The sequence below is a fragment of the Ottowia beijingensis genome, from assembly GCF_042680925.1.
Classification (GTDB): Bacteria; Pseudomonadota; Gammaproteobacteria; order Burkholderiales; family Burkholderiaceae_C; genus Ottowia; species Ottowia beijingensis.
Genome location: NZ_JBHUEP010000001.1, coordinates 386333 through 426897 on the forward strand (window position 1 = coordinate 386333; position 40565 = coordinate 426897).

At 63.7% G+C, this 40565-nt stretch carries 29 protein-coding genes and 1 other annotated feature (1 of these 30 cut by a window edge); of the genes, 12 read left to right on the plus strand and 17 right to left on the minus strand.

Annotation, left to right across the window (positions count from 1 at the left end):
• From ACFSCU_RS01860 to ACFSCU_RS01870, 3 genes are all read left to right on the plus strand, one after another.
• Positions 1-408, plus strand: partial view of a type I restriction endonuclease subunit R gene (locus tag ACFSCU_RS01860; protein WP_377559718.1) — the end only. Its footprint begins 2748 nt before the window's first position; only the last 408 of its 3156 coding nucleotides appear in the window; its start codon lies off the left edge, out of view; the stop codon is at positions 406-408.
• A 339-nt stretch (positions 409-747) separates the two neighbouring features.
• Positions 748-2037 carry a dsDNA nuclease domain-containing protein gene (locus tag ACFSCU_RS01865; protein ID WP_180550288.1) on the plus strand — a complete coding sequence of 430 codons (1290 nt, stop codon included), beginning with the start codon at positions 748-750 and terminating at the stop codon, positions 2035-2037.
• A complete protein-coding gene (locus tag ACFSCU_RS01870; protein WP_377559720.1) occupies positions 2034-3869 on the plus strand; it encodes a hypothetical protein in 1836 nt (611 codons plus the stop codon). The genes ACFSCU_RS01865 and ACFSCU_RS01870 overlap by 4 nt, the downstream gene beginning before the upstream one ends.
• 230 nt (positions 3870-4099) lie before the next feature.
• Here ACFSCU_RS01870 and ACFSCU_RS01875 read toward each other — a convergent pair whose 3' ends face one another.
• Genes ACFSCU_RS01875 through ACFSCU_RS01895 form a run of 5 tightly spaced genes read right to left on the minus strand, consistent with a single transcriptional unit; the run spans position 4100 to position 8955 of the window.
• Complete coding sequence (locus ACFSCU_RS01875) at positions 4100-4927, minus strand: SDR family NAD(P)-dependent oxidoreductase (RefSeq protein WP_180550284.1); 828 nt, start codon at positions 4925-4927, stop codon at positions 4100-4102.
• The gene (locus ACFSCU_RS01880; protein WP_180550283.1) at positions 4924-5643 is read right to left on the minus strand and encodes an SDR family oxidoreductase; all 720 of its coding nucleotides are present in this window, start codon (positions 5641-5643) and stop codon (positions 4924-4926) included. The genes ACFSCU_RS01875 and ACFSCU_RS01880 overlap by 4 nt, the downstream gene beginning before the upstream one ends.
• Before the next feature lies 1 nt (position 5644).
• Positions 5645-6430: a citryl-CoA lyase gene (locus tag ACFSCU_RS01885; RefSeq protein ID WP_377559723.1), complete on the minus strand. Its 786-nt coding sequence runs from the start codon at positions 6428-6430 to the stop codon at positions 5645-5647.
• Positions 6431-6443: 13 nt separating this feature from the next.
• Positions 6444-7952, minus strand: coding sequence for a class I adenylate-forming enzyme family protein (locus ACFSCU_RS01890; protein WP_377559725.1), 1509 nt, complete (start codon positions 7950-7952; stop codon positions 6444-6446).
• Between the two features lie 13 nt (positions 7953-7965).
• Positions 7966-8955, minus strand: a complete 990-nt coding sequence (locus ACFSCU_RS01895) for a Bug family tripartite tricarboxylate transporter substrate binding protein (protein ID WP_377559726.1) — start codon at positions 8953-8955, stop codon at positions 7966-7968.
• A 103-nt stretch (positions 8956-9058) separates the two neighbouring features.
• Here ACFSCU_RS01895 and ACFSCU_RS01900 point away from each other — a divergent pair, with 103 nt between their 5' ends.
• From ACFSCU_RS01900 to ACFSCU_RS01915, 4 genes are all read left to right on the plus strand, one after another.
• Positions 9059-9862, plus strand: a complete 804-nt coding sequence (locus ACFSCU_RS01900; RefSeq protein ID WP_377559727.1) for an IclR family transcriptional regulator — start codon at positions 9059-9061, stop codon at positions 9860-9862.
• Between the two features lie 528 nt (positions 9863-10390).
• Entirely contained in the window at positions 10391-13897 is a 3507-nt protein-coding gene (locus tag ACFSCU_RS01905; RefSeq protein WP_377559728.1) for an STY4851/ECs_5259 family protein, read from the plus strand.
• 31 nt (positions 13898-13928) lie between these two features.
• A protein-coding gene (locus tag ACFSCU_RS01910; protein WP_377559729.1) for an IS3 family transposase occupies positions 13929-15154 on the plus strand; the annotation gives its coding sequence in 2 pieces (ribosomal slippage) (positions 13929-14208 and positions 14208-15154; 1227 coding nt in all).
• Positions 14207-14323 (plus strand) — a sequence feature (AL1L pseudoknot). It overlaps the preceding gene by 117 nt.
• Positions 15155-15271: 117 nt before the next feature.
• Entirely contained in the window at positions 15272-21568 is a 6297-nt protein-coding gene (locus ACFSCU_RS01915) for a DEAD/DEAH box helicase (protein ID WP_377559730.1), read from the plus strand.
• Between the two features lie 324 nt (positions 21569-21892).
• Here the strand turns inward: ACFSCU_RS01915 and ACFSCU_RS01920 are convergent, their stop codons facing one another.
• Positions 21893-22879: a tyrosine-type recombinase/integrase gene (locus tag ACFSCU_RS01920; RefSeq protein ID WP_377559732.1), complete on the minus strand. Its 987-nt coding sequence runs from the start codon at positions 22877-22879 to the stop codon at positions 21893-21895.
• Positions 22880-22982: 103 nt separating this feature from the next.
• Complete coding sequence (moaC, locus tag ACFSCU_RS01925; RefSeq protein WP_377559733.1) at positions 22983-23489, minus strand: cyclic pyranopterin monophosphate synthase MoaC; 507 nt, start codon at positions 23487-23489, stop codon at positions 22983-22985.
• A gap of 71 nt (positions 23490-23560) precedes the next feature.
• Here moaC and ACFSCU_RS01930 point away from each other — a divergent pair, with 71 nt between their 5' ends.
• Entirely contained in the window at positions 23561-25150 is a 1590-nt protein-coding gene (locus tag ACFSCU_RS01930; RefSeq protein WP_180550275.1) for a M48 family metalloprotease, read from the plus strand.
• A 301-nt stretch (positions 25151-25451) separates the two neighbouring features.
• On the opposite strand, the gene ACFSCU_RS01935 is transcribed toward ACFSCU_RS01930, so the two are convergent.
• The 3 genes from ACFSCU_RS01935 to ACFSCU_RS01945 all read right to left on the minus strand — a co-directional run bounded on the left by ACFSCU_RS01935 (position 25452) and on the right by ACFSCU_RS01945 (position 27449).
• Positions 25452-25790 (minus strand): phage holin family protein, encoded by a 339-nt coding sequence (locus ACFSCU_RS01935; protein ID WP_180550274.1) that lies wholly within the window; start codon positions 25788-25790, stop codon positions 25452-25454.
• Between the two features lie 61 nt (positions 25791-25851).
• Complete coding sequence (locus ACFSCU_RS01940; RefSeq protein ID WP_180550273.1) at positions 25852-26562, minus strand: TerC family protein; 711 nt, start codon at positions 26560-26562, stop codon at positions 25852-25854.
• A gap of 431 nt (positions 26563-26993) precedes the next feature.
• Entirely contained in the window at positions 26994-27449 is a 456-nt protein-coding gene (locus ACFSCU_RS01945) for a DUF3717 domain-containing protein (RefSeq protein ID WP_180550272.1), read from the minus strand.
• 246 nt (positions 27450-27695) lie between these two features.
• On the opposite strand from ACFSCU_RS01945, the gene ACFSCU_RS01950 reads away from it, so the two are divergent.
• Positions 27696-28427 (plus strand): hypothetical protein, encoded by a 732-nt coding sequence (locus tag ACFSCU_RS01950; protein WP_377559734.1) that lies wholly within the window; start codon positions 27696-27698, stop codon positions 28425-28427.
• Positions 28428-28921: 494 nt separating this feature from the next.
• On the opposite strand, the gene ACFSCU_RS01955 is transcribed toward ACFSCU_RS01950, so the two are convergent.
• From ACFSCU_RS01955 to gap, 5 genes are all read right to left on the minus strand, one after another.
• Positions 28922-29938 (minus strand): Bug family tripartite tricarboxylate transporter substrate binding protein, encoded by a 1017-nt coding sequence (locus ACFSCU_RS01955; RefSeq protein WP_377559735.1) that lies wholly within the window; start codon positions 29936-29938, stop codon positions 28922-28924.
• 598 nt (positions 29939-30536) lie between these two features.
• Positions 30537-31367 (minus strand): M23 family metallopeptidase, encoded by an 831-nt coding sequence (locus ACFSCU_RS01960; RefSeq protein WP_257645706.1) that lies wholly within the window; start codon positions 31365-31367, stop codon positions 30537-30539.
• A 31-nt stretch (positions 31368-31398) separates the two neighbouring features.
• On the minus strand, positions 31399-32409 hold the full coding sequence (locus tag ACFSCU_RS01965; protein ID WP_180550270.1) for a L,D-transpeptidase family protein: 1011 nt from the start codon (positions 32407-32409) through the stop codon (positions 31399-31401).
• Positions 32410-32762: 353 nt separating this feature from the next.
• On the minus strand, positions 32763-34616 hold the full coding sequence (locus ACFSCU_RS01970) for a S8 family peptidase (protein WP_180550269.1): 1854 nt from the start codon (positions 34614-34616) through the stop codon (positions 32763-32765).
• A 62-nt stretch (positions 34617-34678) separates the two neighbouring features.
• Entirely contained in the window at positions 34679-35680 is a 1002-nt protein-coding gene (gene gap, locus ACFSCU_RS01975) for a type I glyceraldehyde-3-phosphate dehydrogenase (RefSeq protein ID WP_180550268.1), read from the minus strand.
• A 24-nt stretch (positions 35681-35704) separates the two neighbouring features.
• Here gap and ACFSCU_RS01980 point away from each other — a divergent pair, with 24 nt between their 5' ends.
• Positions 35705-36169 carry a putative toxin-antitoxin system toxin component, PIN family gene (locus ACFSCU_RS01980; protein WP_377559738.1) on the plus strand — a complete coding sequence of 155 codons (465 nt, stop codon included), beginning with the start codon at positions 35705-35707 and terminating at the stop codon, positions 36167-36169.
• A gap of 28 nt (positions 36170-36197) precedes the next feature.
• Positions 36198-36425: a pilus assembly protein HicB gene (locus ACFSCU_RS01985; protein ID WP_257645705.1), complete on the plus strand. Its 228-nt coding sequence runs from the start codon at positions 36198-36200 to the stop codon at positions 36423-36425.
• Positions 36426-36449: 24 nt separating this feature from the next.
• On the opposite strand, the gene ACFSCU_RS01990 is transcribed toward ACFSCU_RS01985, so the two are convergent.
• Positions 36450-38597 (minus strand): transketolase family protein, encoded by a 2148-nt coding sequence (locus ACFSCU_RS01990; protein WP_180550267.1) that lies wholly within the window; start codon positions 38595-38597, stop codon positions 36450-36452.
• 179 nt (positions 38598-38776) lie between these two features.
• On the opposite strand from ACFSCU_RS01990, the gene ACFSCU_RS01995 reads away from it, so the two are divergent.
• Positions 38777-39583, plus strand: coding sequence for a nucleotidyltransferase family protein (locus tag ACFSCU_RS01995; RefSeq protein WP_180550266.1), 807 nt, complete (start codon positions 38777-38779; stop codon positions 39581-39583).
• 6 nt (positions 39584-39589) lie between these two features.
• On the opposite strand, the gene ACFSCU_RS02000 is transcribed toward ACFSCU_RS01995, so the two are convergent.
• Positions 39590-40459, minus strand: a complete 870-nt coding sequence (locus tag ACFSCU_RS02000) for a phosphate/phosphite/phosphonate ABC transporter substrate-binding protein (RefSeq protein WP_333706441.1) — start codon at positions 40457-40459, stop codon at positions 39590-39592.
• Between the last annotated feature and the right edge of the window lie 106 nt (positions 40460-40565).

Here is a 40565-nt window from a genome sequence, read left to right on the forward strand (position 1 = left end):
CCCATGACCGAGACCGGCGGTGGGCAGTTGCAGGACAAGGAAAAGCGCCTGCTCTCGGAAATCCTGGAGCGGGTGAACGACCTCTTCGAGGGCGAGCTCAGCGACGAGGACAAGCTGGTCTACGTCAACAACGTGATCCGCGGCAAGCTGATGGAATCCGAAGTGCTGGCCGAGCAAGCCAGGAACAACACCAAGGCGCAGTTTGCGGCGTCACCGAACTTCGATGCCGAGCTGATGAACGCCATCATCGAGGCCTTCGAGGCGCATCAGATCATGAGCCGGCAGGCGCTGGAGTCGGAGCGGGTGCGGGCCGGGATGAAAGGTATTCTGCTGGGGCCGGCGGGGCTGTATGAGGGGTTGCGGGGGGCGGCGGATCAGGCGGTGGGTGCGTGGGGGGAGGGACGGTAGGATTTCTCGACGCTCCAAGTGGAGAGAGGCCACTGGGTGGTTCTTGCTACGGCAGCCTACATGTCAGCATCAGGCTGATTGCGGCCGTTCAACCATGGGCCAACCAGTGGTAGCTATCGCACTCAGCGGTTGCTCGCCAATGTGCGATGACACAGTCCGCAGTGGCCAGCCTGCCCCGTAGCCCATGGGCAAAAAAATTGGCGCAATAATCGTCACTATTGAGGCCAAACGCCGAGCTTTTTTGGATGTGTTGGTCCTTCATGGCTCCATGACCGTATGCAGTACGGACTTCTCGAGACAAATGCCTTTCCGTTGCTTTGGGCACGCACCAGACACTCGATGACTGCAAATACGTTGCCGGAACCACCGCTGCAGAAGGTTCTAACGGATCTTTTCCATGACTTCGAGGGTGACGAGACCGGCGGCCGGCATGCCATCAAGGGCTTCAGCTTTCAGGTATGGCTCGCGGTCCTGGAGGCAATGCGCGCGCACCGGAAGCCGGGCGACTACGCCGTCGTCCTTGAGTGGCAGCAGGACATTGCTCTTCTGAACTCCTCTACCGATCCGACGACGGTGCGGTTCGTCCAGCTTAAGAAGAACGAATCGTCCTTCAGGTGGACGCTACGGAGCTTGCTGGCGGTAGAGAAGCCAGAAGACGAGGCTGCGAACGACCCTAGCGCTGGCGGCCAAACTGACGCAGCCGCCGCGCTCGCCGCAGGCAAGGGCAAAGCGGGCAAGAAATCCAAGCCAAAACAGGCGAAACCGTCGATTCTTGCGAAGCTGTACGTCCATCGCCGCCGGTTCTCGGACTTGACAAAGGTGGAACTCGTCTTTGCGTCTGACGCATCCTTCGAAATCCCTAGGGCCGCAGGCGGAACGGTGATGGTCAGCAGCGTGGCCCTGAGCGCGCTGCCGGACGCTGCCAAGAAAGATATCGAAGCAAAGCTCCGCGCGCAGCTAGATGTTCCGGCCGAAGAGGCAATCGACCTCGACGACTTCGAACTCCTTGTTACTGACTGCCCTGTAGTTGACCCGCACAAATTCGTGGCAGGCGAATGCGCTGAAATGCAGCTGGCGACGGGGCTTGAGCTCAGCGGGAAGGCCACGCTCCTGGCGGTGTTGATCGTCGCATCATATGTCAACCTGCGCGCCGCGAGCACGCGTCACGCGAAAAACTTCCCCGAGCTGCTCGCGAGAGCCGTCACACGGGCTGACGTCACGGAGTACCTCGCCGCGGCGAACGACAAGGCAATCCCCACGTCCGACCATGTGCAGTCGGTTATCAACCGGTTCAATGCTGAGCTGGCACCTCCAGCGGTCGTTCGCCAGATGCGCCGGGAGATGGCACGAGCCTGCGTTCAGATATCGGATCGCACGACCTCAACGCCCATGCTTGCCTCCCGGCTGAAGGATGTCTACACGGCCAAGGGCGAGTACGCAGACGTCGTCCGTCTCACGGATATGTTCGAAACCTGGTACCGCGACCTGGAGAAACTGTCGCCCCCTGACTTTGGATTATTCAAGCGCGAATACCTCTACTGCCTCATGGCGATGATTTACGAAGATGCAAACCCAACCAAACATCTACCACCTGTTCCGGCTGATTCGCAACCTGAGAACGCGAAATGAGAGCGATCGTCACCTTTCACGCGCTCTGGCTCGTGTCCGAAAGGGACGCGAGCGCTCGAAGGGAGACCTTCAGCCCGACCAAGAACCTGCTAGCGGGGATTAACGAGACTGGGAAGTCGCGCGTCCTCAAGCATATGGTCTGGACGCTTGGATGTGAGCCCGCCGCGCGCAACGCCGGCTCATGGGACTCGAACATTACAGCAGCTACTGAGCTGTCTATCGGGAGCAAGAAGTACATCTTCCTGCGCTCGGGGCGGCACCAACGCGCGGCATTCGACGCCGACGGCAAGCTCGTCATTGGAACCGAGAGCGCCAAGGTCTGGACGAAGTTTTTTGTCGAACTTTTCGACTTCCCTCTGAAGCTACAGCGCCAGCAAGAAGGCCTGTTCGGACTTGCAGGGCCCGAGTACGCCATACTGCCCTTTTACATCGACCAAGAGGGTGGCTGGAGCCGGAGGTGGGCCGCGTTCTCTGGCCTTGGGAAGTTTCTCCGCTGGGAGCCCATTGTCTTCGAAGCGTTTACCGGGCTGCGCCCGCAACGCTACTTCCTCGCCCAGCTGCGTCGAGACGAAATCGACTACAAGCTTCGCGAAGCCAAGATACAGGCGCGCCTGCAATCCAAGGCTTTCGAGCAGGTCAGCGCAATGCTGCCCGAGTCCAGGGCGACGCTCGACGAACATGTTTTCGCCAACGAGCTGAGGGAGCTCGCAGACCGCGCTGCCGCCCTGTCTAAGGAAGAAGACGAAATCCGTTCTGCACTGGTCGAAGCGGTCGAGGACCGACAAATCAAGGTCGCCGAGCTGCAGATGGTGATGCGCGCCGAGGAAGACTTGGTGGGAGACCTGGCGTACCTGTCGAAGATCCCCGACGAAGGTCAGCTTACCTGCCCCACCTGCGGGCAGGTGCACGACAGTTCTTTTCGAGCCAAAGTGGAGCTCGCGACCGACGCGGAAGATGCTCACCAGTTGGTCATCTCTGTGCGCAGTCAGCTTGCATCTGTTCAAAACCGAGAGCAGGATCTGCGCGCCAAGCTCCAGGCTGTCTCCTCGAGCCTGAATGAGCTGCGCGTGTTGATGGCGCGTGAGAGGGAAGGTACGACAGTTGGTGACATCATTGCTGCGAAGAGCCGAACCACGCTCGAGCAAGCCTACGACCGCACTAAGCGGGATCTGTCCGCACAGATTGACGAGTTCAAGGTAGAGCGAGACGCGCTCCAAGCAGAGCTTGCGGGGCTCACAGAGAAGGGGCGCGAGAAGCAAGTCCGCAATGAGTTCAAAGACGAGTTGAACGCCTACGCCGACCGACTTGGCATCTCCAAAGCTGAGATTGGCCCCGTGAAGATTGGCGCGCGCCCGGGGGCGAAGGCTTCGGGCAGCTCCAGCCCTCGCATCTACTTGGCTATGCACATGGCGCTGCTAGCCTTGAACCGGCGCTACGGCAATGGGCCCGCCTTCCCGTTCATGGTCGACACTCCTCGACAGCAGGGTTTGGACGACGCGAACACCGCCAAGCTGCTCGACACTATCTACACGCACGCACCGTCGCATCAAGTGTTCGTGGCCAATGAATCGGTCCCGCAGGGTTGGACTCCGCCCGAGGGATGTAAGGTCATCCCCTTCGTGCGCAAGCGGCAGCTACTAAGGACTGAGGAGTACAAGGACGGCGTTGCAGCGTTAGAGCCGCTGGTGACTCAGATGCTTGCAGCGATTGAAGCGGAGCGCGAGGCGAAGGCTCAGGCTGAGCAAGCCGAAGGCGAAGAGGAGCACCTCATCGTACTGCCGTCCGACTCTGAAGAGGTGGACGACGCTGATGATGCCGGCGAGTTGGCCTAACGGGCGGCTACTGGCTTCGTCTAGCGAAATTTAGGTCAGCGACCGCTTGATGCTGATCAGCGTGAGTTCACACCAAGGAAGCAACGGACTGCAGCAGTTGCAAAGCCAATCTATGCCAATAATTCCTGTGGCGCCAGAAAAAAGGGCGTCAGAACCAAGATAGCCCAATATAGTCCACCTTCCAGGTTAACCTCCTGATTCTTGGCGCATGGGCATTCTCGTCGGTTGGATCAAACGAACTTGCCTACCAAGCCGCCGTCAACCAGCAGCTCCGTACCTGTGATGTAACTGGCCGAGTCCGAGGCCAGAAACGCGCAAGCGTTGGCTACCTCCCAGGCAGTGCCCATGCGTTGCATCGGAACCTGCCGAGCACGTTCAGCCTTAGCCTCGTCCAGATTATCTGCAAACATGTGCGCCACGTTGGCCGTCACCCGTGGGGTGTCGATCAGCCCTGGTATCACCGTATTGGCGCGAATGCCGTAAGGGGCGTACTGCTGCGCAATCATGCGCGTCATCTGGATGACGGCCGCCTTGGTTGTGCAATACGCGAGATGAGGATAACCAAGGTAACGAAGCCCCGCGACTGATGCAATCGAGATAATGACTCCAGTGCGGCGCTCCACCATGCTGGGAAGCACGGCTTGGCAGCTCAACATCAAGCTTTTGACGTTGACGGAGTGGATGCGATCCAAGTCTTCAGCACTGGTTTCCATGGGTCCGCCGGTCTTGCCGATGCCGACGTTGTGATGAAGCACGTCGAGTGGTGCATGGCGCATAGCCAAGGAACGAAAAGTGTCCACGATGTCTTGCTCTCGCGCCATGTCGGCCTCATAGGCATACGCTTCGCCGCCCTCCTCGGTGATGAATCGAGCTGTTTCCTGCGCGGAGGACAGGTCGCGATCGAGCACAAGCACGGTGGCACCCAAGCGAGCATAGGTCACGCAGGCGGCACGCCCAATGCTCCAACCGGGAGCGACCGATCCCCCACCGGCCACCGCCACCGTCTTTCCGGCGAGATCCCACGGCCCACGTGGTGTAGACCTCACTAGGTCACTCATGATGCCAATCCCACGGTCATGCCTCCGCAAACATAGATCACCTGGCCCGTGACGAAGCCTGCACGTGTATCTAACAAGGAGGCCACCATGTGAGCGACTTCTGAAGGCAAGCCCATCCGACGCAGCGGGATCGCCTGCATAATCCGCTCTGTCGCAGGCGACCTTGGCGGGTTGACTTTGGTGAAAAGCTCGGTGGCGATTGGGCCCGGACCTACAGCATTCACAGTGATGCCATGGGCGCCCACTTCAAGCGCCAATGCCTTGGTAAAGCCATGCAGGGCCGCCTTGCTCGACGCGTAGGCGATGCGTTCTGTCTTGCCCAGCGCAGCGCGGCTGGAAATATTGACGATTCGTCCATCGCCTGCCGCCATCATCCCCGGGAGAAGTGCCTGCGCGCACACCACCGATGCGGCAAGGTTCACGTCCATCACGGCGCGCAGATCGTCGGTGCTGACTCTGTTGAGAGACTGAGGCCGCACAATGCCGGCGTTGTTGACCAGACGGGTGATTGGTCCGCTCTTCAGTGCGTCGTCGAGCGCGTGGCGTAGTGCAGCCTCGTCGCTGACATCGACGCACAGGTACTGTTCGTCACAGGCCATTTGCTCAGGCGGCTGCAGGTCGAAATTGACAACCTGATGACCATCCTCGCTCAGACGATCTACCACTGCGCGACCGATTCCGCGACTGCCTCCAGTCACCAGAATGCGGGTAACCATTTCAGGGCTTGTCGGCTTCGCTGGGGCTAACGAAGGGGATCGCTTTTTCCACCGTGTCCCAGATGAATCGTCCAGATGGATCGTGCTGTTCTTCGACAATGTGCGCCACCAGCCCTGCTGCACGCGAGACGACCGCAAAGCCGCGCATGATTGCTGTGGGCACTTCGATTTCGCCTAGCAGCGCGGCGACAGCACCGGTGGCGTTGATGGTGATTGGGCGCCCGGCCACCTCGTCTACGGCTTTCGAGAGCGCCTCCAAAGCACGAATGCGGTCGCCCTTCAGGTCGGGCTCATCACGACCAATCTCCAGCAGCTTGTAAGCGCGCGGATCAACCGGTTTGTGCAGGTGGTGGCCAAAGCCGGGCACGGGTAGCTTGAGTGCCTTGTAGTGGAGTGCAATTTCCATGGCTTCAGCTTGCGAATCGGGGGCTGCGATGATGCGATCGAGCAATCCCGAGCAGTTCTCCATAGTGCCAACAAAGGAGCTTCCCACGGCCAGCAACCCGGCTGAGACTGCGCCTTGCAGGTTCTCGGGGGCGCTCATATAAATCAGTCGCGTGGCAATGGCGCTGGGCGTGAGACCGTGCTCCATCAGCACGATGAGCACCACATCGGTGATCCGCAGGTCAACCGGGCGCGGTTTGCGTCCCAGAACCTGCATCAGCATCACCTCGGTGAAAGTAGCCTTGCCCATCAAGTCGTCAACCAAGTTGGCGTTGCGATAGGTGAGGCTGCTAAGGGTGTGGGTGCACAAGCTGGTAGTAGGAGTCTTTTTGATGGTGCTCATACGAAGAAAGAGTTCATAGTTGCCCGCTCAGAGCCATATCGCGCACGGCGTTCTTCAATACTTTGCCCACAGGTGAGCGAGGAAGATCGTTGACAAAGTGGATGCGCTTCGGTGTTTGCACAGGGCCCAGGCGCTCGCGCACAAAGGCGGCCAGTTCGATCTCGCTGGCGTGGTGCCCGGGACGTAGTTGCACGGCGGCGTTGACGCTCTCTCCCCACTTGTCATCGGGAACACCAAATACGGTCGACTCATGCACGGCGGGGTGCTGAGAAAGCGCGTCTTCCACCTCGATGGGGTATACATTGAAACCGCCGGTGATGACCATGTCCTTGAGGCGATCCTTTAAGTACAGATAGCCTCTCGCATCGAGCAGCCCCCGGTCACCCGTATGGAGCCAGCCGTCCACCAAGGTTTCGGCAGTCTTCTCGGGCAACTTCCAGTAACCCGTCATCACTAGCGGCCCACGAGCGACGACTTCGCCCACCTCACCTGGGGGTAACAACCTGCCGTCCGGGGACATGATGGCCACGTCGCTGTACCAAGTGCAGCGTCCTACGGCGGCCCAGTTAGCTTCGTCGTCGAAATCCTCAGGGCGCATCACGGTCAGGATCTGTGGCGCCTCCGTCTGTCCATATGTCGTGCCCAGCACGGGACCGAAGAACGCTCGCACTTCGCGTATCTTCTCGGGTGGCATGGGAGCTCCCCCGTAGATCAAACGCTTAAGCTGCGGAAAGTCGGCGCGGGTAACATCTTCGAGCCCCATCAGCATGTACACCAAAGTGGGCGGCATGAAGCACACGGTGCCGCCTCGGAGCTTGAACGCGTCACGTACAGCAGTTGCACCTGTGCCATTCATGATGACGTGGCATCCACCCTGAGCCAGAACTGGCAGTACATAGGTGGAGGTCCCGTGAGTGATGGGAGCAGCCATCACATAGCGATCGTTCTCGTCGAATGACCAAGCATGGATTTGGTTGACGATGTTGGTCATCCAGGCCCGATAAGGCTGCATCACGCCTTTAGGAGCACCGGTGGTTCCGCCCGTGAACTTGATGGCTTGCGTTGCGTCTCCATCCAAATCCAGCACTGGCAGGATTGCGTCGGCGTGAGCTCGCGCCAGAACGTCCAGAGTCCTTTGCCCACCGTTGGCCGCGCCGATGAGGATGCGGTAGGCACTTTCGTCGGTCACAAGTGCCTCATAGCCTGACTCAATGATCAGAATGCTCGCATCGATAGAGTCGGTTATGCGGCGGATCTCGGACGGCGTGCTCTTGGGGTTCAAGGGAACCCATATCTTGCCGCAGGCAAGCACAGCCAGCAGGGCGACGATGTGCTCTGCGGTATTTGTCGCGCAGATGCCCACTCGCGACTGCGGAGTGGGATCAAGGTGGATCAGTCCAGCAGCCACCGCGCGCACCCGCTGCGCTAGCGCGCTGTATGTGATGCGTTCGGTTGGCGCATCGATGGCTGTTCGGTCGGGCCAGCGCTGCGCAGCGCGCCAGAAGAAGTCAATGGGATGCATGGTTACAGAGCAGTCAGTATGCTTTAGCGCCGGATGCCTTAACCACTTCGCCCCAGTTCTTCAGCTCACTGGCGACAAACTTACGCATGTCATCTGGCGTTCCAGGTGAGGTCGTGGCCACGAGTTCCTCTAGTCGCCGTTTAAAGGCCGGGTCGTTCAGAGCAGTGTTGAGCGCTGTATTCAAACGTTTGATCACGGGCTCAGGAGTGCCGGAAGGGGCTGCCATGCCAAACCACGATTGCACCTCAAATCCTGGGAAACCCGACTCGGCTATTGTGGGCACGTCGGGCAGCAAGGGAGACCGTTCCTTGCTGGTTATTGCCAATGCACGCAACTTGCCAGCCTTCACATGTGGCATGGCTGAAGGAGAGTTGTCGAACATCGACTGCACTTGACCACCCAGCAGATCAGACACAGCGGGGGCGCTGCCACGGTACGGAACGTGCAGCATGTTCAATCCGGTTTTCATCTTGAACATTTCACCCGAGAGATGGATGGACGAGCCGCTGCCAGAGGACGCAAACGTGATGCCGTCTTTCGCATCCTTGGCGTATTTGATGTACTCCTGCACCGATTGCACAGGCAATGCAGGATTGACCACCAGCAGGTTCGGAATCTTGGCGATCAGGCCGATCGGCTCGAAATCCTTGACTGGGTCGTAGCCTAGCTTGTTGTACAACGAGGCATTGATCGTGTTGGCAATCGTAAAAACATACAGCGTGTGACCATCGGCAGCCGAGCGCGCCACGATTTCGGCGCCGACGTTGCTGTTGGCGCCGGTGCGGTTATCCACGACCATCGGCTGCCCCAACTCGGTCGCCATGCGGGTGACCACTAGGCGCGCCAGCACGTCAGTGGCACCCCCAGCTGCGTAGCCGACGACGAGCTTGATCGGCTTGGTTGGCCAGTTCAGCTTGTCGGCAAAAGCTGGTGCTGAGAACGTCGCGTTCACGGCGGCCAGCAGGCTCAAACAAATCGTTCTGCGCTTGATGTGGGGCTTCATTTTTTCGTCTCCTTGACAGTAAATTCGTGGTCTGCGTCTGTGCTCACCACGTGATAAATCTCCACGGGTTGATGGGCATTGTTTCAATGGAACCGATAAACGAATGACCAAGAACGTCCGACATGCGGACAAAAATACCTCGGGGAAACCCTCACCCCCCGAGGAGGCTCAAACCTTGAGCCGTGGGCTGAAGGTGATGGATGCAATCCTTGCTGGTCCCCCAGAAGGGCTGCGCGTCATCGCGTTGTGTCGCCAAACCGGCTTGGAGCGGGGCACTGTGTATCGGCTATTGCACGCGTTGCAGGCGGCAAGGTATGTCAGCGTGGTATCTCGTTTTCATTACGGTCCAGGCGAGCGTTGGGGGGCTCTGGGGCGCTCGTCCAAGCAGCGCGAAGACCTGGCCGAAACGCTGTCACCTGTGTTGGCTAGCGTGAGCGCGGGGTGTGGTGACGCGGCTTTTGCAGTGGTGCGCGAGGGGGGGCTGTCGCATTGCATCGCAAGGCACGTGGGCAGCTACCCGGTGCAGGTGCTCGTTATCCAGGTGGGAACTCGACAGCCATTGGGCGTAGGCGCGGCTGGCTTGGCGCTGCTGTCAGCTCTCGAAGATCGCGAGATGGAAGCCGTGATTGAGGTCAATGCGCCGAGCTTGATGCTGTACGGAGGCATGACCCAGGCGCGCTTGCGTGCGTTGGTAGACGCCACGCGAGAACGTGGTTGGTCGGTGGTAGGAAACCACGCCACGCGGGGGGTCCTCGCCGTAGGCCTGCCAGTCTTTAACAGCGCCGGCGATGTGGTAGCGGGCATCAGCGTTGCCACGATCGAGGCACGCATGCCTAAAGAGCGCCAGAGGAAGATCGTGCAGTTGATTCGACAAGCGCTAAGACACCATGGATTTGTAGCTTACTGAGACGTTTTGGCATTCCAGAACGGCGCGGTTACGGTGGAACACGGAGCTCTTGCAGAGGCTCCGCAAGCGTCCGCGCAAGGCTGAGTTCGGTCTTTTGCCTAAGCACAATCTGCGCCAGCAATCCCGCTGAAGCGCGTTGTTGAATCGACAGGTCGGGGGAATAGCGCGGACCCTACCGACTGGACCACGGGGCGAATCGAGACTTTTACGCTGGCAGCGCGGTCCATGTCAGCTCGAGGAAGCTATTTGGCGGTGCTGCTGGATGCTTGCAGCCGCAAAGGAGTGGGTCATGGGATCTCCCGCCAGGTCGACACACAACTCTGGTGCTGGCTGCGCTCAACGCGGCAGTGTGCAGCCGCGCCGCCCGAACCTCGAGTTGATCTGCCACGCGGCATGGGCTCGCAATATGCCAGCGAAGCGTACCGACGAGCTCTGGCTGAATTCAGCTCGCGAGGCTCACTGAGCATTTGCTTGCATTCTGTTATGGTCAGTGAATTCGTTGGTTCCTGAGCGATAGAGGGGGAAGAATTGCCGGCAGTCGATGAATGGCTCCATGCATTCTTGAAGTCACGAGGCATGGACAAAGCAAACGGCCAAATGCTTTTCCGTTACCGTGTCTCTCATTCGGAGTACCAAGAGCTAAAGGACCTTCTTTCTGACCGGCTTAAGAACATGGCTGGCTCGCCTTGGCGAGTTCAGTCCGACGCCGAAGCGGCCCTGTTCGTTTTATATGCCTCCGAGTGGTGGCGGCGCGAGTACGCTGGAGGCGCATGGCGTTGGACGAGCATCTTCGAATCGCTAACGCTGGGGCCGTACCGAGTGGATCCGTTGGACCGCTCTGTCATTGTTGAGCGCGGTTTAAGTGCCTGGAGACACCGCCCCAGTGAGGATGGGAAGAAGTATCTCGGAGCCATTGTCGCCCACGGTGGATTGCCGCTGAAACTCATTGCGCGCGGAGACGGAGTGATTTCTCGTCTCCTGCTGAGCGCGACGCGTAGGGCCCAAGTGTTGACTTGGGGCGAGCCGCAGTTGCTCGCTTACTTCGAAAGTCAGCGTGACGACTTGGTGCAGCATCTGCGCGCCCCCGAAATTTACCGGCTGTTGTCCGAGATGGTCTTGACCGTTATGTCGCTGCGCGGCGAGCACAAGCTTTCCGGTGTGGGCAATCCCGTCGCGGTACTTGACCAAAGGGAGCCCAAGTGGCGGGAGCGCTTTCCGATCGCCGTGGATGACCAATCCGTCGAGTCCTTGTTGGCTGGTCTGGTGCGGGAGGTGTCGCGTCAGACGAAGACAAGCACTGCGTATCCCGTCTCCGTGGTGCGCACCCTCGTTCAGTTAGCAGATTCAGGTAACTATGCACTGTCAATGTCGGTGAGTGTGGTCAGCACGATCTCAGTCGATGCATTTGCTTCAGCCATGCAAATGTCCTCGTCCGAAGTTCCCCCTTCATTCGTTCTCGAAATGGCCGGTGATCATCGGTTGCCCTTGGGGCAGGGTCGACAGCTACTGGGCGCGCAGTCGAGCACTGTTTTGCTTACCGGGCGATCTAAACGATTTATCGGCGCCGAAGCATGCCAGGAGGTGTTGCTCACTTTGCGCAGTGTTGGTGCGGATCTTGCGCCGCCTGTATCCGTTCCTGGGGGCGAGGCTTTGGAGGATGGGCAGCCGTGGACGTTCTCAATGGTGGAGGAGACGTTGACGCTGGTAGGCGTTGGCTCCAGCAAGGTCGCCAGCAGTGCCGCGTATGTTTTGGTTCCAGATCACTTCAGCCTGCTCCCCGAGGGCGGTGGATCGGTGGATTTGGTCGGGCTAGTGGAGGATCTGTCTGAGCCTAGATGGATGTACAAGGTGCAAGGACCAGTAGCGATCAGCGCTGACGATGAACTTTATTTCGTACAAACAGATGCGCAGAGCGAAGCGGATGAGCGACTGTTGTGGAAGGGAAGTCGCCTATGGTTTCATTCGTCGCCGTTTCCGGTGTACCAGGGCGTTCCAAAGCTATACCGCCTGAACGAAGAAGGTGAACCTTTTCCGATCCCTGACAGAGAACTTGAGTGGACGCGGGCCGTTCGAAAGGGAGAGCGGCTACCGAACGTCAAGGCGCATCGTGGTCCGGTTGATGCTTGGTGGTTGGTCGATGGTCAGCGCCGACGCAAGTTTCGAATGGTACTCGTGGCGCCAGATGCGCGCATCGCATTCAAGTCTGGGGGAAGCGAGTGTGAGGGAACAATCGAGTTCCGTGGTTGGAACGTGATGGCCTTGCATGCTAGTGCCGAGCTGACTCCTACACGCACTGAGATAGGGGACTCCTGCAGCTTGCACCTAGACGCGAAGGAGCATCCGCCAGCGAACGTCAGTTTGACCGTCGAATGGTCGCCGGCGCTTCCTGTCTTGCGCGTAGATTTGCCGTTTCCAGCCTCCGGAGGACGATTCACGAGATCGAATGGCGGTGTCCTGCCAAACGGCGCATCACTGACGCTCAAGCGAGCGCACGACGTGCATGTTCAGGTCTTTGACCAGAATCCAAGCACGCCCAGAAGATATCGACTTGAACTGCACTTGCAAGGTGAGAGCCAAGGCAGCCGGTTACGTCGCGCAGAGATTGAGGTGCCGCTGGACGTTCATGGCGTCGGAGATCTCAGGTTGTTCGAGATTGAATCAACCTTGAACGGGCTCTTCAGCCAAAGCGACCATCTGGATGCATGTTTGGAGGTGAACCTTCTAGCTGGGTCAGTAACGATCAGAACCTTGCGTGTGAATCGCTACGACGTGGAGCTAGAACGCGAGCATCAGAAGTTCACCTTATCTTCCCTGCAGCTGGCGGCGACGTCGCCGGACCAACTGCGATCAGTTGACTTTCGCGCCATCCCACTCCTCGACCGGGATCAGGAGCCACGTCAGTTGCCTGAGCTGCCGGCGGACGAGCAGGCTGGAAGAAGTTGGAGCGTGGCGGAGCTTCCGGCGAGTCACAGCCCTTGGCTCGTCTACTCTGGCGAAGCGTCGACCCTCATGGCGAGGCCAACCCTTTGGGCCTCGTCCGCTTTTGACTGCTTGGGAACTCTCCTGACTCTTGGCGACAAAGCGTGCCCATTGGCCAGGGCCATGAGTTCACCGATAACAGATGTTCGTGATCGAGAGCTCGTGAAGGTGGTCGCTGCCATGACCGATCAGTTCGATCACCCGTCGTGGAGGCTCATATCTCATCACTACGCGCATCTCAAGCACCTCCCGCTGAACACGCTGGACTACTGGAGGGTGATCGGGCGAAGTCAAGATGCTTGTCTGGCAGCACTATTGAAGTTTCCCGCTGACACGTACGAGTTGATGGCACACATGAGGGACGAACTTGGCGTGATGTGGGAGTTCACGTCGAGGTCGAGTTTGCTAAGAGCCTACGGGGCCTTCTCGGCCTCATTGCTGACGCAATTGGGCCCCGGCGTCACGCAGGCTTTGATAGACCCGATCGTGACTGATGCATTCCAAAAGATGGGCCTCATGGACGAGTCGATGGCCATCCAGATCGACCGAATCTTGTTCGAGAAGACTGGGGCCCGAAGCGAGCGTTTCGAACGGTTGATCTCTGAGTTCCAGCGTGCACCCGACGCCATGCTGCAACAGCTTTGGCAAGGTGAGGACAGCCATGTGCAACGGGTGCTGCTGCGCAATCACGCCGATGCAGCTAGTTGGCCGTCGTTCAAGCTTTGCGAGGGATTGCTCAAGGAAATCTCGGAGCGATGCGAGGGAGCACCATTGCAGCTCATCAAAGCACTGGGCCGTCAACTCCTGTGGGCTCCCCAGGATTCTTCCGGTGGTCCCACAAACAACCCGAAACTGGATGTGGCAAATGCTCCGCTGCTTACCGGCTTTCTAGTTCAGGCGTGCGATGCAAATAGATGGCTTCAGTCACGCGACCATCTTGCCGCGCTTCGTCAGATAAAAGCGTTTGATCCGACCTGGTTCGAACTGGGCCTTCGAACTGGAGCAATCCTGGCAATGAAGGCTTCCCATCAGCAGACTGAACCGCCCCGGGTTTAGAGGAGTCTCCATTCTCTGAGAGGATGGAGTCATGAGAAAGTCAGTGAAGTATTCGCCCGAGGTACGCGAGCGTGCTGTGCGGATGGTGATGGAGCATCAATCGGAATACGCCTCGCAGTGGGCTGCCATTGAATCGATAGCAGTGAAGATCGGCTGCACCGCTGAGACGCTGCGCAGTTGGGTACGCCGGCATGAACGCGACACAGGCCAGCGCGAAGGAGTCACCACGGCCGAAGCACAGCGCATCAAGGACCTGGAGCGAGAGAATCGGGAACTGCGCAAGGCCAACGAGATCCTGAAGCTGGCCAGTGCTTTTTTCGCCCAGGCGGAACTCGACCGCCGACTGAAGTGATGTACGCACTCGTCGATGAGCACCGCCATGCCCATGGGGTCGAGTCGATCTGCCGGGTGCTGCAGATTGCCCCTTCAGGTTACTGGCGGCATGTTCAGCGTCAGCGAGAGCCAAGTAGACGAAGTCAGCGCGCCAGGCGCGATGATCACCTGATGCCCCACATCCAACGCATCTGGCAGGCCAATCACGGCGTTTATGGGGCGCGCAAGGTCTGGCGCCAGATGCTGCGCGAGGGCATCACGGTGGCGCGCTGCACCGTCGAACGCCTGATGGGACGCCTGGGCCTGCGCGGGGTCATGCGCGGCAAGGCGTTGCGTACGACGATCAGTGATCCGAAGGCGCCGTGCCCACTGGATCGGGTCAACCGCCAGTTCCAGGCCGAGCGGCCCAACCAACTGTGGGTTTCCGACTTCACGTACGTCTCGACCTGGCAGGGTTGGCTGTACGTGGCCTTCGTCATTGACGTGTTCGCCCGGCGCATCGTGGGCTGGCGTGTCAGCAGTTCGATGACCACCGACTTCGTGCTCGATGCGCTGGAGCAGGCCTTGTACGCCCGCCAAGGCGAGCGCGGGGGGCAACTCATTCATCACTCCGACAGGGGTGCGCAGTACGTCAGCATTCGCTACAGCGAGCGCTTGGCCGAAGCGGGGATCGAACCCTCGGTGGGCAGCAGGGGCGACAGCTACGACAACGCGCTGGCCGAGACCATCAACGGCTTGTACAAGGCCGAGGTCATCCACCGCAAAGGACCCTGGAAGACGACAGAGGCGGTGGAGATGGCCACGCTTGAATGGGTGGCCTGGTTCAACCACCATCGGCTGATGGCCGCACTCGACTACCTGCCACCGGCGGAGTTCGAGGCCAACTACTATCGTGATCTTGAGCAGCAGACCATACCGGTCTGACTCAAGCCAAGGAGACTCCACGAAAACCGGGGCGGTTCAGACAGGACTTCGCCGCGCTGTCTAGGTCAACCTCAAGGGCTGTTTCTTCTCGGCCCACTTCAAGTTGCGCACTACCTCATGAAATCCGAGTTCTTCTCGTCACTTCTTCCTGAGCTAAGCACGCGTGCCTCACGAGCCACCGTGGGCATCCTCGGCTTCTCGAATGAGCCCTTGCGTCGGCATCTGTTGTCATTGTTTTCTCGGGGATATGGCGCGCCCGGCTGCTTTCTGGCTGACCCTGTATTCGAGGCGACGTTCGGTTGGAAGACGACGGATGAAACGATGTCTCAGCTGTCCGGCAAGCTGTTGCACCCCGATGTCGTGAAGGCCATGGACAAGCCTTGGGGAGAGTCAGCTAAGGACTATCGGTTCCCGGCAGATGCAAAGCCCTACTCGCATCAACTGGCGGCCTGGTGCGCTCTCCTTGGGCCTGGATGCCAATCAGTGATGGTCACCAGCGGCACCGGCTCGGGCAAGACCGAGTGCTTCATGGTTCCGGTGCTGAGCAGCATTGCCCAGAGAAAAGCAGATGGAGCTAAGGGAGCTGGCGTCCAGGCGATCTTCTTGTATCCACTCAACGCCTTGATTCAGTCGCAACGTGAGCGCCTGCGGGCATGGACGGGACCTTTTGGAGGCGATCTTCGCTTCTGCCTATACAACGGCATGACGCCAGAGGAAGCGAAGGCTGATCGGTATCGCGACGCTCCGAATGAAGTGCATGACCGAGCGACCTTGAGGGACAGCCCACCGGAGATCCTGGTCACGAACCCAACGATGTTGGAGTACATGCTGGTCCGAGCGCAGGATGCACCGATTCTGGAGAAGTCCAAGGGCAAGTTGGGCTGGATCGTTCTGGACGAGGCTCATAACTACATTGGATCGCAGGCTGCCGAACTGGCCTTACTGCTCCGACGCGTACTCCACGCCTTTGGCACATCTGCGGACCAGGTGCACTTTGTCGCTACGTCTGCCACTATCGGGGCCAGCGACGAACCGGCCCGCCGGCAACTGCAGGAGTTCCTCGCAAGCTTGGCGGGAGTCGGCTCAGACCGGGTGACCGTGGTTTATGGTGAAAGGGAAATTCCAATAATTGAGACCACAGGGGACACAGGGGTAGCCCAAACAATCGATGCGTTGCGGGATTCCAGTCAGGGCTCCGACGACCTGTACAAGCGGCTCTCCGCTCATCCAATAGGCAGGCGCCTGAGGTCGTTGTTTGTACCGACACAAGGTGGCCGTGATTTCCAGCTGCTGTCGGAAGTCGCGACGGCGCTCGGGTCCGCTGGAGCGGATGCGCACTATCGTGATCCACTCAAGTGGCTTGATCTCCTCACGAGTGCAGTAGCGGGCGAAGGACGAACCGCCCAGCCATTCCTTCCGCTCCGAATGCATGTGTTTCACAACACATTGAATGGAATGTGGGCGTGTCCAGATCCACAGTGCGATGCCAAGCGAAGCACCGAACTGGACCACCCCGACTGGGCTTATGGCGCCGTATACACGGAAGAACGAAGACACTGCGCATGCGGTGTGCCAGTCTTTCCGCTGGTTTCGTGCAATGACTGCAATCAGACGTTTCTCAGTGCCGATCTGGTGCAGACGGGTTTGAGCCAGCGGCTGGCAGTACCGATTGAAGAAGATTCGGACGAGTTCATGTTGGATCGAGATCCAGATGAGCCGAGCGACGAGGTGGAGGAGGGCTCGGAAACAGGGATCTTGGACGGACCCTCGAATCGAACACACGTGCTGATCTGCAACGGTCTGACGCCCAGGCCTTCCGTGCTGCTCAAGCGTGACTCGATGGAGGTCGTTTCAGAAGCATCTGAAGAAGCCATTGCCGTCTGCATCCAGGATGTCTCGGCCGACGAAGATCAGAGCTTGGTTCTGAGATGCCCGGAGTGTAGCGGCCATGACATGCCAGCCCGTCAGTTTCGCAAACCAAGACTCGGTGCACCCTTCTATCTAGGCACCGTGATTCCAACACTGCTGGAGTATTGCCCGGATGGGGACACGCCGCTGGACATGCCTCGTAGAGGCAGGCGGATGATCACCTTTACAGACAGCCGGCAGGGCACGGCTCGTATCGCAGCAAAGCTGCAGCAAGACGCTGAGCGAAATGCACTGCGTGGTGCGGTATATCGAAAGCTTGTGTCAGACACGGCATCGTCCCTCGGTGAGAGGCAAAACCTCAGAGCGGAGATTGAGCAGGTCCGGCGACTCGTTCCTCAGGAAGACGGTCAGCTGCGGACCTTGCTGCTGACGCAGATCGAGGAAAAGGAATCAAAATTAGCTCAGCTCTCTGCAGGCAAGCCCGTTGGGCACGAAGAGATGGTGGCTTGGCTGTCGTCGCAGTCTGCTGACATCAGTCACTGGATTCGCACTGCCTACGCGGATGCGGATCAGGCGTTCAAGAGTAGCAAGGGCTCTGAGCTACTGGCGAGAATTCTCTTGTGCCGTGAGTTCGGTCGACGCCCGAAACGTCAGAACAGTTTGGAAACGCTTGGCTTAGTTTCAGTGCAGTACCCAAAGCTGGGCCAGGTGACGACGAGGCGAGTGGCTGTCGAGCAAGCCGGCTTCAGCCTGGACGAGTGGCGCTCCTTTCTCAAAATTGCGTTGGACTTTTTCGTTCGACAGCATTGGGCAATACAGCTTCCATCCAGCTGGCAACGTTGGGGGGCAGAACGAGTGTTCCCGAGGCAGATCCTGGCGCCGACCTCCGTTGAAAAGCAAACGCACAAGCTGATCAAATGGCCAAAAGTTTCCAAGGGCAAGAGAAATAGTCGCCTAGTCAGAATTCTTGCCCATGTATTGAAGCTTGATCCTCAGTCAGTTACGGGAGGTGATCGTATCAATGCCCTGCTGCTGGCTGCCTGGGAGGACTTGACCTTGACATCCGGTTTGCTTCAGATCGGGGGCGACCAGGGTAGGTATCTTGATTTGTCTGATGTTGCCTATCAGAACATCACTAAAGCGTGGTTTTGTCCCGTCACACGCAGGGTTCTGGATGTCACGTTGCGCGGCGTCACTCCTTATCTGCCCCAGAATATTGCTACCGAGGGCTTGACGGAGTGCCGCCCAATAACAGTCCCCGTTTGCGACGTGATCGTGCGAGATTTCGCGAGCGACGATGAGCGCGTTGAAGCCGCGCGTGAATGGCTGGCAAAACACCCCGCGTTGCAAGAGGCGCGGATCGAAGGAACATGGTCCGATCTGAACGAGCGCATCATCGAAGGTGCTGGGTTCTTCCGGGCCGTGGAGCACTCTGCCCAGCAAAGCGGAAGTCGCCTTGAACAGTATGAAGCTTTGTTCAAGAAGGGTCTGATTAACTTGATGAGCTGTTCGACCACCATGGAAATGGGCGTGGATATCGGCGGCATCAACATAGTCGCGATGAATAACGTTCCTCCCCATCCGGCGAACTATCTGCAGCGCGCTGGACGAGCGGGCCGCAGGGCGGAAACGCGCTCTATCGCACTGACCGTCTGCAAAAACAACCCGCACGACCAGCACGTGTTTCATAACACCGCGTGGCCCTTCACCACGCGATTGAGAACACCCGGCATTTCCTTGTCCAGCCCCTTGATCGTGCAGCGCCACATCAACTCAATGCTGCTCGCAAACTTCTTGCGCATGCAAAGCAGGGAGGGAAAACTCAACAAGCTGACTTTGGAGTGGTGGATGTTGCCTCGCGGCGAGAGTCGCCAGGAGCGCTTCGTCGCATGGTGCGAGTGCTTCGATCACTCGAAGCACTCCGAGTTGTGCACTGGCGTGCGGTCCCTGACGGCACGAACGGTCTTTGAAGGTCGCAGCGTAACCGCTTTGGTCGCAGAGGCTGGACTTACTGTGGCGCGGCATGCGATGAGGTGGATTGAAGAGACGAACGCTATCGAAGCGCAGATGTCCGAGCTCCGCGCCAGGGACGCTGAAGACAAGGTGCCCATGCGTGCCCTTGAGGTTCAGTTCAAGCGCCTTAAGGGCGAATACCTTCTCCGTGAGCTGGCCACGAGTGGTGTGTTGCCCGGTTACGGCTTCCCAACAGATATCACTACTTTCGAGACCCTCAACAAAGATTCGCGCGAGATCCAGCGGCAGCGGGAACATTCTGAGACTGGCCGGGAGGACAATAGGTTCCAGCGGCGGGAGCTACCCAGTCGAGACACGGTGACGGCGCTGCGGGAGTACGCGCCAGGAGCAAGCGTCGTCATCGATGGCCTTGTGTATCAGTCAGCAGGCATCACGCTGAACTGGCATGCGCCAGCAACACTGGATCAGGCACGCGAGTTGCAGAACCTGCGACAAGCTTGGCGATGTGGTCGGTGCGGAGCTAGCGGCACCTTCGTGCTGGCAAAAAAGCTCGAGACTTGTCCGGAGTGCGCGCATGAGCTGGAAGATGGCGTCCAGTACAACCTCCAGTACCTAGAGCCAGCGGGCTTTAGCGTGGACATTTTCGCGGAGACCCATAACGACATCACATTGCAAGAGTACGTTCCTGTCGAGATGCCATGGATCACTGCAACCGGAAGCTGGGTTCCACTGCCCAAACCTGAACTAGGGCGCTTTCGCGCCACGCCGCAGGGTTCGGTGTTTCATCACTCATCCGGCAAACACCGATCAGGTTACGCCCTGTGCTTAGAGTGTGGACGCGCATCGCCCATGGGGAACGAAGAAGACCCCGATGGGATACCCAAGGTCTTCCAACGTCCGCATGCTCGTTTGAGAGGGGGCAAGACTGCAGGCAGTTGGATGTGTGGCGGCAGTGACAACCCTTTCAAGATCAAGGCCGGCATACGGTTTGGTCGTGAGTACAAGACTGACGTTCTGGAGATTGTGCTCAACGATGTAGAGGGTCAGCCTTTGGTGGACTCGGCGGTTGCCTACACCTTGGCGGTAGCCTTGCGAAGAGCAGTGGCTGAGAGTCTTGGGGTTGAGGAAACTGAACTGGGATGCGACACCAAGATGCTGCGTGACGACTTCTATCGCAAGGCGCGCGTCATTCAAGTCTTTGATGTTCGTTCGGCAGGTTACTCAAGCCTTGTTGCTTCTGAACTCCCCAGGCTCATGCGCATAGCTAGGAGCAAGCTTCAGTGCGAAGCAGGCTGCGAAGGCGCTTGTCAGATGTGTCTCCTGACCTTTGATACGAGGTATCGTGCTGACGAACTGGACCGGCAAGCCGCACTGAACTTCTTGTCCGATGATTGGCTCGCGTCGCTGGCGTTGGATGACAGGTGCCAACTGTTTGGCGCAGCTTCCAAGCCGGAGTTCCAGCCGATCGATGAAGCGATTTCGCGAGAGTTGAATCGTGGGGATGCTCAGCGTCTGGTTGTTTACTTGAACGGAAGTCCAGCCGATTGGGATTTGCCGGCGTCGCCCTTGAGGCGATTGATGCACAGACTATCCGTCAGGGATGACACAGAACTGTTCCTGGTTGCCTCCAAAGGTGATCTAACGCAATTGTCGCGTGAGAACGCAGCTGTTCTTCGAAGCCTTGAGACGCTAGGTTCCGTGAGAGTGATTGCCGGTACTGCGCCGGCGTTGTCCAAGGATGGCTACTGCATCGCAACAATAGAGCGCTCCGACCGTACCTATTCGACTTGGGCTACTACCGAGCGGCAGTGTGCTAGTAGTGATCGCCACTGGGGACAGTTGGTAGACGGCATCGTCGTCTCAGCGCCCACAGTTGGCCCACACCTTTCGGGTGAGGACATCACACTGCCAGCCACAGATGCCGCGGGCGTCCAGTCGTTCGAAATCAGCAGCGAGCTGAATGGGAAAGGGCTTGGCTTCGGCGAGCGCTTCTGGAAGTACATTGGTCGAGGGGACATATCGACGCTGTTTCCAAGCGGCGCCGTTCCGACCGCGATCGAGTACGAAGATCGCTATCTGGCGACACCAATTGCCTGCGCTCTACTGGTCGAAGCAGTTTCGGCAATTAAGTCATATTTCCAAGCTACAGGAGAATGGCCCGATGTTCGAGTCAAAGTGGCCACCATGCTGATAGACGAGGGCAAAACTCAGCGCAATAGAGGTGCGTGGTGGTCGGATTGGGGTCTGACCAAACAGAGGGATCAGGCGCTTGAAGCGGCGTTTAAATACTGTGGAATTGAGGCTTCGGTCAAGTCAACAGATCGGCGAAATCTGATCCATGGACGCCGACTAAGCGTACATCTGCAGGGCGGTGGGCAGCTCGTGGTATGGCTCGATCAAGGCTGGTCGTATTGGTCCATGGCGAACCATCATCGGCATACCATGTTGGCGTCTTTCGACATGCGCGCCCCCGTGCCGACCCTTGGCGAAACTTTGGCGGAGTTCAGACTCGACATTCAGGGGCATGAGTTGCCGACGCAGGTTTTCGTGGAGCGGCTAGAGACTCTGTAGATGTCGTTCAGGCTGAATACAGACCTCGGTATTGTGTGTACGACGACCATATCAAGTCGCAAGCTGGCATCTGAAGTACAGTCTTTGACTGCAAGCCGCTATCGCCGAGATAGCGGACAGCAAGGCGCTGAACTTGCTTACGAAGCCGATGTCGTCGAAGTCATGCCTAGAGTGAGTCCCATAAATGACCGGACGCGGTGCGCTCGCGTACCTCGGGCGAATACTTCACTGACCTTCTCATGGCACCATCCTCTCAAAGAATGGAGACTCCTCTAAGTCCAGGGCGGTTCATTCCGACACTAGGAGCATGCATGAAAGAAGCCGTCAATCAAGCTTGGCTGCCAATGCAGAAGGGTCTGGATGGTAGTAGCGCTTCAGCATCTGAAGTGTTCTGTGGCCAGTGACTGCTGAAAGCTCCAGCACGTTGTTCAGTTTCGTCGACAAGTGTGTCGCGGCGCAGTGTCGAAGGTCATGGAAATGGAAGTCCTCCAGCTTGGCACGCAAACAGGCACGCTTGAAAGCTGCATGAAGTGCGTGCGCTCCAATCGGAAACACCAGTTCTTGGCCTGGCTGTCGATCCAGAGTCATCAGTACTTCGACTGCACGCCGTGACAGTGGCACAGCACGAGAGTCACCATTCTTGGAGATTTCCACAAAAGCGACCTGGCGATCGAGGTCGATCTGCCGCCAGCGAAGTGCGAGCAGCTCGCCACGTCGCATAGCGGTTTCCAACGCCAGAATCACCAGCGGGTACATCAGGGGGTTGCGTCGTCCTACGGGTTTGAGCTCATCGAGCAGCCTGTTGCGCTCATCCACCGAGAGCAGTCGGGTGCGCCCTGCGGGCGCCCTCGGACGTCGCACCAGAGCAAAGGGATTGGCCCCAGCCGCACCCCATTCCCGCCTCGCGTGGTTGACCACGGCCGACAGCAAGGCCAGATCACGAATGACGGTGCCTGCGCCGACCTTCGTCAGGCGGTGGTCACGAAAATCTGCGATATCGGAAGGGGTCAACGCATGCAGAGAGAAGGATGCGAGGCGCGAGCGCTGCAATGCGCGGATGCGAATAGCCTCATCCTTGCTGCCGCGCTTGGTGGGAGTGACTTCCCTCAGGTAGCGAGCCATCAGCTCCCGCAGTAGCCAGTCGTCGACCTCACCGTGTCTCTGGTGGACCCGGCGGTCCATGCCGCTTTCCACTTCGCGCGCCCATCGCAGCGCTTGGGTGCGCGTGTCGAAGGTCTTCGTTTCTTCAGGGTAGCCCTTTCGAATGATGCGTGCCTGCCACTTGCCGGCACGCTGCCTGATCGATGCCATGCGCTTCTCACTTGGACAAGCGTTGGACAAAATCCTTTTTTGGCGCTCTGGTGACGGGTGAGAACCACTGGCCCCACCGGCGTGGAGATGGAGGCTTTGACGGCTAAGTGCCTGTCGCGACATAGCTTCCCGACTTGCCCCCGTGCTTTTCCAGCAGCCGCACGCCGGTGATGGTCATGCCGCGATCCGCGGCCTTGCACATGTCGTAGATGGTGAGCAGGGCGATCTGTACGGCCGTCAGGGCTTCCATCTCCACGCCGGTGGGGCCGGTGGTCTCCACGGTCGCGGTGCAGACGACGGCATCGGCGCCCGCCGCATCGGCGCGGACAGCTTCGAAATCAATAGCGACTCGGCTCAGCGCCAGCGGGTGGCACAGCGGAATCAGATCGCTCGTCTTCTTGGCCGCCATGATGCCGGCGATGCGCGCGATGCCCAGCACATCGCCCTTCTTCGCCGTGCCGGATTCGATCAGCGCCAGCGTGGCCGGCAGCATCTCGATGCGGCCGCTGGCCACGGCCACGCGGTGGGTGGCAGGCTTGGCGCCCACGTCCACCATGTGGGCCTGGCCGTGGGCGTCGAAGTGGGTGAGGGGGCTGGGAGGGGTGTTCATGGGTAACGGCGGGGAACGTCGTGCGGGTGCGGGCATCATACGCAGCAGCCTCCCTGCCTGACTGCCTGCCCATGCACCGCCTGACCTGTAGCTGTCTCTGTCTCAACCGCCGTCACGCCACCGGCTGGCTGGCCCTGGCGCTGTTGGCGTCGCAGGCGCGGGCGCAGGGCGATGTCGCGGCGCCTGTGGGACGCAGTGGCCTGCCCTCGCTGGGCGATGCGGGCGCGATGACGACGCTGGAAGAGCGCAAGCTGGGCGACGCCATCATCCGCGAGCTGTACCGCGACCCGGACTACATCGACGACCCGGTGATCGGCGAATACGTGGACGGCCTGTGGCGCGCGCTGCTGGCCGGCGCGCGCGCGCGCGGCGAGCTGCCGCCCGAGCTGGACGAGCGCTACGCCTGGGCAGTGCTGCTGGGGCGCGACCGCAGCATCAACGCCTTTGCGCTGCCGGGCGGCTACTTCGGGCTGCACCTGGGGCTGGTGGGCGCGGTGGCCTCGCGCGACGAGCTGGCCTCGGTGCTGGCGCACGAGCTGGTGCACATAACGCAGCGCCACATTCCGCGCCTGCTGAGCGCGCAGGACCGCCAGGCTCCGCTGCTGCTGGCGGCCATGGTGCTGGGGGCCATTGCCGCCAGCAAGAACCCGCAGGCCGGCGCGGCGCTGGCGGTGGGCGGGCAGGCGGCGGTGATCCAGCAGCAGCTGAACTTCTCGCGCGACATGGAGCGCGAGGCCGACCGCATCGGCTACGGCGTGATGACGCAGGCGGGCTTTGCGGGGCAGGGCTTCGTCAGCATGTTCGAGAAGCTGCAGGCCGCCTCGCGCATCAACGACAACAGCGACTGGCCCTACCTGCGCAGCCACCCGCTGACCACGCAGCGCATCGCCGACATGCAGCAGCGCCAGCAAAGTCTGGCGCGCCAGGCGCCGCCGGTGGACCTGGAGGCGGCACTGGTGGCCGGCCGCGCGCGCGCCCTCAGCCGCCCCGGCGTGGACGTGCTGCGCGCCTGGGCGGGCGAGCCGGCGCAACCCGGCTTTGCCAGCCGCCCGCTGGCGCAGCGTGCGGGCGCGCTGTACGCCGCCGCGCTGGCGCAGGCGCAGCTGCGCGATCTGCCCAAGGCGCAGGCGCTGGCCACGCAGCTGGCGCTGGCCGTGGCGGGCGATGGCCCGGCGGCGCAACAGGCCCGTCTGCTGCAGGCCGAGCTGGCCCTGCAGGCCGGCGAGCCGGCGCAGGTGCTGAAGCTGCTGAGCGGCGCCCCGCGCCCGGCCAGCGCCGACGTGCAGGGCCAGGCCGGCCGCGCCGCGCTGCTGCTGCGCGCGCAGGCGCTGGTCGGCACCGGCCAGGCGACCGAGGCGGCGGGCGCGCTGCAGACCTGGGTGAGCGACCACCCGCGCGATGCTGGCGCGTGGCAGGCGCTGGCGCAGGCCCACGGCGCGGCGGGCCGCACACTGCGCGCGCTGCGCGCCGAGGGCGAAGTGCCGATGGCGCACATGGACTACGCCGGCGCCGTGGACCGCTGGCGCGCCGCGCAGGACTTCTCGCGCCGGCAGCCGGGCGACAACGCCGACCTGATCGAGGCCAGCATCGTCGACACGCGGCTGCGCGCGGCGCAGGCCGCGCTGAAGCAGCAGCAGCTGGACGAGATGAAGCGGCGCTGAGGCCGAGGCCGAGGCGGGGGCACTGAGGGAGCAGGCTTGCCCGCGATGGGGCGATGCGCCACAACGGCGGCCTGATCGCGGGCAAGCCCGCTCCCGCAGGCGCCGCAGGCAGAGCGCAGCGAAACCTGGCGATGCGCTGTGCCGCTGGGTTCCTTGACTCAATCGAGCCTGCTCATCATTTGATAGTGATTGCCGCAGTATATGAGCCGATTTCAAGACGTATCGGCCTGAAACTGGCTTGCAACAGGCGCAAGCCGCTATATATTCGAGAGCGTTTGGTGGGCGAGCGAGCCGCCCGCCCTCACTTCACCACCGCGTCGATCACCACGCCCAGCGCCGAATAGATCAGCGAGCCGATCAGCGCGGCCCAGAAGCCGTTGACGTGAAAGCCGCTCAGCACGCCCGAGGCGGCCCAGAACATCAGCGCGTTGATGACGAACAGGAACAGCCCCAGCGTGAGGATGGTGACCGGGATCGTCAGCACCACCAGCACGGGCCGCACCAGCATGTTCAGCAGGCCGATCACCAGCGCTGCGACCATCGCCGCGCCAAAGCTCGCCACGCTCACGCCGCTGCTGTAGATGTAGGCCACCGCCAGCAGCGCGGCGGCCGAGAGCAGCCATTTCAGGATCAGTTTCATGCCGCCAGCATAGCGCAGCGGCATGGCGCGGGCGACGCTGCGGCGCCCGCGTCGCGCGGCGTCAGGCCTGCGCCGAGTCGTCGGCCAGTGCCGGCTTGCGGCGCGTGGCCAGCCAGGCGGTGCCCAGCACGCCCACGATGCACAGCACCGTCAGGCCCCAGCGCAGCAGCTGCTCGGGCGCCTCGCGCGGGCCGAAGATGCCCGACAGCAGCTGCTCGTTCACGATCATCTTGGCCGCCGTGAAGGCCAGCACCGCCGCGCCCAGCTGGATGATGATCGGGAAGCGCTCCACCAGCTTCAGCACCATGGTGGAGCCGAACACCACGATCGGCACGCTGATCAGCAGGCCCAGCACCACCAGGTCCATCGCGCCCTGCGCCGCGCCGGCCACGCCCAGCACGTTGTCGATGCCCATCAGCGCGTCGGCGATGATGATGGTCTTCATGGCGCCCCAGAAGGTGGTGGCGCCCGGGCCGTGGCCTTCGTCCTCGCCGCCCTGGTCGGCGATCAGTTTGTAGGCGATCCACAGCAGGCCAACGCCGCCCAGCAGCATCAGGCCGGGTATCTTGAGCAGCCACACCACGATCAGCGTCATCGCCGTGCGCACGCCGATGGCGCCCACGGTGCCCCAGATGATGGCTTTCTTCTGCAGGTGCTTGGGCAGGTTGCGCGCGGCCAGGGCGATGACGATGGCGTTGTCGCCGGCCAGCACCAGGTCGATCAGGATGATGGCCATCAGCGCGGACCACCAGGCGGTTGAGAACAGTTCCATGAGAAACAAGGCTCCGAAGTGCGTGCCGGGCAGGGCACGGGTCGATGAAAACCCGCCATGGCCGTGGCCGGGCGCCAGCGCACACTCAGGGGACACACGCGCTGCAGCCACGGGGGGCAGACAGCGGGCAGACCCGGACGCTTTCGACCAGCCTCGCCAGACGGGGTTGATCGAAGGTCTTGCTCGGCAGGCGATGCAGCGGACTGCGCCTGCCCGACGGGCCGGAAGCCGCGGTCTGCCAGGGCAGAAGGGCTTCGTATTGACGACCGGACGAGGGCCGCCCGGGGTGGGCGGCGGGAGAGCTACTCCCCTTCGGAACGCGCGATTAAACCACCGTCCGCGCGGCGCGGCAAGTCGCCCAGGCGTCTTGTTTCAAGTCAAATTGGGCTGCGACGCTTGCTGGACAAGCGCTGGCAGCTATCAAAAAAGGATCAGCCGGCGGACCGGCCGGTGCTGCCGTCGTGCGACGGGCCGGGCGCCGGCGCCTCGCGGGCGCGGTCGGCGTAGCGGTTGAAGCGCCAGGCCGTGCCCTCGGCCGTGATGCGGCGCCACACGGCGCGCTTGGCGAAGGGGCTCAGCGCGGGCCAGTGCTGCACTTCGCCTTCGGTGCGGCCGCAGCCCTTGCACACGGCGTCGCCCTGCGCGGTGGAGCAGATGGCGATGCAGGGCGCGTCGGGCGTGGTGGCGTACCAGGCCAGCCAGGCGGCGCGCGCGGCGGCGGGCAGGTGGGCGGCGTCGGCCTGGTGCTGGCGGTGGAACACCATGCGCGCATACACCTCGGCCAGCGCCGCCACCTCGGGCGCCAGCGCGGCGCCGGTGGCGGGCTGGCGGGCGCGCCAGTGGTTGATGGCGGCTTCGAGGTCGGTGATGTGGATGGCATCGCGCATGACCGGGGCATGATAGGCGCCACCGCGCCTGAACCATTGCGCGCCGCGCGGCACCAACTCTTTCTGGCCGCCAAACCCACCAGGATGCTTGATCCGCAACACAGCGTTGTGGGAGCGGGCTTGCCCGCGATGCGGCGCCTCGTCGCCACAAGCGCTTGATCGCGGGCAAGCCCGCTCCCACACTCGCGGATGCGGTCCGCGCGGCATCGGAGACCTTTTGATAATCCAGCAAGGATGTGAACCGTTTTGAGCCCTGAAACGCCCCCCGCCCAGCCCTCGCCCGCGCCCCGCCGTCGCCGCCACTGGCTGGTGCTCAGCCTGCTGGCCAACGCGCTGCTGGGCTGGTGGCTGTGGCGTGCGCAGCCGCCGGCGCCGCCCCCGCTGGCGCAGGCCGTGGGCGAGGCGGTGGTGCTGCGCACGCCCGGCGGGCGGCTGGAGGTGGCCGAGCTGAAGCAGGTGGAGACCTTCGAGGTCTCGCGCGACCACGACGTGCTGGGCGTGCCCGTGGGCAGCACGTTTTCGCGCATCCGCGTGCCGGCGCATTACCGCAGCCATGTCGATCTGGCGCCCGAATGGCGCGTGAGCGTGCGCCCCGACGGCAGCGTGCGCGTGATCGCGCCGCGCCTGCAGCCCACGCTGCCGGTGGCCATCGACACCGCGCGCATCGAGAAGGAATCGCGCGGCCTGTGGTCGCTGTTCACCGGGCCGGAGCAGCTGGCGGCGCTGGAGCGGTCGATCACCGCCTCGCTGGCGCGCAAGGCCGCCACCGCGCCCGTGCTGGCGCGCCAGCGCGAGGCCGCGCGCGCCACCGTGGCCGAGTTCGTGCAGAAGTGGCTGATGACGCAGACCGCGTGGCAGCCGCACGGCGACAAGCCCGTGCAGGTGCTGTTCGCCGACGAGCCGATCGAGGCGCTGGACGCCGCCTGCGACGCCCAGCCGGGCTGCGCGGCGGCCTGGGTGGGCGCGGCGGGGTTGTGAGGGGCTGAATCCGCTTCCACTTCAGAACGTGAACAACCGTCATCCCGGCGAAAGCCGCGAGCCGGGTGTTCTGGCACACGCCGCCTGGATTCCGGCTTTCGCCGGAATGACGGATTTCTGGCTGTTTTGATCGGGAATTGGGCTGAATAAGGCGATAGCGATTTAGTGCGGGGTGGCAGTCCTGAATTAGTAGCTTCTGGCGCCCGATGGATGGGCGCTTAAGCCAATTTTTGCCATCAGAAAAATTTGACAAGTCCCCCCCCCTGCAGCATCGGTCTGTCACGGCGGCCGGGCGCCGGGGGGGCGCGCCAGCGCGCGGGGTGGACGCCAAAGGTGTGTGTGGGAGCGGGCTTGCCCGCGATCAAGCGTTGGTTGCGACGAGACGCCCCATCGCGGGCAAGCCCGCTCCCACAACACCGCTGACCGCGCACGCCTGCCGGGCAAAAAACGCCGCCCGGCGGGTGGCGCAGGCGGCGTGGGCAGCGGCGGCAGGCTCAGTCCGCCTTGGCGCCCGACTGCCTGACCAGCTTTTCCCAGATCGGCGCATCGCGCTTGTAGACAGCGGCAAACTGCGCCGGCGTGCCGCCCACGGGGGTGAAGCCCATGCTGACGATGCGCTCGCGCACCTCGGGCAGGGCCATCACGGCCTGCACCTCGGTGCTGATGCGCTCGATCAGCGCCGGCGGCAGCTTGGCCGGGCCGCCCAGGCCGACGAAGCCGACGATGCGGTAGGCGTCGTCCTTCAGGCCCTGCTCGGCCAGCGTGGGCAGGTTGGGCAGCACGCCCATGCGCGTGTCGCCGGTGGCGCCCACCAGGCGCAGCTTGCCGGCGTCGGCGTGCGGCTTGGCCGACAGCGCGCTGGTGAAGGCCATCTGAATCTGCCCGCCGATCAGGTCCTGCAGCATCAGCGCCTCGCCGCGGTAGGCCACGTGCGACATGTCGGCGTCCTGCGCCAGGCTCATGGCGGCGCCGCCCAGGTGCGCGTACGAGCCCACGCCCCACGAGCCGTAGGCCACCTTGCCCTTGTTGGCCTTCACCCAGGCCAGCAGCTCGGGCCCGGTCTTGGCCGGCACGCTGGGGTGCACGGCCAGCACCACCGGCGCCTTGGCCAGCTGGCTGATCAGCGCCAGGTCGGTCATCGGGTTGTAGGGCATCTTGGTGTAGAGGTACTGGTTGATCAGCATCGAGGTGCTGAGCGAGACCAGCAGCGTGTGCCCGTCGGGCGCGGCCTTGGCCACGGCGTCGGTGCCGGTGATGCCGCCGGCGCCGCCGCGGTTGTCGACCACGAAGGGCTGGCCCAGGCGCTTGGACAGCTGTTCGCCCAGCACGCGGGCGGTGATGTCGGTGGCGCCACCGGCCGGGAAGGGCACGACCAGCCGCACCGTGCGCTGCGGCCATTTGTCGGCCTGCGCCTGGGCCAGGCCTGGCAGGCCGGCCAGAACCATCAGGCCAGCGGCGGCCAGCACGCGGCGGCGGGGAAGCAGGGAGCGGAAGGCGGCAAGGGTGTTCATGGCGGGGGCAGGTGCAAGGGTGGAAAGGGACCCGCGGCCCTCCAGGCCGTGGGCGAGCGGGGTGTGCGGAACTGCAAGGTTCCTGCAGGCCGGCGGCGCCGGCGGGCCGCGCCGTCACTGGGGCGACGGCGCACAGGGGACAGCAAGCGGCGGGTTGCGCGCGCTGGGGTGGCGCCGTGCCGCTGTGCCATGTCCAGAGCGAACCGACATCCATGTCGTCATTCCGGCGCAAGCCTGCAATCCAGGCGGCGTGCGCACGGGGACATGGATCCCGGCTTGCGCCGGGATGACGAATGTTCACGTGTCGAGGCAGCAATGGCATGACGCCAGCGCCGTCCGGGCCGCTGCGCGACGCACAACGGCGCCGCGCCTCAGCCTCATACTGTTTGTTTCGCGTTCAAAAAAAGATGGCTGCTGGCGCGCGATGCGACGACGAAATGACCTTGCTGCGCTTCGATGACGGCGGCTGCGCCGCCAACACGCCAGCCAAGGGCGAGGCATTCCGCGCATCACTGACGTCATTTCGTCATCACGCCGCGCAGCGGCGAAGTCATGGCGTCACCCCGTCAAAAGCTGAGGTTTGGGGCGCGAAACGGCTTCAAGGCCAGCGCAGCACAGGATAGGGGTTCAGCGCCTCGCCCTTCCACCATTCCTTCTTCGGCCCCAGCTTGAAGATGGCGAAGTGCAGGTGCGGTGCCTGCGGGCTGGCGTTGCCGCTGCTGCCCACGTAGCCGATCAGCTGGCCGCGCTTCACCGCCTGGCCTTCCTGCAGGCCGTCGGCGTAGCGGTCGAGGTGGGCGTAGTAGTAGGCGAATTCCTCGCCCGGGTCGAACTGGTAGATGGTGATGCCGCCGCCGCCCTGGCTGAAGAACAGGCGGGCGATGCGACCGTCTTCCACCGCCAGCACCGGCGTGCCGATGGGCGCCATGATGTCGATGGCGTCGTGGCTGCGCGCACCGTTGGCGCGGGCGTCGGTGTAGGTGTCGGTGAGCTGGTGGGCGGCGATGCCCTGCACCGGCAGCGTCAGGCGCCGCGCTGCCAGCCGGGCCGTGTCCTGGGGTGACGGATCGCCGGCGCGCGCCGCCTGCTGCGCGGCCTGCGCCGCGGCTTCGGCGGCGGTGTCGGCGCGGGCCTTGGCGCCATCGCTGGCGGCCAGGATGATGGGCGCGGCGGCTGTCGGCGCGGGCTGGACGCGGCTCGCGGGCACAGGCACGGCGGGCGGTGTAGGTGCGCTGGCTTCGGGCGGACGAACCGATGGCGCCGGCGCCTGGATGCGGCTGGCTGTCGGCGCGGGGTCGGCAGCGCGGATCAGTGGCCGATCAGCCTGCCGCAGCGCCCAGCTGGCGCCCAGCAGCAGCGCGGCCAGCACGGCGAACCAGCCCAGGGCCTGGCGCCAGCCCGGCGGGCGACGGCGTGTGTTCGGTGGCAAGCGGGTGGGCTCCGCGTGATGGCCGCCGCGCTCAGGGCCGCACGTCGACCTTGGCGCCCACCTTGACGACCTTGGCCAGGCGCTCGGCGTCCCAGTTGGTCAGGTGGATGCAGCCGTTGGTTTCGGAATGGCCCACCTTGGCCGGCTCGGGCGTGCCGTGAATGCCCCAGTGCGGCTTGGTCAGGCCCAGCCAGATGGTGCCCACGGGGTTGTTGGGGCCGCCGGCGATCTCGACCTTGGCGGCATCCTTCGGTGCATTCTTCAGGATCGCCGGGTTGTAGGTGAAGCTGGGCATGTCGACCGCGTTCTTGATCGCCATCTGGCCGATCGGCAGCGGGTCGTTCATCTCGTTGCCGATGCTGATGGGAAAGCCCGCCGCGGGCTTGCCGTCGCTGTCCAGCACGAACAGCACGCGTTCGCCCTTGTCGATCTCGATGCTCTGCGACGCGCGCGTGGGCGCCTTGCTGTCCAGCACGTTGGGCACCACGATCTCGGTGCCGGCGGCCAGCGCCTTGCCGCCGTTCAGGCGCTTCAGATAGGCGGGGTTGACGTGAAAGCGCTCGGCAATGGCCTCGTCCAGCGACTCGTACACCAGCGCCTTGAGCTTGGCGCGCTCGGCCATGTCGGCGGGCGTTTTCTCGAATGGGCCGGCGGCGTCTTTCTCGGTGATGGTGTAGCGCGTCAGCAGCGGCTCGGCGCTGGCCTCGCGCAGCGACTGCCAGGTGGCGGCGTCGACGCTGCCGGTCTCCTTCAGGCTGTTCGACCGCTGGTAGGCGCGGACCATGCGCTGCATGTTGCGGCCGAAGGCGCCGTCGATCTCGCCGGGCGAGAACCAGGCGCGGTCGAGCAGGACCTGCGCGCGGGTCACGGCGGCGCCGCGGCTGCCCATCCTGAGCGCGGGCGTGTCGGTGGCGGCGTTGAAGGCGTCGAAGTCGAGCGTGTCGGCGGCCGCCTGCGCGGCGCCCTGGCGGGCCCAGGCGGGCAGGGCGGTGAAGGCGCTGGCGCCCAGGCCGGCGATGAGAAAGCGGCGGGTGACGGTCATGGTCGGTGACTGCAAGGGTGGCAACATGGCCTGCAGTGTGGGCCGCGCCGCGCCGGCCGACTGTAGGAAGGCGCCCGCTCTGCCTGGCGGCGACGGGCGCGGCCTGGCGCCTTGATGGCGCGCTGTGGCCAGTCGCGCGCTGCACCCGGCGGCGGTTCGCCCCGGCTGGCGCATTCACCACCCAGTGGCGTGGAGGTCAGTCTTTGGCGGGGGAGTATGTAACTTTGTCGCCCGTCCGGCGGGCGCTGGCGGTCGGCATGGTGGGGAGTATATGGGGTGCAGCGCACCCGGGCTGCATTCGACCAGAGCATTCATGCCGATGGCGCGCGCTGGCGCCCGAGGGCGCCCGGCCCTCAGGCCGCCCCGGCGCGCCGGCGCCGCGCCCAGGCGCCCAGTGCCAGCGCCCACAGACCCAGGCCCCACAGCAGGCCGGTGCTGCCGCCGCCATCGTCGTCGTCATGCCAGTCGCCGCCACCGCTGCGCGTGGTGACGGTGACGTAGTTGTCGGCCGAGCGGCCGGCCGAGTCGGTGACCAGCAGGCGAAACACCCAGTCGTCGCGCGCGCCGGCCGGCAGGGTGACGGCCAGCGTCGGCCCGTTGGTGGCGCCCAGCGTGGCCGGCGGGCCGGAGACCTGGCTCCACTGGTACGCGGTGATGCTGGCGCCGCCCACGGCCGCGCTGCCGCGCCCGTCCAGCGTGAGGCTGCTGCCCGGCGCCACAGTACCCACCGGCGCGATGACCACGGCCGGGCTGTAGGCCAGCTGCAGCGCGCCTTCGGCGTCCAGCAGGCCGGGGCCGCAGGTTTCGCGCGTGCAGTTGCAGGCGCTGTTGGTGGGGGCGCTGACGTTGCAGGTGGGGTAGCCGGGGCTGCTGGGGAACGCGCGCGCGCCAGCCTGGATGCGCGACACCAGTTCGGACGGCGTCAGCGCCGGGTTCACCGACAGCATCAGCGAGGCCACGCCCGCCGCCAGTGGCGACGCGAAGCTGGTGCCGTCCTTGCTGTCGTAGCTGTGTTCGGCCGGGCCGCGCGTGCCGGTGTTGGCGGTGGAATACAGCCTGGGCCCCACGTCGCGCCCGCCCGGGCCGCCGGGCGCCATGATGCCGACGTTGCGGCCGTAGTTGGAGTAGTAGGTCTTCAGCCCGTCCTGCCGCACCGCGCCCACGGCCAGCACGCCGGCGCAGTCGGCCGGGCGGGTGAGCGGGCCGTTCTCGTTGCCCGCGGCCACCACCACCAGGCTGCCCACGGCGCCGGCGTCGTCGATGGCGTACTGGTACGCCGGCGTGCAGGCCGTGCTGCCGCCGAAGCTGACGTTGATCACCTTGGCCGGGTTCGGGTTGGTGGGCACGCCGCTCACCGGCAGGCCGGCGGCCCAGCGGATGCCGTCCACCACGTCGGACAGCCAGGCGCCGCACTTGCCCGACACGCGCACCGGCAGAATCTTCGCGCCCCAGCTGACGCCGGCCACGCCGACGCCGTTGTTGGTCAGCGCGGCGATCTGGCCGGCGATGAAGGTGCCGTGCCAGCTGCTGTCTTCGGCCGGGCAGCCGGGGTAGCGCGCGGAATTGGCTTCGGTGTCGCTGATCCAGTCGCCCGGGTCCGAGGCATCGGCGTCGCGGCCGTCGCCGTCGTTGCTGGTGTCCAGATCGCTGATCAGGTCGTAGCCGGGCAGCAGCTTGCCCTGCAGGTCGGGGTGGCCGGGAACCGTGCCGGTGTCGACCACCGCCACCACCTGGCTGGGGCTGCCGGTGCTGCGGTCCCAGGCGGGCGGCAGGTTGAGGGCGCCCGCACCGCCATCGGCCGGGCGGCGCAGATGCCATTGCGTGCCGTTGGCGTAGTAGGGGTCGTTGGGCTCGGCCTGGCGCTTCAGGCGCACGTCGGGCTCGACGCTGGCCACCAGCGGGTTCAGGCGCACGCGGCGCTCGGCGGCCTGCAGCGCGGCGCCGGTCAGCGGTTGCGCAAAGTGCAGCAGGTGCGCGCGCGAACCCACCGGCATGGGTGCCTGCGCGCCCGGCAGGCCGGCGTCGGTGGCCACCGTCTTCAGGCGCTCACGCGCCGCCTGCGGCGTTTCGCGGCTGCCGTCGGCGGGGGCCTTCAGCGTGACGATCAGGCCGCGTGCCACCGGGGCATCGCCCGGCGCGGCATGGGCAGCCGTGGCCAGCAGCGCGGCCGACAGCCACAGGACAGAGGTGCAATGAAAACGGCTCATGCCAGCTTTCTAGCATGAGCCGTGCGGCCGGTAAATCCGGCCGGAGCGAAAAGCGCCGGGCTTTACTTCTTGGTGACCACGCGCACCATGTCGAGGCAGCGGTTGGAGTAGCCCCACTCGTTGTCGTACCAGCTCACCAGCTTGACGAAAGTGCTGTCGAGCGCGATGCCGGCATCGACGTCGAAGATCGAGCTGCGCGCATCGCCGCGGAAGTCGGTGGCCACCACCTTGTCCTCGGTGTAGCCCAGGATGCCCTTCATCTTGCCCTCGCTCTGCGCCTTCATCTCGGCGCAGATTTCAGCGTAGGTGGCGGGCTTTTCGAGTTCGACCGTCAGGTCGACCACCGACACGTCGGACGTCGGCACGCGGAAAGACATGCCCGTCAGCTTGCCCTTCAGATCGGGCAGCACCACGCCGACGGCCTTGGCAGCGCCGGTGGACGAGGGGATGATGTTCTCCAGAATGCCGCGGCCGCCGCGCCAGTCCTTATTGCTGGGGCCGTCCACGGTTTTCTGCGTGGCGGTCGCGGCGTGCACGGTGGTCATCAGCCCGCGCTTGATGCCCCATTTGTCGTGCAGCACCTTGGCCAGCGGCGCCAGGCAGTTGGTGGTGCAGCTGGCGTTGCTGATGATCGGCTCGCCCGCGTACTTGGCGCAGTTCACGCCGTGCACGAACATGGGCGTGTCGTCCTTCGACGGGGCCGACATGATGACCTTCTTGGCGCCGGCGTCGATGTGCTTCTGCGCGGTTTCCTTGGTCAGGAACAGGCCGGTGGATTCGATCACCACCTCGGCGCCGACCTCGCCCCACTTCAGGTTGGCCGGGTCCTTCTCGGCCGTCAGGCGGATCTTCTTGCCGTTGACCACCAGCGTGTTGCCGTCCACCTTCACGTCGCCCTTGAAGCGACCGTGCACGCTGTCGTAGGTCAGCATGTAGGCCAGGTAGTCGGGCTCCAGCAGGTCGTTGATGCCCACGACCTCGATGTCCGAATAGTTCTGCACCGCCGCGCGGAACACCATGCGCCCGATGCGGCCGAAGCCGTTGATGCCGATCTTGATGGTCATTGCTTTCTCCTGAAGTTAATTGATATGATAGGCGATATGAATTCGGGGGCGCTGTGGCGTGTGGTGCTGGACACCAATGTTTGGGTGGCCGCAGCGCGCAGCGCCGACGGATCGGCCGCTGCCGTGGTGCAGGCCCTTTGGAAGCAGCGCTATCGTCTGCTGCTGTCGGTTCCGCTGGCGTTGGAGTATGAGGCGGTGTTGAAACGACCGGAGCATCTGGGTGCGCGCCCCCCGGCGCAGATCGATGCGCTGGTGAACCGCCTGTGTCAACTGGCCGCGCCCGTGGAGCGACATACGCGGTGGCGCCCCCAATTGCAGGACCCCGCCGATGAGATGGTGCTGGAAACCGCGCTCAATGGCGCCGCTCACGCGCTGGTCACTTTCAACGTGCGCGACTTCCAAGCTGCGGCGATGCGCTTTCGGTTGCGGATCTGCACCCCCCTGGAGTTCTTGCACATACTTGACCGACAGGAGAATCAGCATGGCTAACTATGCGCTTCGTGTACCTGAATCATTGATGGAATACGCCCGCCAGGTGGCGCAGGAAGAAGGCGTGTCGATGAACCAGTTCTTCGTCACGGCCATCGCGGAGAAAGTCTCGGCCCTCAAGACCGAGGCCTTCTTTCGTGAGCGTGCCGCGCGGGCCAGCGAATATCCGGGCGATGCGCTCGCCGACTGGCTCGCCGCCAGCCCCCACGTTCCGCCCATGCCCGGCGACGAACTGCCGCCCGGATATTCCGACTGAGTGCGGGTGCCGCGCATGACGGCCCTAGCGGCCCAGCACCGCGCGCACAGTGTCGGCCACGTTCTCCGGCGTGAAGCCGAAGAACTCGAACAGCTTGCCCGCCGGCGCTGATTCGCCGTAGCGGTCGATGCCGACCACGGCGGCGCAACCGTATTTCCACCAGCCGTCGGTCACGCCCATCTCGACCGCGATGCGCGGCAGGCCAGCCGGCAGCACCGATTGCTTGTATTGGACGCTCTGGCGGTCGAAGGCGCTGGTGCTGGGCATGGAGACCACACGCACGGCGATCTTTTGCGCGGCCAGCAGCGCCTGCGCCTTCAGCGCCAGCTGCACCTCGGAACCGGAGGCGATGATGACGGCGCGCGTCTTGCCGTGCAGACGGAGGTCGGCGGGTTCGCTCAGCACATAGGCGCCGCGGCTGATCTCGCCCAAATCGCGCTTCGGTGCATAGGGCAGGTTCTGGCGGCTCAGCAGCAGGGCGGTGGGCCGGTCCTTGTTCTCCAGCGCCACGGCCCAGGCGATGGCCGTTTCGGCCGTGTCGGCGGGGCGCCAGACGTCCAGGCCCGGGATCAGGCGCAGGCTGGCGGCGTGCTCGATAGACTGGTGCGTGGGGCCGTCTTCGCCCAGGCCGATCGAGTCGTGCGTGAACACGTGCACCACGCGCTGCTTCATCAGCGCTGCCATGCGGATGGCGTTGCGGCTGTAGTCGCTGAAGGTGAGGAAGGTGCCGCCGTAGGGGATGTAGCCGCCGTGCAGTGCGATGCCGTTCATGACGGCGGCCATGCCGAATTCGCGCACGCCGTAGTTGATGTGGAAGCGCGCGCCGATGGCCGGCGCAGCGGCCTTCAGGTCCACTTCGGGCAGCGGGGCGGGCGCGCTGGTGGTGGCCTCATCTTCCTTGCCGACGCCGTTGTTGGCGCGTTCCAGTTGCGTCTCGCGTTCCGGCTTGGCCTCGGGCAGCACCACGCTGCCATCGTCATGGAAGCGCAGCGGCGTGGTGAACGAGGTGTTGGTCAGGTTCGAGCCGGTCAGGTCGGCGCTGCCGCCGATCAGCTCGGGCAGCGCGGCGGTGAAGGCTTCCAGCGCGATCTGGCTGGCCTTGCGGCTGGCCACGTTTTCGGCCTTCTTGTGCGCCTCGACCGCGGCGTCGACGGCGACCTGGGCGAAGTTCTTCGGCAGTTCGCCCGCCATGCGGCGTTTGAAATCGGCCGCCAGGCGCGGGTGGGCGGCGGCGTAGGCGGCAAAGCGCTCGTCCCACTTCTGCTCGGCACGGGCACCGGCGTCCTTGGCATCCCACGCGGCGTAGACCTTGGCGGGGATCTCGAATGGGCCGTGCTCCCAGCCGATGGTCTGGCGCGTCAGCGCGATCTCGGTGGCGCCCAGCGGCTCGCCGTGCGCCTTGGCGGTGTCCTGCCGGTTGGGGCTGCCCTTGCCGATGTGTGTGCGGCAGATGATGAGCGTGGGGCGGTCGGCGCTTTGCCTGGCCTCGCCGATGGCGCGGTCCACGGCGTCCACGTCGTGGCCGTCGATCGGGCCGATCACGTTCCACTGGTAGGCCTCGAAGCGCTCGGCCGTGTTGTCGACGAACCAGGGCGCCACCTTGCCGTCGATGCTGATGCCGTTGTCGTCGTACAGGGCGATCAATTTGTTCAGCTTCCACGCGCCGGCCAGCGCGCAGGCTTCGTGGCTGATGCCTTCCATCAGGCAGCCGTCGCCGATGAAGGCGTAGGTGTGGTGATCGACGATGGCGTGGCGGGGCCGGTTGAACTCGGCCGCCAGCAGCTTCTCGGCCAGCGCCATGCCCACGGCGTTGGCAATGCCCTGGCCGAGCGGGCCGGTGGTGGTTTCCACGCCGGGCGTCAGGCCGTGCTCGGGGTGGCCGGGCGTCTTGCTGTGCAGCTGGCGGAAGTCTTTCAGCTCCTGCAGCGGCAGGTCGTAACCCGTCAGGTGCAGCAGCGCATAGATCAGCATCGACGCGTGGCCGTTCGACAGCACGAAGCGGTCGCGGTCGGCCCACAGCGGGTTGGCCGGGTTGTGCTTGAGGTGCCGGCCCCACAGTGCGACGGCCATGTCGGCCATGCCCATGGGTGCGCCGGGGTGGCCTGAGTTGGCTTGCTGGACGGCGTCCATGGCGAGGGCACGGATGGCGTTGGCCAGGAGAGAGGTGTTCATGGGCGCGCGGGGGCAGGGCAGCTGGGGAACCCCCGATTCTATCGGCCGCACCAGCGCGGCCGGACCCGGCCGGTCGCAACGCCAGCGGTTGCACCCGCATCCGCTAAAGTGCGGCGAATGCCTGATCCGCTGATCGCCCCAGCCTGTGACGACACCGCGGCGCGCGCGGCACCCAAAGCATGAGGCTGCCCGCCGCCCCGGCTGTGCCCGTGCACCCGCGCGCGCTGATCCTGGCCGCCGGCCGGGGCGAGCGCATGCGGCCGCTGACCGACCACACGCCCAAGCCGCTGCTGGTGGTGCGCGGCAAGCCGCTGCTGCAGCGCTGGGTGGAGACGCTGCGCGCCGGCGGCGTGGAGCAGATCGTCGTCAACACCGCCTGGCTGGGCGAGCAGATTGAGAGCCATTTTGGCCTTCAGCGCCCGCCAGATGGGCGCGAGCAGCTATTGAATCAGGAGTATTCGCCGGCTGCCAGCCCGCTTCGCTTCTCGTGCGAAGGCCGCGACTTCGGCTATGCGCTGGAGACGGCGGGTGGCATCGCCCGCGCGCTGCCGCTGCTGGCGGCGCGGGCCGACGACATCTTCTGGGTGGTGGCGGGCGACATCTTCGCGCCCGAATTTGTTTGCGCGCCCGCGGCGGTCGAGCGCTTTGCCGCCAGCAGCCGGCTGGCGCACCTGTGGCTGGTGCCCAACCCGGCGCACAAGCCGGAGGGCGACTTCGCCATCGGCGACGGTGGCCTGGCGCTGAACGAGGCCGCGCCGGGTGGCGTGCGCCACACCTTCAGCACCATCGCGCTGTACCGCCGCGCGCTGTTCGAGCCGCCCTGGTGCGACATCCTGCCCGGCAATCCGCAAGGCACGGCCGCGCCGCTGGCGCCCCTGCTGCGCCAAGCCATCGCGGCGGGGCGGGTCAGTGCCGAGTTGTACGAGGGCGCGTGGACGGACGTCGGCACGCCCGAGCGCCTGGCGGCGCTCAACGGCGGGGCGTGACGGCGCTCAGTTGGCCTTCTTGTCGCCCAGCCACTCCAGCAGCTCGAGCAGGCGCTGCTGCGAGTTGGTGTCGAAACCCTTGAGGCCGATGGCCGCCAGCGCCTTGGCGCCCTGCTCGGTCTTCGACAGCGCCACCAGCTCCGCGCCCAGTTCACGCACCTTGTCGGCCGGAATCCTGGCACCGGCGATGAGCGGCAGGTACGGCTGCGGGCGGCTCTTGTGCAGCACGCGCAGGCCTTCCTTCTGCAGCCGGCCGGCCACGCCCGAATACGAGGCGATGCCGCCGATGTGCGACAGGTTGTTCTTGAGCGCGAACGGGATCGCGCCCTGCTCGCGCACGAAGGTCACCTCGCCCGGCGTCAGCGGCAGGCCTTGGTCGCGCAGCTCGGCCAGGCAGAACTTGGTCATGTAGGCGATCTGCTCGGGCAGGATGAAGCGCTTGCCCTTCATCTCGTCCAGCGTCTTGAAGGGGCTGTCTTCCTTCACCACCAGCAGGCAGTGGCCATCCGGCTGGGTGGTGGTGACCACGTTGTAGCCGTAGTCGCGCAGGCCGCGGGCGGGGTAGTCGCTGGGGCGAGCGATGACGAGGTCGAAGCGCGCGTTCTTCATGCCGTCTTCCAGCATGCGGAAGTCGCGCACGTAGCGCACGGTGATCTTCTGGCCCAGCACGCGCTCCATCACCTCCACCACGGGCCGGTACTTGGTGGCCATCTGCTCGTCGGTGACGGCCGAGCCGCCACCCGACGTGCCTTCGCTGACCGCGAACAGCAAGGGCGCTGTCGGCTGCGCCGTCGCAGCAACACCCCAGGCGAGCGCAGCCAGCGTGAGCGCCAGGCGGGCGGCTTGTCGAACCATGGTCGAGAGGGGGTGCTTCACGCGTTTCTCCAGTGCGGGCAAGATGTAAAAATATTTAACAAGGGTCTTAGGAAGCAAACCTCTCTACCAAGTGAGCTAACTTCCTATCGTGATTCAGAAAAACAGG

Coding starts and splice junctions, on each gene's coding strand:
- ACFSCU_RS01865 (WP_180550288.1), top strand. CDS start 748: ATGACTGCAAATACGTTGCCGGAACCACCGCTGCAGAAGGTTCTAACG.
- ACFSCU_RS01870 (WP_377559720.1), top strand. CDS start 2,034: ATGAGAGCGATCGTCACCTTTCACGCGCTCTGGCTCGTGTCCGAAAGG.
- ACFSCU_RS01875 (WP_180550284.1), bottom strand. CDS start 4,927: ATGAGTGACCTAGTGAGGTCTACACCACGTGGGCCGTGGGATCTCGCC.
- ACFSCU_RS01880 (WP_180550283.1), bottom strand. CDS start 5,643: ATGGTTACCCGCATTCTGGTGACTGGAGGCAGTCGCGGAATCGGTCGC.
- ACFSCU_RS01885 (WP_377559723.1), bottom strand. CDS start 6,430: ATGAGCACCATCAAAAAGACTCCTACTACCAGCTTGTGCACCCACACC.
- ACFSCU_RS01890 (WP_377559725.1), bottom strand. CDS start 7,952: ATGCATCCCATTGACTTCTTCTGGCGCGCTGCGCAGCGCTGGCCCGAC.
- ACFSCU_RS01895 (WP_377559726.1), bottom strand. CDS start 8,955: ATGAAGCCCCACATCAAGCGCAGAACGATTTGTTTGAGCCTGCTGGCC.
- ACFSCU_RS01900 (WP_377559727.1), top strand. CDS start 9,059: ATGACCAAGAACGTCCGACATGCGGACAAAAATACCTCGGGGAAACCC.
- ACFSCU_RS01915 (WP_377559730.1), top strand. CDS start 15,272: ATGAAATCCGAGTTCTTCTCGTCACTTCTTCCTGAGCTAAGCACGCGT.
- ACFSCU_RS01920 (WP_377559732.1), bottom strand. CDS start 22,879: ATGGCATCGATCAGGCAGCGTGCCGGCAAGTGGCAGGCACGCATCATT.
- moaC (WP_377559733.1), bottom strand. CDS start 23,489: ATGAACACCCCTCCCAGCCCCCTCACCCACTTCGACGCCCACGGCCAG.
- ACFSCU_RS01930 (WP_180550275.1), top strand. CDS start 23,561: ATGCACCGCCTGACCTGTAGCTGTCTCTGTCTCAACCGCCGTCACGCC.
- ACFSCU_RS01935 (WP_180550274.1), bottom strand. CDS start 25,790: ATGAAACTGATCCTGAAATGGCTGCTCTCGGCCGCCGCGCTGCTGGCG.
- ACFSCU_RS01940 (WP_180550273.1), bottom strand. CDS start 26,562: ATGGAACTGTTCTCAACCGCCTGGTGGTCCGCGCTGATGGCCATCATC.
- ACFSCU_RS01945 (WP_180550272.1), bottom strand. CDS start 27,449: ATGCGCGATGCCATCCACATCACCGACCTCGAAGCCGCCATCAACCAC.
- ACFSCU_RS01955 (WP_377559735.1), bottom strand. CDS start 29,938: ATGAACACCCTTGCCGCCTTCCGCTCCCTGCTTCCCCGCCGCCGCGTG.
- ACFSCU_RS01965 (WP_180550270.1), bottom strand. CDS start 32,409: ATGACCGTCACCCGCCGCTTTCTCATCGCCGGCCTGGGCGCCAGCGCC.
- ACFSCU_RS01970 (WP_180550269.1), bottom strand. CDS start 34,616: ATGAGCCGTTTTCATTGCACCTCTGTCCTGTGGCTGTCGGCCGCGCTG.
- gap (WP_180550268.1), bottom strand. CDS start 35,680: ATGACCATCAAGATCGGCATCAACGGCTTCGGCCGCATCGGGCGCATG.
- ACFSCU_RS01980 (WP_377559738.1), top strand. CDS start 35,705: ATGATAGGCGATATGAATTCGGGGGCGCTGTGGCGTGTGGTGCTGGAC.
- ACFSCU_RS01985 (WP_257645705.1), top strand. CDS start 36,198: ATGGAATACGCCCGCCAGGTGGCGCAGGAAGAAGGCGTGTCGATGAAC.
- ACFSCU_RS01990 (WP_180550267.1), bottom strand. CDS start 38,597: ATGAACACCTCTCTCCTGGCCAACGCCATCCGTGCCCTCGCCATGGAC.
- ACFSCU_RS01995 (WP_180550266.1), top strand. CDS start 38,777: ATGAGGCTGCCCGCCGCCCCGGCTGTGCCCGTGCACCCGCGCGCGCTG.